This window comes from Brevundimonas sp. (genome assembly GCF_032055285.1).
GTDB lineage: Bacteria > Pseudomonadota > Alphaproteobacteria > Caulobacterales > Caulobacteraceae > Brevundimonas.
Genome location: NZ_DAMBRE010000002.1, coordinates 1 through 55053 on the forward strand (window position 1 = coordinate 1; position 55053 = coordinate 55053).

The window sequence follows — 55053 nt, forward strand, 5'->3', positions numbered from 1 at the left end:
CGATCGTGCCGATGTTGCAGTGCGGCTTAGTGCGTTCGAACTTTTCCTTGGCCATGGCCAAACTCCTGTGGCCCGGGTCCAAGGACGGAGGGGCGCTTTTGTCAGATCAAAAACCTGGAGCGGGTAGACGGGATCGAACCGACATCCTCAGCTTGGAAGGCTGCTGCACTACCATTGTGCTATACCCGCGCGAAGAATGCGTTGCCCCAACCTCGCAAGAGGTTGGCGTTTCCGCACCCGATTCCTTTTCTGGGGTTCCGTCCTCTCGGCCTCGAAACGCGCGTGGTGGGGGAAGAAGGACTCGAACCTTCGAAGCTTTCGCAGCGGATTTACAGTCCGCCCCCTTTGCCACTCGGGACATTCCCCCAGCGCGCGTTTTCAAAACCGGTCTGGATACGCAACGTAGTGATCTTTCGATCATTTTCGCAACGAAAGCCTTCGTGTCCGGCGACGCCTGCAGTAGAGGAAGCGCCTGACCCGAAGCCCTGGGGCCCAAATCGGAGGCCGTCTTATAGTGTCGTCATTTTCAGAACGCAACGACCGGAAACCCGGTAAAAAACAATCTTTCCACAAGCGAGGCGAAAACCGCCCGGAGAAGGGTCGATCGGCTGCGCCGACAGGTCGTTCCGGGGGAGATTCCGCCTCCAAACCCCCGCGCGGCAAGGCTGATGCGGATAATTTTATCTGGGGCCGCCATCCGGTTTTGGCCGCCTTGGCCAATCCAACCCGCCGCGGGACAGGCCGTTTGATGGTCACGGAAGAGCGAGCCGCTGAAATCGAACGGGAAAATCTGGCGAACGGCCACCGAATCGAGGTGATCGATTCGACCGCCCTGGCCCGGATGCTGCCCGCCGGGGCCGTTCATCAGGGCATGGTCTTCAAGGTTCAGCCGCTGGAAGGCGTCTCGCTGGAAGACATCGCCGAGGACGCCAGCGGAGTCATCGTCATGCTGGATCAGTTGACCGACACCCAGAACGTCGGCGCCATCTTCCGCTCGGCCCTGGCCTTCGGCGCCAAGGGGATCGTGGTGCAGGACCGACATTCCCCCGCACTGGCCGGCGCCCTGGCCAAGGCCGCGGTGGGCGCCACCGAGCGCCTGCCCTGCGCCCGTGTCACGAACCTGAGTCGCGCCCTGGAGAAGCTGGCCGACATGGGCTGGCGCGCCGTGGCCCTGGACGGGGCCGCCGAGCAGACGCTGGAAGAAGCTCTCGATTCGCGTCCGACCGTTCTGGTCATGGGCTCCGAAGGCGACGGCGTGCGCCGGCTGGTGGCCGAACACTGCGACGTCCTGGCCAAGATCCCCATGCCGGGCGGCTTCGAAAGCCTGAACGTCTCCAACGCGGCGGCCATCGCCCTCTATGAAGCCGCGCGCGCGCAACGCGCGGGCTGACCGGGTCACTCCCCGTCGCCCCTCCTCACGAGACAGGGGCGACGGCGAGTGACTTTGCCGCTGCGGCGTCTTGGCGCAGCCCGGTCCGGGGCCTAAGAACCCCGGATGGATTTCCTCTCAGACCCCCATCTTCTCAGTCAGGCCTCAGCCCTCGGCAAGGTCCTGATGATCGACCTCGTCCTGGCCGGCGACAACGCCGTGGCCGTCGGCCTGGCCGCCGCCGCCCTGCCCCAGGAACAGCGCCGCAAGGCCATCCTGATCGGTCTGGCCGCCGCCGTCGTCATGCGCATCGGCCTGGCCCTGATCACCGTGCAGCTTCTGGCCATCGTCGGCCTGCTGCTGGCCGGCGGCTTCCTGCTTTTGTGGGTGTGCTGGAAGATGTGGCGCGAACTGCGTGAGCAGGCCACCCACGATCAGGCCGAGGCCGAGGCCGAGATCGAACGGGCCATGGCCATCGAACACGGCGGCGGTCCCTCGCCCGAGGAGCTGGGCCTGAAGCGCAAGACCTTCGGCGCCGCCCTGATCCAGATCATGATCGCCGACCTGACCATGTCGCTGGACAATGTGCTGGCCGTCGCCGGCGCCAGCCATGACCACCCCTGGATCATGGTCTTCGGCCTGATCCTGTCGATCGCCCTGATGGGTCTGGCCGCCAGCTTCATCGCCAAGCTGCTGAACCGCTACCGCTGGATCGCCTATATCGGTCTGGCCATCGTGCTTTACGTCGCCCTGCACATGATCTGGGACGGCGGACGTTCGGTCATCGTCCGCACCGGTCACGCCGACCAGTTCAACGCCTCGGCCCCCGCCTTCCTCGATATCGGCGCCGAGGAGCAGGCCAAGCACATGAAACACGCCAGCGCCGGCAGCAAACACGCCACCCCCGCCGCCCTGCCCGGCGCGCGGGAACAGCGAAACCCGCCGCCCGAACCCGCCGCAACGCCCTCTGCGAACTGAAGAAAAGGCCCGGAGCGATCCGGGCCTTTTTTTCTTTCTCCTCGCCCGGTCCAGCCATTCCAGCGACACTTTACAAAAATGGTGATTTTCACTTAGGCGTAGCCATATCACTGATAACCCAAGGTCGCAGATGTCGATTCGTGCTCTTTCCTGGTCGCTTGCAGCGGCGACCCTGTGCCTGTCCGCCGCCGGTGGAGCCCAGGCCCAGATCGTCATCGGCGGCGGCACCACCAATGTATCGTGCAATGGCGGCTCGAACGGCACGGCCACAGCCAGCCCCTCCGGCGGCGACGGTTTCTACACCTACACTTGGACGCCCTACGGCGGAACGAGCCCCACGGCGACCGGTCTGGCCGCCGGATCATTCACCGTCGAAGTGAGGGACGGTAGTGGCGCGACCGCAACGCGAAACTATACGGTTACGCAGCCGACTCTTCTGGCGGCGAACCCATGGTCGCAGTCGAACGTCTCCACCAATGGCGGTGCGGACGGCGCCGCTTCGGTCAGCGTCTCGGGCGGTATGCCCGGCTATACCTACTCCTGGGCGCCGAGCGGCGGCACAGCATCGGCGGCCGTTGGCCTGACCGCCGGAACCTATACCGTCACAGTGATGGACGCCAACACCTGTACGGCGCAACAAAGCTTCACCATTACCGAGCCTGCGGCAGGACCCGCGGCGACCGTCGCCAGCGTCGGCGTCCCCGCCAACGGCGCCTATACGCCCGGACAGACCCTGAGCTTCACCGTGAACTTCAGCGAAGCGGTCACCGTCAACACGACGGGGGGAACGCCCAGCATCGCCCTGACCGTGGGTGCAGCCACCCGTTACGCCACCTACCAATCCGGGTCCGGCAGTTCGAGCCTGACCTTCCGATACACGGTCCAGCCGGGCGACCTCGACAGTGACGGGATCGCCATCGGCGCCCTCGGTCTGAACGGCGGGACCATCCGTAATGGCTCAACCAACGTCGTCCTGACGCTCAACAGCGTCGGCGCCACGAACGCCGTGCTGGTGACGACGCCGCCGCCGGCGGCGGTTCCGACGCTGACCGAATGGGCCATGATCCTGTTGACCGGCCTGCTGGCCCTGTTCGGCGCGGCCCGCCTGGGCCTGCTGCCCGCCAGGAAGTCCTGACGCGTCATCCTGTTACGACGTAAAAAGAAGGCCCGGAGCAATCCGGGCCTTTTTCCTGCTTACTCTGCGCCGCCGAAGCGCTCGGTCCACTCGGCGACCTGGGCGTCCTCGATCTTGGCGAACAGGACGGCGGCGGCGGCCACCGTCTGGCCCGCCGGGACCAGGTTCAGCAGATCGCCATCGGCGTCCGGCCAAGCCAGATCAGTCGCGCCGACCGTGGCGCCGATGCGCTCGGCGCTGCCCGGCATGAAGGGCACGGTGATGCGGGCGAACAGGGCCACCAGCGACAGGCCGGTGCGCACGACCACGGCGGCGCGGTCGCGGTCGGTCTTCAGCGCCGTCCAGGGGGCGGCTTCCTGCAGGTACTCGTTGCCCAGCACCCACAGGGCGCGGGCAGCCTGGGCCGCCTTGCGGAACTCCATCGCCTCGAACTCGGCGGTCAGGGCTTCCAGACCGGCCTTGATGTCGGCGGCCAGCTTGACCTCCAGCGGGCCGGCCTCGCCGCCCGTCGGCACGACGCCGTCGAACTTGGCTTCCGTGAACTTGACGATGCGGTTGACGAAGTTGCCCAGGACGTCGGCCAGGTCCTTGTTCGTCGTCGCCTGGAACTGCTCCCAGGTGAAGGCCGCGTCGGAATGCTCCGGGCCATAGGCCGTCAGGTGCCAGCGCCAGTAGTCGGCGGGCAGCAGCTCCAGCGCCTGATCCATGAAGACGCCGCGGCCCATGCTGGTCGAGAACTTGCCGCCGTACCAGTTCAGCCAGTTGAAGGCCTTGAGCTGATCGACCGTCTTCCACGGCTCGCCCGAGCCCAGGATGGTGGCCGGGAAGCTGACGGTGTGGAAGGCGACGTTGTCCTTGCCCATGAACTGGACGTAGCGCACGTCGTCCGCGCCCTCGTCCAGACGCCACCACGAGCGCCAGTTTCCGCCGGTGGCTTCCGCCCACTCCTCGGTCGCGCCGATGTATTCGATGGGAGCGTCGAACCAGACGTAGAAGACCTTGCCCTCCATCCCCGGACGCGGGCCGCCGTCGGGACCGACGACCGGCACGCCCCACTTCAGGTCGCGGGTGATGCCGCGGTCGATCAGGCCTTCGTCCAGATGCTTGTAGGCGATGGAGCGGGCCAGCGGCTGCCAGCCTTCCGAGCGGGCGTCGACCCAGGCGCGGACCTCGTCGGCCACCCTGGTCTGCAGCAGATAGAGGTGGCGCGTGTCGCGGACCTCCAGGTTGCGGCTGCCCGAGACCGAGGAATAGGGATTGATCAGATCCATCGGGTCCAGCAGGCGGCCGCAGTTGTCGCACTGGTCGCCGCGCGCCTTTTCATAGGCGCAGTGCGGGCAGGTGCCCTCGACATAGCGGTCGGGCAGGAAGCGGGCGTCGTCGATCGAATAGATCATCCGGTCCACGCGCTCCTCGATCAGGCCGCGCTCCTCCAGCACCTTGGCGAAGTGTTGGGTCAGGCGGGTGTTCGGGGCGTTGGAGCTGCGCCCGAAGACGTCGAACGACAGGCTGAAGGCGTCGGCGGCCTTCTTCTGAACCTGATGCTGCTCGTCGCAATAGGTGCGGACGTCCTGCCCGGCGGCGGCGGCGGCCAGTTCGGCCGGGGTGCCGTGCTCGTCGGTGGCGCAGACATAGAGGACGTCGTGGCCGCGCCCGCGCATGAACCGCGCCCAGACATCGGCGGGCAACATGGACCCGGCCAGATTCCCAAGGTGCTTGATGCCGTTGATGTAGGGCAGCGCCGAGGTGATGAGGATGCGGGCCATGGTCGTCCAGTCTGCGGGAGGAAGCAGACGGATATAGAGGCCCGTTACGCCCGCGTCACCCCGCCGTCACGCCTGAGGCCGGCAGCCGCCTGGCGATCCGCACGAAGCGCCCGGTCAGCAGCGCGCCCGAGATCAGGCTGGCCACGATGACCGACCAGACCAGACCGTCGACGCCGATCCGGTGCGCCAGCCACCAGCCCAGCGGAATCATGATGACGCCATAGGACAGCAGGTGCATCAGCGTCGGCCAGACCACGTCGCCCGCCGCGCGGTTGGCCTGGGCGGCGACCACCTGCTGGGCGTCGGCGACGAAGAAGAGGGTCGCCAGCACCAGGGCCGGGGCCGCGATGGCCAGGATGGCCGGGTCGGTCGTATAGGCGCTGACCACCAGGGGCGCCGTCAGCCACAGGCCGATGGCGATGATGAAGGCCAGAACGGTCACCACGCCGATGCCTGCCAGACCCCCGCGCATGACCCCGGCCTTGTCGCGCGCGCCGAAGCTGCGGCCCACCAGAACCGCCGTCGCCGACGACAGGCCCATGGGCACCATGAAGACGATGGCGGAAACGTTGATGACGACCGCCCAGCTGGCGGTCTCGGCGGCGCCGAGCTGACCGGCGAACAGGGTCATGGCGGCGAAAGCCCCGACCTCGATGAAGTTGGACGAGCCCGCGCCGAAGCCCACCTTCATCTGCTCGCGCTCGACGACCTTGTCGCGCTTCGGCTTGTTGAACACGCCCCAGGCCCGCGCTTCGGGCAGGCGCAGGATGAAGATGACCAGGAAGATCGCCAGCGCCATGCGGGCGCCGAAGGTGGCCCAGGCCGAGGCCTGTGCGCCGTGCAGGCCGAGGCCCAGAATGTCCGGCACCAGCAGCAGGTTCAGGCCCAGGTTGACCGCATTGGCCACCCACATGGCGACCATGCCGGCCTTGGGCCGATGCAGGCCCTCGAGGAAGAACTGGGCCGCGACCGAGATCAGATAGGCGGGCATGGACAGGGCGAAGATCATCAGCACCGGCGAGGCGCCCTCGCCCAGCCCGTCCTCCAGACCCATGTGGTGCAGGCCGAACGGCCCCAGCGCCATCAGGGCGATCATGGAGACGATGCCGATCTGAAGCGCATAGACCATGCCGCGACGCAGGACCGCGCCGACCTCGTCCTTGCGGCCCTCTCCCAGCAGGCGGGCCGTCATGACCTGCACCCCCATCATCAGACCGACCGCCGTGGTCAGCACGACCGACGACGGCGCCCAGGCCAGGGAGTGATAGGCCAGTTCGCGGCTGGCGTAGTGGCCGACGACGATGGCGTCGGTCAGGCCCATGGTCATGATGCCCAGACGCGCCAGCACGACCGGCCAGGCCAGCTTCAGCAGCTCGGACAGGGTTTCGCGGGTTTTGAAGCTGAACAGGGCGTTGGTCATGGGAGCCGGGACAGGCCACGGGCGCGACCAAAGGTCAACACCTCACCCCCAATGCCACGAAAGGGTCACCAGGCGCCGAGTTCGCGAAGTTCCCGCGCCAGGTCGTCGGGCAGGTCCGTCGCCTCGGCCACGGACAGGTCCGGCGGCGCGTCCTTGGGCTCGAAATAGCGCCAGCCCTGAAACGGCCGCCGGGCCAAGGGCGCGGTGCGGATGACCTGGCTGTCCAGCCTGATCTCGCAGCGGCTCTCCTTGCCCTCGCCCACAGTCGTGATGTCGAGGATGCGCTGACGGCAGGTCACCGAGCCCTTCATCACCCAGTAGAGCGAGCCGCCGTCCTCGATCTCGGCGGCGCGCTTGGGCGTCATGCGGGTGTGGACGATGCGCCAGTCGGAACGCGCGGCGTTCGCTTCCAGCGTCTCGACCTCGGACACGCCGACGCAAAGCTTGATCATGTGAAGGGGCATGGGCGGGACTTAGGAAGCCTCGCCCGCCTTGACCACGGCCAGCACCGCGCCGTCCACGACCTGATCGCCGACGGCGACGTTGAACTCGGCCACCACGCCGTCGAAAGGCGCGGTCAGGGCGTGCTCCATCTTCATGGCTTCCAGCACCACGATGGGCTGACCCTTGGTCACGGCGTCGCCCGTCTTGGCGGGCGCGGCGACGATCTTGCCGGGCATGGGGGCGCGCAGGCCGCCGTCGGAGGCGGAGCCGCCAGCGCCCGCGCTGGACTTGCGGCGGCGGAATTCGATGACGTCGCCGTCGTCGAAGACCACGATGCGCTCGGCGTCCGGGGCAAAGGCGGTGACGACATCGCCGTCGACCACGACCAGATCCGTCTCACCGTAAACGCGGGCGGTTTCGCCCTCCACGCCGACGTCGAAGCTCGACTGACGCCCGTGCCAGCCCGGCTCGCCAGCCAGGGTCACGGCGTGCTGCTGGTCGCCGTGGTGCAGGGCCGTGCGCGACTGGGCCGCGCCATTCATGCGGAAGCCGAACAGGCCCGCCCGCCACGGAGCCAGCGCCTTGTCTTCAACGTCAAAGGCGGCGGCGTCGGCCTCAAGCCCGATCAGGCCGGCAGCGCCAGCCAGAGCCTGCGCCGAGACGGGCGCGCCGATCAGCGTCCCCTCCTCCGCCGCGATGAAGCCGGTGTCCACGTCGCCCTCGACGAAGCGCGGGTGGTCCAGGCAGCGGGCCAGGAAGCCGGCGTTGGTGCGGACGGGCCAGACCTCGACCTCGCGGCAGGCGTTGGCCAGGCGAGCGACGGCGGCTTCGCGGCTGTCAGCGTGGACGATCAGCTTGGCGATCATCGGGTCGTAGAACTGGCTGACCTCGCCGCCCTGCTCCACGCCCGTATCGACGCGGATGTCGTCAGGCATGACGAAGTGATCCAGCCGCCCGATGGACGGCAGGAAGCCGTGGGCCGGGTCCTCGGCATAGAGGCGGGCCTCCATGGCCCAGCCCTTCATGGGGATGTCGGCCTGCGCCAGCGGAATGGGTTCACCCGCCGCGACACGCAACTGCCATTCGACCAGATCGACGCCGGTGATGCTCTCGGTCACCGGATGCTCGACCTGCAGCCGGGTGTTCATTTCCATGAACCAGATGCGGTCGGCCTTCAGCCCGTCGGAGGCGTCGGCGATGAACTCGATGGTGCCTGCGCCCTGATAGTTGACGGCCTTGGCGGCGCGGACGGCGGCTGCGGTGACGGCCTCGCGCGTGGCGGCGTCCATGCCCGGCGCGGGCGCTTCCTCGATCACCTTCTGGTGGCGGCGTTGCAGCGAGCAGTCGCGCTCATGCAGGTGGACGACATTGCCGTGGCTGTCGCCGAAGACCTGCACCTCGATGTGGCGCGGGCGGGTGATGTAGCTCTCGATCAGGACGCGCGGATCGCCAAAAGAGGACTGGCCCTCGCGCTGGGCGCTGGCCAGACCGTCGGCGAAGTCCTCAGGCCTGTCGACCTTCTTCATGCCCTTGCCGCCGCCGCCGGCGACCGCCTTGATCAGGACGGGGAAGCCGATGCGGTTCGCCTCCGCCGTCAGGGTCTCGACCGACTGGTCCTCGCCCTGATAGCCGGGAGTGACGGGCACGCCCGCCTCGATCATCAGCTTCTTGGCCGCGTCCTTCAGGCCCATGGCGCGGATCGAGGACGGCTGCGGGCCGATCCAGACGATGCCGGCCGCCATGACGGCCTCGGCGAAGTCGGCGTTCTCGGACAGGAAGCCGTAGCCGGGGTGGATGGCCTCGGCCCCCGTCGCCTTGGCCGCCGCCAGAACCTTGCCCGCATCCAGATAGGATTCGCGCGCCGCCGCTGGGCCGATCAGCACCGCCTCGTCCGCCTCGCGAACGTGCAGGGCCTGGGCGTCGGCCTCGGAATAGACGGCGATGGTGCGCAGGCCGATGCGACGGGCGGTGCGGAAGACGCGGCAGGCGATCTCGCCGCGATTGGCGACCAGGACGGACTTGAACATGGCGGTCTTGAACTCTGCCTCTGCGAGATAACCGGCGGTCTGCCCCATCTTGCTCCTCCCTGTTCGCAAAGCGAATGGGGAGGTGGCGCGGCGCCGAAGGCGACGTGACGGAGGGGGCGACTCCACGGCTGACGTTAGCGTCGCCCCCTCCACCACTTCATGGTCCCCCTCCCCACGCGTGGGGAGGAAAGTAGTCTTATTGCGCCCAGCTGGGGGCGCGCTTGTCGAGGAAGGCGCGCACGCCTTCCTGGCCTTCTTCCGAGACGCGGGCGCGGGCGATGCGCTTGGCGGTCTCTTCCAGCAGGCGATGGTCGATGGCCTCGCCCGCCACGTCGTTCACCAGACGCTTGGCCTCGCCCATGGCGCCGGGGGCGCAGGTCGTCAGGCTGTCGGTCAGCATGGAGATGAACTCGTCCACCGAGCCTTCCGGCAGAACCAGATCGATCAGGCCCGCGTGGGCGGCGTAGTCGGCGTCGAAGATGTTGGCGGTCAGGAACAGCTGGCGCGCGCGGCGCGCGCCGACGGCCTCGATGACATAGGGGGCGATGGTCGCGGGGATCAGGCCCAGCTTGACCTCAGAGAAGGCGAAGCGCGCGCCCTCGACCGCCACGGCCATGTCGCAGGCGGCGACGATGCCCGCCCCGCCGCCCATGGCCGCGCCCTCGACCAAGGCCACCGTCAGGGCCGGCACGTCGTGCAGGGCCTTGAGCATCTTCGCCAGACCCATGGCGTCGTCACGGTTGTCAGACTCGGACCAACCGGCGGCGTCGGCCATCCAGTTCAAATCGGCGCCCGCGCTGAAGGTGCCGCCCGCGCCGCGGATGAAGACCACGCGCACCCGGTCGGCGCCCTGCAGGGTCTCGAAGGCCTCATAGAGGGCGGCGATGGTGGCGGCGTCGAAGGCGTTCTTCTTCTCGGGGCGGTTGATGGTCACGAAGACCACGCCCGACGGCAGGGCGTCGATCTTGACCAGCTCATTGTCCGCGTCCGGCGCCGGATCGGCGACGAAGGGATGGGCGATGGCGTTCATTTCGGCCGCCTCGGCGTCGGTGACGTCCAGGGCGTTCAGGTCTTCTTCGGTCGGCTTCTGGTCGGTCATGGTCGGCTCCTTCGCCGAAGTGAAACGCGGCAGCAGGGCTTTGGTCCTTGCTGCGGATCAATGTTGAGCTTTCGCCCGATCACATACGGAAGACGCCGAAGGTGGTCTCGGGGATGGGGGCGTTCAGGCTGGCGCTGATGGCCAGGCCCAGAACGTCGCGGGTCTGGGCCGGGTCGATGACGCCGTCGTCCCACAGGCGGGCCGTGGCGTAATAGGGGTTGCCCTCGTCCTCGTACTTCTGACGGATCGGCGCCTTGAAGGTCTCGGCCTCTTCCGGCGTCCAAGTGTCGGCGTCGCGGTGGACGGTGGCCAGGACGCTGGCCGCCTGCTCGCCGCCCATCACGCTGATGCGGCTGTTGGGCCAGGTGAAGAGGAAGCGCGGGCTGTAGGCCCGGCCGCACATGCCATAGTTGCCGGCGCCGAAGCTGCCGCCGATCAGAACGGTGAACTTGGGCACTTCGGCGCTGGCGACGGCCGTCACCAGCTTGGCGCCGTGCTTGGCGATGCCCTCGGCCTCGTACTTGCCGCCGACCATGAAGCCCGAGATGTTCTGCAGGAAGAGCAGCGGAATCTTGCGCTTGCAGGCCAGTTCGATGAAGTGCGCGCCCTTTTGCGCGCTCTCGCTGAACAGGACGCCGTTGTTGGCCAGGATGGCCACCGGCTGGCCCCAGATACGGGCGAAGCCGCACACCAGCGACGTGCCGTACAGGGCCTTGAACTCGTCCAGTTCCGAGCCGTCGACGATACGGGCGATGACCTCGCGCACGTCATAGGGGGCGCGGACGTCCTCGGGGATGATCCCGTACAGCTCAGCCGGATCATAGGCCGGGGCGCGCGGCTCGCGCACGTCCAGCGGCTGGGGCTTGATGGTGTTCAGATTGGCGACGATGGAGCGGACGATCTCCAGCGCGTGCTCGTCGTTCTCGGCCACGTGGTCGACCACGCCGGACTTGCGGCCGTGGGTCTCCGCGCCACCCAGTTCCTCGGCCGAGATGACCTCGCCGGTGGCGGCCTTCACCAGCGGCGGACCGGCCAGAAAGATAGTGCCCTGGTTGCGCACGATCACCGTCTCGTCGGACATGGCGGGCACATAGGCCCCGCCCGCCGTGCAGGAGCCCATGACGCAGGCGATCTGCGGGATCGACTTGGCCGACATCCGCGCCTGGTTGAAGAAGATGCGGCCGAAGTGGTCGCGGTCGGGGAAGACCTCGGCCTGGTGCGGCAGGTTGGCCCCGCCCGAATCGACCAGATAGACGCAAGGCAGGTTGTTCTGCTCGGCGATTTCCTGCGCCCGCAGGTGCTTCTTCACCGTCAGCGGGAAGTAGGCGCCGCCCTTCACCGTCGGGTCGTTGGCGACGATCATGACCTCGCGGCCCGACACCCGGCCGACGCCGCAGATCATGCCCGCGCCCGGGGCCTCATCACGGTACATGCCGTTGGCGGCCAGTTGGCCGACCTCGAGGAAGGGCGAGCCCGGATCCAGCAGGCGCTCGACCCGGTCGCGCGGCAACAGCTTGCCCCGCGCCACATGGCGGTCGCGACTGGCGTCAGAGCCGCCCCGCGCGGCCTTGGCCACCTTCTCGTAAAGCTCATCCCGCAGGGCGCGATTGTGCGCATCCAGCGATTTGAAAGCAGGACTGTTGCGATCGACGGCGGAAATCAGCTTGGGCATGCCCCAAGGTGTAGGAGGCTTCCGCGCCGGTGGGAAGCGTCCGCTTTCCTGTCGAACAGATTCCGGCCTAAACCTGCCCCATGGCTGCAGAACGTCCCGACACGCCGCCCGACTCGCTGGAAGCCGCCCTGGCGCGCGTCTTCGAGGGCACCAAGAACACCCGCGCCAGCTGGTTCGCCCTGACGCGGGGCGAACGGCTGTTCTCGGCGGGCGATCCCGCCGACACCCTCTATCTGCTGCGCGCCGGGCGACTGGGCGTGTTCAAGGACGACAACGGACGCGGGCCGCAGTTCATCGGCGTCATCAAGCCCGGCGATCCGGTCGGTGAAATGGCCATGCTGGCCGGCACGACCCACATGGCCAATGTCGTGGCCCTGCGCGACAGCGACGTGGTCGCCCTGCCCCGCGACGCCTTCTTTGAGGCCGCCCGCAACGAGCCGGCCCTGATGGCGGAACTGGGCCAGGTCATGCTGACCCGCGCCCGCGACCGCAACTCGACCGGTTCCGACCCGACCGTCTTCGGTTTCATCTCGGCGCGCAGCCAGCCGATCAGAAGCTTCGTCGAGCGCATCGCCCGCGCCGTCGAGGCCCAGGGCTTCACCTGCCGCATCATCGACCACACCGCCCTTTCGTCCGCCGCCGAATGGTTTTCCGGCGTCGAGGACGCCCACGACTATGTCCTCTACGTCACCGAATCCGACCAGCCCGGCTGGGCCGCCCTGTGCGCCCGCCAGGTGGACCGGGTCTTCATGGTGGGGGATGCGGACCGCAGGCCACAGGCGCCCGTCCTGCCGTCCGAGATCGAGGACGAAGCCCACCCGCTCACCGATCTCATCCTGCTGCGTCCCGCGCACATGGGGCGGCCGACCCGCACCCGCGACTGGCTGGACGCCTTCAAGCCCGGTCGCTGGTTCCATGCGGTCGAGGGCCTGTTCGACGACACGGCGCGCATAGCCCGCATCGTCACCGGCTCGGCGGTCGGGGTGGTCCTGTCCGGCGGCGGCGCACGGGCCTACGCCCACATCGGCGCGCTGAGGGCCCTGCGCGAGGCCGGCATGCCGATCGACTTCGTCGGCGGATCGTCCATGGGCGCCGTCATAGCCGCTGGTCCGGGTCTGGGCTGGTCCGACGAGGAACTGGACGAGCGCATCCGCAAGGCCTTCGTCCTGTCCGACCCCCTGTCGGACATCGCCTTTCCCATCATCGCCATGACCCACGCCCGCAAGGTCGCGCGCCTGATGCAGGACGCCTATGGCGACGTGAACATCGAGGACATGCCCCTGCCCTTCTTCGCGGTCTCGACCAATCTGACGTCGGGCAAGGTCGAGGTGCATCGCGAGGGGATGCTGCGCCACGCCCTGCGGGCCTCCATCTCCCTGCCCGGCGTCATGCCGCCCGTGGTGATGAACGGTCAGGTCCTGGTGGACGGCGCCGTCCTGCGGAACTTCCCCAGCGAGGTCATGCGCCGCCTGAACAGCGGCCCGGTGGTCGGCGTGGACGTGTCCCAGACGCGAGGCGTCGATCCCGCGGCCCTGCAGGACCCGCCGTCGTGGTGGCGCTGGATCCTGTCGGGCGCATGGAAGAAGGGGCCGCCCATCGTCTCGGTGCTGATGCGCTCGGCCACCCTGTCGACCGAGGCCGAGCTGATGCAGGCGCGGGCCGACACCGACCTGCTGATCCTGCCCAAACCCGAGGGCGTCGATATCCGCGACTGGAAGGCCTACGACCCCGCCGTGTCCTCAGGCTACGCCGCCGCCCAGGCCGCTCTGACCACCCTGAAATGCCCGGTCGAGCATCTGCATCGGCGCCGCGTCAGCGCCTTTGCGCCAGCAGAAACAGACGAGGAAATGGTAGAAGAGTCGCCCCGTCCGCCCGCCTAGGGAAGGCTTCGGCCAGCCGCTCGGCCAGCGCGGCGAGGAAGGCCGATTGCATCGACGGGTCGCCGGTCAGGGCTGTCAGATAGGGCCGCAGCGCCGTGCCCTTCATCCATTCCAGCACCGCATCCTCGCCAGCCAGAACGTGCAGATAGGTCGTCGCCCAGATGTCGATGTCGCCGCACAGGGGCGCCAGGGCCTCGTAATAGGCCTCGGCGGGCAACAGGGGCGCGATGGTGTCCACCCCGGCCAGGGCCGCCGCCCATGGGCCAACAGCCGCCGTCTCGCGCATGATCGTGTGGTGACGCGTCTCCCAGGCCATGGGCATCTGCACCGTCAGCAAGCCGCCGGGCGCCAGCGCCCCCGCCAGATGCGCGAAAAGCTCGGCGTGATCCGGCAGCCATTGCAGCGAGGCGTTAGCCAGAATGAGATCGGCGGGCCGGTCCGGCGCCCAGGTCGCGATATCGCCGACGGACCAATCGACCTCAGCCGACAGGGCGCGGGCCTGCTCCAGCATGGCCGCGCTGGAGTCCATGCCGTGGACATGGGCGGACGGATGCCGCCGCTGCAGCAGGGCTGCGTGCTGGCCCGTGCCGCAACCCAGGTCCCAGATCTCGGTCGGTGCGAAATCCTCGGGCAGGCGTACCAGCAAGTCGAGCGCGGCGCGGTCACGCTGGGCTTCAAAGCGATTGTATTGCTTGGGGTCCCACGCAGGTGCGGACATTGATCGATACCTCCCGAACCGTCGCCGAAGCGATTCTATCGGGGAATGGTACAGCCTCTCAGGTTTGAACTGAGGACCTCCGGCTCCACAAACCGGCGCTCTAACCAACTGAGCTAAGGCTGCACATCTCTGCGCGAGGGCGGTTCTCTAGCGGGCCTCGCCCGGCGGGGCAAGCACCCTTTTCACCCTCGGCGCAGGGAAATTGCTTTTATCCCCGTCAGTTCCATCCCCGACTGGCGATGTACTGTTCCAGAGCCGCGATCCGTGTCTGATCCGACGGGTGGGTCGAGGCGAACTGCGGCGTCGAGGACTGGCGCTGCTGGGCCATGGTGCGCCACAGGGCCACGGCCTCTGACGGCTTGTAGCCGGCGGCGGCCAGGTAATCGACGCCGAGGCGATCGGCCTCCAACTCATGGCTGCGCGAGAAGGGCAGCAGGACGCCCAGTTGCGCACCCAGGCCCCCGAAGGCCTGAACCGCCTGGCCATAATCCCCCGCCTGGCTCTGCACCGCGCCCAGGACCAGTCCGGTCGCGGCATTGGTGGAGGACCGCTCGGCGGCGTGACGCGCCACCACGTGGCCGACCTCGTGGCCGATGACAGTCGCCAGTTGATCGTCGTTGCGGGCCATGTTCAGCAGCCCCGTCGTCACCCCGATATGGCCGGACGGCAGGACGAAGGCGTTCGGCGTCGCATCCTCGAACACCGCATAGTCCCAGTGACGGTCACTCAGCCGCGCGGCCTGAACGATGCGATCGCCGACGCGGCGCACGCGGGCGTTCTGGGCGGCGTTGTTCGACACCTTCTGGGTGCGCAGCGTCTCGGCCCAGGCGGCCTGCGACTGCTGGATCAGCGAACTGTCGTCCACGATCAGGAACTGATTGCGGCCCAGGGTTTCGTTGTAGGCGCAGGCGCCGAGGGTCAGAACGCCTGCGCCAAGCAGCAGGGTGGCGAGAAGGGACTTGGGCGACACGGGACCTCCGGCAAAGTTCGAGGGTCATAATGCACAGCTCGCCCTCAGGCTCCATGGCTGCGGCTGTCTCCCGAGGTCGACAAGGGAAGACGCCCCGGCATCTCCGGCAGGCCGTTCAGGCCGATCTCGGATGAGACCCTTAGTCCAAACGGAAGCGCGTCGTGAACACGACCCGCGCACCTGGTCGAGGGGGTTCGACAGTTCGAGGTGACAGGCGTCCGTCGGCTACCGCCTTGAGAACTGCTTCGCCGAAGCGTGCCCCCACGGGACTTTCCCCGATGATCCGGCAATCAAAGAGACGACCTTGCGGGTCAACCCCGCAGTTTGTCTTCACCCACCCCGTGCCCGCCACATCTGAAGGCTTGTCCTGGCCCGCGCACCCGGCGGCGCCAAGGCCGATCAGGGACGCAAGCACGACGGCCGCGCTGAAAACATGCTTCGCCGGAGCCTCCTCTGACGGGTCCCGCCCCACCCCGATCAAGACCGGATCGACGGCAAGGTCCTGGACAAAGAAAAACGCCCCGGAGTTTCCTCCGGGGCGTTCAACCTGATCTCGAAAGAGATCCTTAGTCCAGTCGGAACCGGGTCGTGAACTCGACGCGGGCGCCGACGGCGGCGCCGTCGACAGTCCGGGGCGACAGACGACCCGAACGGGCCGCCCGAAGAACCGCTTGGCCGAAACCGGCGCCGGCGGGATCTTCGTCCACGATGCGGCAGTCCGAAAGGCTGCCGTTCGGGGCGACCGCGCAGTTCACCTTGGCCGAACCCGTCTCGATGCCGCGCGATTGGGCGCGTTCCGGGAACTCGGGCGAGACCTGGCGGGACCAGCTCGGATTGGTGATGACCGAAGGCTTCGGCGGCGCGGGCGGCGCCGGCGGAGGCGGAGGACCGGGGACGATCACGGGCGGGCCCGAGTATTCGACGCGGTCTTCCTTCTTCGTCGGTTCGATCGGCAGAGTCACCGGCGGCGGCGGGGCCTGGGTGTTGATCTGCGGCTCACGAATCTGAAGCTTCGGCGGCGGAGGAGTGTCCGGCGGAGGCGGCGGCGGCGGCGGCGGCGGCGGCGGCGGAGGGGGAACCTCCATCAGCTCGACGTCGACGGCCTCGTCCTCGTAGGTCATTTCCTTCAGCTTGAACTTGTTGTTGTACAAGTACAGGCCCGCCAGGGCGTGAACGACCACCGAAACGGTGATGCCCACGATGGCGCCGGTCGAAAGCTTCTTCTTCTTCTTCGGCGGATCCAGGATTGGATCCCGGTGGACGTGAGGTTCAGCTGTCATGCTATTCGCCCGCCCCCCTTAACTCTCTTCGCCGACGAGGGCGACGCTGTAGAAACCGTTGTCCTGGAGGGCGTTCATGACCTGCATGAAGTCGCCGTACCGGGTCTGTTGGTCTGCGCGAATGAAAATACGTTCTTCGGAGGGGTTCCTGCGTCCGATCTGAACACGCAGATCGTCACCAAGCGAACCAGGCGAGGACCGCAGGTCGCCAATCCACACATCGCCATCGTTCTGGATGGAGATGAAGACGGGCGTCGGCGGGTTCTTGCCGGGAGGCGCAACGGCGCGAGGCAGTTTCACCGGCACCGACACGGTGGCGAGCGGAGCCGCCACCATGAAGATGATGAGGAGGACGAGCATGATGTCAACGAAAGGCGTGACATTGATCTCGGCATTAGCCTCGACGGTGTACTTGCCGCCGCCGGAACCGGAAAGTTTGGCGGCCATCCGTCTTACGCTCCCTTGTCGAGCTGACGCGAGATGGCGTTGATCAGTTCAGCGTTGAAGCCGTCCGAACGCGTGCCGTAGTTCGAGATGCGCGTGTTGAAGTAGTTGTAGAAGATAACGGCCGGGATAGCGGCGAACAGGCCGATACCGGTGGCCAGCAGGGCTTCAGCGATACCCGGAGCAACGACGGCCAGGTTGGTCGTGTTGGACTCGGCGATGCCGATGAAGGAGTTCATGATGCCGTAAACGGTGCCGAACAGACCGACGAACGGACCGGTCGAACCGACCGAAGCCAGGAACTGCTGGCCGCCCGAGAGGCGCTTCGGCAGACCCGATTGAACGGCGGCGACGGCGGTCTGGGCGCGCAGCAGCGCCGAGTCGCGGTGATCGCCGGTGACGCTCAGGCCAGCCTGACGCGACAGTTCGATTTCCTCGGTAGCGGCGGCGGCCATGTCGGCCAGCGGGTTGCCGTCGAAGTCTTCCGAGGTGGCGACGCGACGCATGTCAGCGATCGTGCGAGCGCCGCGGAAGGCTTCCAGGAAGCGGTCGGTGGCTTTGTTCAGGGCGCCGAACTCGAGCAGCTTGATGAGCAGCAGGGTCCACGAGAAGATCGAGGCCAGCAGCAGGCCGATCATGACGATCTTAACGACGGCGGTGGCTTCCATGAACATGGAGACCGGGGTGATGCCGCCGCTGCCGTGGCCGCCCGAAACCGACTCGCTGACCGTGGTCGGATCAGCAGCCGGAGCAGCGGCGTCAGCAGCCGGAGCAGCAGCGTCGGCGGCCGGAGCGGCGGCCGGGGCAGCGGCTGCCGGAGCAGCGGCCGGGGTTGCGGCGTCTTGCGCCAGAACCGGCGAGCTCGCCATCAGGACGGCGGCGCCGGCCATTGCGAGGAGGATATTCGTCTTCTTGCTATCGAGCATTGTTCGCCAGTTCCTGCTTTGGTCTGACACGTGGAACCCAAGACACGGACCGCGTCAGTCGGCCGTCCCTATAATGAAATTGCGCCACCGCCGGATCGAGCCGGACCGGTGGAGCCGCCCCCCTGCAACCCCCGTTCGAAAACGAGCGTCGCCGCCAAGGTCCGGGCACAATATCCCGGTCGCCCCGACCTGCAAGCAGGAATGCGGTTAAGTCCCTTTGGCGAACGCCCCTCGTAGCGTCAAGTGCGCAAAGTTTCTTTTCCCCTTCGCACCTGCAGCAATCAGGAAGATCGACAAAATATTTGCGATATTTGCAATGATCGCGACACGAAACTGTCGCATCACGCCATGTTACGGAAATGCAATTCCCAAGGCGAAATTTAGGCCATTTTACGGCACAGCTTCCCCGTGGCGGGAAAGTTTAACTTGTAAGGGAGGAGTGGTGCCTGGAGGCGGGTTCGAACCACCGACACGCGGATTTTCAATCCGCTGCTCTACCAGCTGAGCTATCCAGGCGCACGACGTCGTCGCGAGAGGCGGGTCTATAGGCGAGGCTGACGGGGCTGTCCAGACGCCAATTCACTCAATTCAGCGATCTTTTTCATCTTCGACCACTTCATCGGTCGGAATGGCATAGCCGCCGTTGAACCAGCGTTGCAGATCCACGTCGGCGCAGCGCTTGGAGCAGAAGGGCTTGTAGGCCGGAACGGCCTCCTGGCGACGGCAGATGGGGCAGAGCGACATTAACGGGCCTCTTCTATTCTAACGACGCCGGCCGCCATCGTTTCATCGGCCAGGACGCCAGCCCTGGGTCCAAGAGCCTGCACAAGCGGCGCAGCCCGCGCCGCCTCGTCCGGCGCACAACGGGCGACGAAGCGCGGCGTGGCCGGATCGGACAACATGGCCAAGCGCAGTTGGCGGACGACGGCGATGGCGCGCGTTTCCTGGCTCGGACGCCCGGCGGCGTCCAACAATCGCTCGTCCAGCGGCATCCGCCGCCAGGGCAAGGACACCTGCATCAGGCCGAACCGGCTCAGCGGCCCGAACGCCGCCTGCGGCTCAGCTGCAAAGGCCGCGCGAACCATCTTCATTATGGTGTCGCCATGCAGGCCGACCCCGATCAGGTCGATCACCACCAGGCCGCCCCACCCCTTCAGAGTCAGCAGCCGGGCCGTGTGCGACAAACCGGCGCGGTTGGCCGCCTCGCGGTTCTTGCGCGAATCTCGACCTGGCGCGGGCGCATGGTCGATATCGACCGCGATCAAGGCCCGGGTGCGCTGAATCATCAGGTCCAGGCCGCTGCGGGAATCGGCCACGGAAACGGACAAGGCGTCTTCCTCGGCTTCCAGCGCGGCGCGGATCGCAGCCACGCCGGTTTGAGGCCGCGCGCCAGGGAACAGCCCGCCCAGAATCGTCGCGACGTCCGGCCCGGCCCCCAGCAGACGCGGCTCGCCGGCGGCCTCGCCCAGGCGGCGCAGCACCGGCCCCTTGCGCTCGCGGGGTTCGGCGACGACCTCGACCTCGATCTTGGCGCCCTCCCCGACCCCATCGTTTGCACCGAGAGGCAGGAAACCGAACGGCTCGCCCGCGCCCAGATCGACGAAGGCGCCGCGCAGGCCCGGCTCGACCCGCGCGATACGGCCGACGCAACGCGCGCCCAGCCGATCGCTCGGTCGGTCGCTGTCGCGCTGGATGATCAGATGGGTGAAAAGCCCGTCGCGGGCGATGACGCCGCGGGTCTCGCCCGGCGTCTCATCGAGGAAGACCTCGACGTCGGCCATGTCAGTGGCTCTTGGGTCGCCAGCCGGCGCCCCGAAGCAGATTCGCCGCCTCATAGAGGGGCAGACCCATGACGGCGGGATGGCTGCCGACGATGCGGCGCACGAAGGCGGCGGCCGCCCCCTGGATGCCGTATCCGCCCGCCTTGCCGCGCCACTCGCCCGAGGCGACGTAGGTCGCGATCTCTTCGGTGGAAAGGGTCTTGAAGGAGACGCGGGTGTCGACGACACGGCAGGTCGCCTCGCCGCCAGCGATCACGACGACGCCGGTGAAGACGCGGTGATTGCGGCCCGAAAGCAGTTCGAGGAAGCGCTTGGCCTCGGCCTCGTCCGCCGGCTTTTCCAGCAGGCGACGGCCCAGGGCCACGACGGTGTCGGCGGCCAGGACGATGGCGTCGGGCGAACGCGCGGCCACCACCTCGGCCTTGCCTCGCGCCAGGCGCTCGGCCAGACGCGACGGCGTCTCGTTCTTCAACGGCGTCTCGTCGATGTCGGCGGGATCTACATGATCGGGAACCACCCCGATCTGCGCCAGCAGTTCAATGCGGCGCGGGCTCGACGAGGCCAGGACCAGCCGCGGAGCCGAAAGGTCAGGACGCGACACGCGCGTCCTTACTTGAAGCGATAGGTGATGCGGCCCTTGGTCAGGTCGTAGGGCGTCATTTCGACCAGCACCTTGTCGCCCGCCAGGACGCGGATGCGGTTCTTGCGCATCTTGCCGGCGGTGTGGGCGATGATCTCGTGATCGTTTTCCAGCGTCACGCGGAAAGTGGCGTTCGGCAGCAGTTCGCTGACGACGCCGGGGAACTCGAGAAGCTCTTCCTTGGCCATGCGGTCTCTCTCGCCCGGAAAAACGGCTTAAGGCTCGCGTCGGGCGTGAACGCGAGCCGTGAAGGAGGCGCCTAATGCACCAAAACGCCGAAATAGTCGAGTTCAGCCGCGTCGATAGACGGCGCAAACCAGCGTAAACAGCCGACGCGCGGTTTCCTTGTCGATCTCGACCTTGCCTTCAAGGCGCGCACGCAATAGTTCCGCGCCCTCGTTGTGCAGGCCGCGACGGCCCATGTCGACCGACTCGATCTGGCTGGGCGAGGAGCCGCGCAGGGCTTCGTAATAGCTTTCGCAGATCAGGGCGTAGTCGCGGATCACCGTCTTCATCGGCGACAGCGACAGGACATGGGTGCGAGCGAAGTCCGGCCCGGCGATATCGAAGGCCAGGCGGTTGTCCTGCGACGACAGGCGAAGCGCATAGGGGCCGCCCTCGGCGCCTTCCGGCGTGAAGCTGTTCTGTTCGACAAGATCGAAGATGGCGACACGGCGCTGATGCTCGATCTCGGCGGTGGCGGCCGGAAGGGTGGCGGCGTCCACCTCTATGGATGACAGCTTGTGCGGACCGCTCATGGCTTGGTCTCGTCCAGATGGGTGGGGGCCATGCGCGCAGGCCAGCGATCCGACAGGTCGGTCAGCACGGCGTCCAGGCACTCCACGTCGATACGCAGATCCCCGCCGCCGGCGAACATCAGGATGACCCGGCCGCCGGGGGCCTCGGTCGGCTCGAAGTCCAGCGCCAGCAACTCCAGCGCCGATTCGGGCAGGCGCGGCAGGCGGCGGCTCTTGACCGCCTCGACGTCTCCGAACTGCATGGCCGACATGACGCGGGTTCCGCCGCATTCCCAACAGAAGCGCGACAGGACGATGGTCAGACGCCGCGCCTCCTTTTCCCAGCGGATGTCGACAGGCCGCATGATGGCGTCCTGAAGCGCGGCCGAGATGATCTGCAGATCGACGGCGTCCTCGGCCAGCAGGCGCAGAGGCTCCATCGGGGCCAGGGCTTCGGCCGCCGCGTCGTCGTCAGAGATCGCCTCGACCTCAGTGCTCATCCGCTCCGCCTTTCACGCGCCGCACGTCGGCGCCGCAGGCTCCCAGCTTTTCTTCCATCCGCTCGAAGCCGCGATCCAGATGATACACGCGACCGACCGTGGTTTCGCCCTCGGCGACCAGACCAGCCATGACCAGGCTGATCGAGGCGCGCAGGTCGGTGGCCATGACCGGCGCCCCGTGCAACTTCTCGACGCCGCGCACATGGGCTTCGCCCGCGTGGACCGAGATGTCGGCGCCCAAACGCGCCAGCTCGGGCGCGTGCATGAAGCGGTTCTCGAAGATGTTCTCGTGGATGACGCTCGTCCCCTCGGCCGTCGTCATCAGGGCCATGAACTGCGCCTGCAGGTCGGTGGCGAAGCCCGGATAGATTTCCGTCGTCACGTTGACGGCCTTGAGCCGCTGCGCCGGGTCGCGACGAACGATGAGGCCGTCGGCGGTCGGTTCGACCTCGACCCCGGCCTCGACCATCTTGTCGGTCAGGGCGGTGATCAGGTCGGCGCGGCCCTTGGTCAGACGCACCTCGCCCCCGGCCATGGCCGCGGCCAGGGCGTAGGAGCCCATCTCGATCCGGTCGGGAATCACCGACCAGGTCGCGCCCGACAGCGACGACACGCCGGTGATGGTCAGGACGTCGGTGTCCAGGCCCTCGATCCTGGCGCCCATGGCGATCAGGCAGCGGGCCAGGTCGCCGATTTCCGGCTCACGCGCGGCGCGCTTCAGCACCGTGGTGCCATTCGCCAGGACGGCGGCCAGCAGGGCGTGCTCGGTCGCGCCGACCGAGACGAAGGGGAACTCGATCTCGGCCCCTTGCAGCCCCTTGGGCGCATGGGCGGACACATAGCCCTCTTCCAGTTCGATCTGCGCGCCCATGGCCGTCAGGGCCATCAGGTGCAGGTCGACCGGGCGCGCGCCGATGGTGCAGCCGCCCGGCAGCGAGACCTTGGCCTCGCCCGAGCGGGCCAGCAGCGGCCCCAGGACGTTGAACGAGGCCCGCATCTGGCGAACCAGATCATAGGGGGCGAAGGTCGAGGTCAGTTCGGGCGCGTGGAACAGGGTCTCCTGGCCATCCGAACCATTGCGCTCGGTCACCTCGACGCCGAACTGCTGCAGCAGTTGGCCGAGGAATCGGGTGTCCGCCAGACGCGGCATATTGGTCAGCAGCAGGGGCTGATCCGTCAGGATCGAAGCCGCCATCAGCTTGATGGCCGAATTCTTGGCGCCGCTGACCTCGATCTGGCCGTTCAGGCGGTTGCCGCCGTGGATGACGATGCTGTCCATGGAATCTTTCGCGGCCGGAAACACTGCGCCCCGGCGAACCGCTTATCTAGCAAGCCCTTACGCCCTCGCGAAAGAGGCCGATGGGCGCAGATACGATGACTTTCAGTTGCGCTCGGTCGCAGGGCGCGACGCGCCCCCTGGCGCCTTGCGACGCTTCAGGTTGGTGCGCAGGGCCGCCGCGAGGCGAATAGCCCGCTCGGCCTTGGCCTTCTGTTCGCGTGTGGGCTCCACGACCGGAGCGGCGGGAACGGCGTCTTTGGGCGGGGTATCCATGTTGTGCAGCAGAGCCCGAGCAAAGTTTTTGATCAAGCATGCATTTTCCGCTTGTGCCGCCCCGAAGTCGTTGGCTATACGGCCGCTCTCCTCGTTGAGGGCCGCCGTAGCTCAGTGGTAGAGCGCATCCTTGGTAAGGCTGAGGTCGTGGGTTCGATTCCCCCCGGCGGCACCATCCAGACCCTTGCAGATCAATGATTTGCAAGGGTCTGGGCCACTTCCCCCACAATCAGATGCGATGTCCTGGCGCGATCGAAATGTATACGTTCGACGTCTGAACGTCTGGTCAAAACCATCCCGCGCCCGCTAGACCTTCCAACCTCAGTTTCGAGGGTTTGGGGGCTTTCCATGAAGCGCAGCTTGTTGACCACCGTCGCGGCCCTGGCCGTGGCCTTCCCGGCGTTCGCGCAAAACGCACCGGCCAGCGATTCGACGGCGACCGCCGCGACCACGCCGGCCAAGCCCAAATGGGACGTCCAGAATCCGCCCGGCGCATCGCACGACGCCGCCATCGACGTCACCGAAGGCACCTGGATGTCGCTGGACATCAGCCCTGACGGCCGCGAGATCGTCTTCGACCTTTTGGGCGACATCTACGTCATGCCCATCGGCGGCGGCGAGGCCCGCGCCATCGCCTCGGGCGTTGCCTGGGACATGCAGCCCAAATACTCGCCGGACGGCCGCTCCATCGCCTTCACCTCGGACCGAGGCGGCGGCGACAACCTGTGGGTCATGGATCGCGATGGGTCCAACGCCAGGCAGGTGTCCAACGAGACCTTCCGCCTGCTGACCCAGCCCGACTGGTCCCCGGACGGCCAGTTCATCGTCGGGCGCAAGCACTTCACCTCGTCGCGCTCGCTGGGTGCGGGCGAGATGTGGATGTACCACCGCGCAGGCGGGGGCGGCGTGCAGCTGACCGAGCGCCGCACCCAGCAGAAGGACACGGGCGAGCCCGCCTTCTCGCCCGATGGTCGCTACCTTTATTTCAGCGATGATTCCACGCCGGGCGGCGTGTTCGACTACTCCAAGGACCCCAACACCCAGATCTATGTGATCCGGCGTCTGGATCGCGAGACGGGCGAGATTACGCCCTTCGTCACCGGCCCCGGCGGCTCGATTCGCCCCACCCCCTCGCCCGACGGCAAGTCCTTGGCCTTCATCCGGCGCGACCGCTACAAGTCCATCCTCTACGTCATGGACCTCGAATCGGGCCGTGAGACCCCGATCTATGACGCCCTGGACCGCGACCTGCAGGAAACCTGGGCCATCCACGGCGTCTATCCGACGATGAGCTGGACCCCGGACAACAGCGGCATCGTCTTCTGGGCGGGCGGCAAGATCCATCGCATCGACGTGGCGTCCAAGGCCGTCAGCGAGATCCCCTTCCACGTCGCCGACACCCGCCGCGTGCAGGAGGCCGTGCGCTTCCCCGTCGAGGTCGCGCCTGACCGGTTCGACGTGAAGATGGTCCGCTGGGCCCAGACCTCGCCCGACGGCTCCAAGGTGGTGTTCGAGGCCCTCGGCAATCTGTGGATCCGCGACCTGCGCAACGGCGTCGCGGGAACGCCCCGTCGTCTGACGCGACAAAGCGACCACTTCGAGCTCTATCCGTCCTGGTCCCGCGACGGCCGCTCCATCGTCTATACGACCTGGAACGATCAGGACCTCGGCACGCTGCGGGTGATTCCCGCCGCTGGCGGCGAAGGCCGCGTCATCAGCGCCCAGCCGGGTCATTACCTGGAGCCGCAGTTCTCGCCGGACGGCCAGACGGTCGTCTATCGCACCTCCAGCGACGGCTTCCTGCGCACCGCCCTGTGGAGCCGCAATCCCGGCGTCTATCGCACCTCGGTGCGCGGCGGCGAGCCGACCCTGATCACCGACGAGGGCTCCAACCCGCAGTTCGGCGCCCGCAACGACCGCATCTTCCTGACCTCGCGCGACGGCGACAAGCGGGTGCTGAAATCGGTCAACCTGTCAGGCGACGACGCCCGCACCCACCTGAGCAGCGAATGGGCGGCCGAGTTCTCGGTCTCGCCTGACGAGCATTGGGTGGCCTGGACCGAGCGTTTCAACGCCTATGTGACGCCCTTCGTCCCCACCGGCCGCGCCATCACGGTCGGCGCCGACACCAAGGCCCTGCCCCAGACCCGCGTCACCCGCGACGCCGGCGAATGGCTGCACTGGTCGGGCGATTCCAGCCGACTGCAATGGTCGATGGGACCGGAGCTGTTCTCGCGCCCGCTGAGCGAAAGCTTCGCCTTCGCCGAGGGCGCCCCGGCTGAACTGCCCGAGCCCGCCGAGCATGGAATCAAGATCGGCTTCAGCGCCGACTACGCCAAGCCGACCGGCCGCGTGGTCCTGAGCGGCGCGCGCCTGATCACCATGAAGGGCGACGAGGTCATCGAGGACGGCGTGGTCGTGATCAACGGCAACCGCATCGAGGCCATCGGCCCGCGCGGCTCGGTCACGGTTCCCGCCGACGCCCGCGTCATGGACATGGCCGGCAAGACCATCATCCCCGGCCTGGTGGACGCCCACTGGCACGGCTCGATGGGCTCGGACGAGATCATCCCGCAGCAGTCCTGGGTCAACTACGCCGCGCTGGCCTTCGGCGTGACCACCATCCACGACCCGTCCAATGATTCGAGCGAGATCTTCGCCCACAGCGAACTGGCCAAGGCCGGGCGCGTGGTCGGCCCGCGCATCTTCTCGACCGGCACCATCCTGTATGGGGCGGCGACGCCGTTCACGGCTCAGGTCAATGATCTGGACGACGCCCTGTCCAACCTGCGCCGGATGCAGGCCGTCGGGGCCTGGAGCGTCAAGAGCTACAATCAGCCCCGCCGCGACCAGCGTCAGCAGATCCTGGAGGCCGCGCGCGAACTGGGCATGATGGTCGTGCCCGAGGGCGGGTCGCTCTATCAGCACAACATGAGCATGGTGGTGGACGGCCACACCACGATCGAGCACTCGATCCCGCTGGCCCATCTGTACGCCGACGTGCATCAGCTGTGGCGTCAGACCAAGGTGGCCTACACCCCCACCCTGGTGGTGGCCTATGGCGGCAACTGGGGCGAGAATTACTGGTATCAGGCCACGGACGTCTGGAACGACCCGATCCTGACGAAATATGTCCCGCGCCGCGTCCTCGACAGCCGCGCCCGTCGCCCGGTCCATGTGCCGGAAAACGAGCTGAACCACATCGCCATCGCGCATGAGGCCAAGCGCCTGGCTGACGAAGGCGTGTCGGTGCAGATCGGCGCGCACGGCCAGCGCGAAGGCCTCGGCGCCCACTGGGAGCTGTGGATGTTCGAGCAGGGCGGCATGACCCCGCACGAGGCCCTGCGCGTCGGCACCCTGAACGGCGCGACGGCGCTGGGCATGGACAAGGACATCGGCTCGCTGGAAACCGGCAAGCTGGCCGACCTGGTCGTGCTGGACGCCAACCCGCTGGAGAACCTGCGCAACACGGTCAAGATCGGCTACACCATGATCAACGGCCGCATCTTCGACAACCAGATGAACGAGGTCGGTCAGGCCCCGCGTCAGCCCTTCTGGCACCAGACCGCAGACGGTCAGGCCTGGAGCGCCGGCGCCGCCTCCGCCGAGGCCGATGCGCACGGCCACAGCCACGGCCACGACTGACGCGCGTCAGTCCTGAATACAGAGAGGGCCCGACCATCCGGTCGGGCCCTTTTTCATGGGCTGAACATCATCCCGGAAAGCGCGCAGCGCTTATCCGGGACCACAGGAAACGCGGCGTCTTGGGCGGTCCCGGCTCTCCGCTGCGCTGCGGCCGGGATGACGGCGGCAGATTACTCGACCGTCGCCGCCAGCAGGGCCGACCGCCTGGCCGCTCTGCCCTTCAGCCAGCGCATGGCGACCACGGCGACCACGACCACGGCGGCGAAGGCGATGAGCATCAGGGTCGGACCGTGGGCCTCGCTCATGAACTCCAGCTGGGCCAGTCCCTTGGCGGCCAGATAGCCCGGAGCCAGCATGGCCAGGACCCAGACGAAGGCCGAGGTCACGTTGGCCAGCTGGAACACCCGCTGGCGCATCCGCAACACGCCGACCATGACCGGCACGAAGGCGCGCAGCGGGCCGAAGAAGCGGCCGATGAAGATGGAGGCCACGCCGTAGCGACGGCAGTAGAGCCGCGTCCAGGCGATCTTGCGACGGTGCGGCAGCAGCATGGGTTGGCGCAGGACGCCCGTGCCCAGACGGCGACCGATCCAGTAGGAGATGGCGTCGCCCATGACCGCGCCGATGACGCAGCCGGCGATGACGGTCAGCGGATCCAGAACGCCTGCGGCCACCAGACCGCCCGCGGCGACCAGCAGGCCTGTCGCCGGCACGAAGGCGCCGATGACCACCAGCGACTCGAAGAATGTGACCAACCCCAGAACGACCCCGGCCCAGACATGGTGTCTGGCGATGAAATCGGCGGCCGAACTAAGCAAGCTATCCATACTGGTCCTCTGTCTCCCGACGCATATGGGAGATCGCCGCCCAAAGGGAATGCGGCGATGGGACGCCCCGGAAGAAACCTGCCGCGCCGTGGCGCAGACGCCTCAGTTCGCAGGGAGGGTCAGAAGCGCCTAGCGCCCGCTTTGAAACATCACGCCGACCGAGTTGGTCGTGCTGTTGCCCGCATCGGGCCGAACGCGCAGCGGCGGATAGGGCCGCCCGCGGAAATAGGTCCCCTCGAAGCCAGGCGCTTCCGTGACGCCGAACGGACGGCCATAGCCGGGATAGCCCCAGGGAGAGCCATATCCGTAGCCATAACCCCAAGGACTGTTCTTGGTCTGGCTGACGCTGAGATTCAGCGTGCCGTTCTCGCCGATCGGCAGAGATACCGCCGCGGCGTAGTCCTCATAGCCGCCCGTGCCGAAGCCGACGCTGAACTCGCCGTGCATCTTGCGCTGTTCGCTCTCGGCCCAGGGGTCGACCGGCGGGGTAGTCGTCGTCTCCGCGGCGCGCTCGCCGATCCAGCGGGCGATCTGTTCGTCGGTGGACAGGCCGTGCGGGGCGGCGCTCTGCACCGTCGTGCTGGGCGAGGCGTCGCTCGTGGATGCCGCCAGGGCGGCGGCCGATGCCGTCAGCACGGCCTGCTCGCCGCGCGGCGCGGTCGCGACAACGCCGTCGGGGTCCATGTTCGCCATCAACATCGCGGCGGCGGTCAGTTCGATCATCATGCGCCCGTACTCCCGTTCACCATCACCCTAACTGCAAATGCGGCTAAGGTCAGGCGGTCCCGTCGCCGCGCCCCAGAGGATCAGGCAGAGCCTCGCCTTCCGGCACGAAGCTGAGGGCCACCGAGTTGATGCAGTAACGCAGGCCGGACGGCGGCGGCCCGTCGGGGAAGACGTGGCCCTGATGGCTGTCGCAGCGGGCGCAGCGGGTCTCGACGCGGACCATGCCATAGCTGTCGTCGCGGACGGCGCGCACATGCGCCTCATCCACCGGGACGCTGAAGCTGGGCCAGCCGGTGCCGCTTTCAAACTTGGTCGCCGAGCGGAACAGCGGCAGGCCGCATTCCCGGCAGCAGAAGACCCCGCTGCGCTTCTCGCCCAGCAGGGCGCCGCAGAAGGGCGCCTCGGTGCCGTGGGCCAGCAGGACGCGCTTTTCCTCCGGCGACAGGTCCGCCTCCAGCGCCACGCGCTGGCTCTCGCTCGGCGGCGTCAGATCAAAGCCCGAAGGCGAACGCAGCGGCGTGGGGGATTCGGTCTGGGTCATGAGCCCAAAATAGGAAGGGCCGGACGATGTTTCCACCGTCCGGCCCCCATTTGCCTCAACACGCCTTCACCACCCGAACGGGCCTCAAATAGCGCGAAGCGCGGTAGGCCCACTCATGAAATGAGCCCGAAGGGCGATAGCCCTAGAACAGAGTTCCGACCCAGGCGCGCACGGCGGCTTCATCGGTCGGGTTGCCGGTGAAGGCCAGACCCTGAGCCGGGACATGGCCCTGGTTGTTGCCGCGCTGACGCGTGGTCCAGGCCTTGTGACCGTAGCTGAGATCCGAATAGTTCGACGGCAGGCGCTGCACGGTCGGCTCGATGAAGATCGAGTCCACGGCAGTCGCCGAACCGGCCAGTTGCACGTTCGGCAGACGGGTCAGCAGGTCCAGGGTGTCCAGGCAGCCGTTGGTGCAGCCGCCGTCGACCAGAACCACGACCTTGCCCTGCACGGGGTTGGCGGCTCCGGTATCGGCTACGGCCGGACGGCCCGGCATGACGAAGGTCGGCTGACCGGCGGCGATCGCCGAGTCGAAGGCGGCGACGATGGCCTGGGTCTGCTCGATGACCGGACCCGATTCCTGCACGAAGCGCGGGTCGGCCTGCATCCGGCCCAGGGTCTCGGCGAACCACTGACGGTTGGCGGCGGTGGCGCGGTAGGTGATCTGACCAGCGTCCGGCTGGCGGCTGACGGTGAATTCCGGCGACCAGATGCGGTTGGCCAAGCCATAGCCGCGGGCCGTGGCGTTGAGGGAGTCGCCTTCAGCGCCACGCAGGTCGATGACCAGGCCCTGGCCGCCACGCAGGCTTGCCGCCTGGGCCTCCACCTGAGCGAAGAAGGCGTCCCAGCCGGCGTTGTCTTCCAGCGAGTTGACGTGAACCCACGGACGACCATCGACCTGTTCGATCGACAGCTTGGTGGCGCCGGGCGTGAAAACCGAAGCGCGATAGGCCGCTTCCAGATTGGCCGGGGTCGCGGGCTGCGGGCTCAGCGTATAGTCACGCGTGCGGCGACCGACCTGGAACTCGCAGGTCGAGGGCACGCCGCCGGCCATGGGGTTGTTGCGGTTCCACAGCAGGTAGGGCGCGGTGCGAACACGCGCGGCCTCGGTCGTCAGATCGCCCTCAAAGCGATCCAGCTTGGCCTTGGCGAAGTCGGCGATCGGCTGAAGGTTGCAAGCCTTGACCACGGCGCCGACCGGCGGCGCGCCGCGCACGCCCGGCTGGACGTAGGACACGACATATTCGCCGTTGCGCCAGGCCGTGGCCACGCCCGGCCAGCTGGTGGCGAAGAAGGCGCTGGCGCGGTCAAACGTCGGAATGGCGGCGATGTTCGAGTCGCGGAAACCGTTGGCGTAGTAGCTCAGCAGATAGGCATGGCTCTCGCCGCTATTGACCTGACCGGCCTTGCCCTGGGCCTCTTGCAGGCCGGCGTCGATCCAGGCGCGGAAGCCCTCGCTGGCGGCGCCGGGCGTCACGGCGGCAGGGTGGTTGGCCTTCAGCGCGTCGTGCATGGCCTGAAGGTCCTGGCGGGCCAGGTCGCTGAAATTCTGGGCCGAAGCGCTGCTGGCCGCAAAAGCCAGGGCGATAACAGCCGCCGAGGCGGTGAGCAGACGTTGCATGGAGGATACTCCCAGAAGGCCGTCGAAACGCGGGTTGGCCGTGTTTAAACCCAAGAAAGGGCTCCGTTAAAGCCCCGCGACGAATTGACCGCTGCGCTTGGCGCTTCGAGAGCGCTTACTTGACGCGGAAGGCCACGCTATCGTGCGGTGCAAGTCGGCTGGTCCAGACCGAAGAAATAGCGTCGGGGGGCGTAATGTCTTTAAAGAACAAACTGTTCGGATTTGAAGGCCGTCTGCGGCGCATCGATTGGTGGGTCCTGACCATCCTAATGGGGCTGGCCAGCATGCTTTTTGGGGAAACCGTCGCTCTTCTGATCCTCGGCCCCGACCAGTCGATGTTTTTCAGGGGCTTCGACGGCTCCATGCACCGGCTGATGCATCCGGTCGGGCTGTGGGTGAACCTGGCCACCACCCTCCCCTTCTTGTGGCCCTCCCTCGCCCTGGCGGCCAAGCGGGCGCATGATCGCGACAAGGACGCCCGCCTGGCCATGGCCCTGACCGTTGCCGGCTATCTCGTCGCCTTGGCGCCCGAAGGCGCCTTCACCTCCGCCGGCCAGATGTTCGACCAGGGCGTGTGGGTCGGCGGTTTCCTTCTTCTTATCGGAGTGGCGGGGACGCTGGGCAGCCTGTATCTGCTGGTGGTTCTCGGCTTCCTGGACGGTACGCCGGGTCCCAATCGTTTCGGACCTTCGCCCAAGGGCGGTGATCCGGCCTTCACCCTGCTCCAGACCGAGCCTTGATGACGTCTCCCGCCGACCTATTCCTGACGTCCAGCGGTCGCATCGGCCGGATCGCCTTTATTGCCGGGGCCGGCGTCCTGCTGGCCCTGTGGGCGGGCTTTGACCTGCGTGCGCCTCTGGCGGTGCGGGACATGACCGGCTGGTTGGTCGCGGCGCTGCTGCTCTATTGCGCCGCCTGCCTCCTGTCGCAGCGTCTGCACGACCGGGGGCGGTCCGGATGGTGGAGCGGACCGATCCTGCTGGCCTTCGCCATGGCCTGGCCCCGCCCCGCGGCCCCGCTCGACTGGATCGCCCTGGCGCTGCTGGCCTTGGTCGCCGTCGATCTGGCCCTGCTGCCGGGGCAGAAAGCCTTCAACCGCTACGGCGCGCCGGCGAAGGCTTAAAGCGGCGCTTCGCCCGTCTGAACCGGGCCGAACACCCGCTGAAACGAGGCCTTCAGCGCCCCGTCCGCCTCGTCCATGGTCGCCAGAACGCCCAGATCGACCAGGCTGGTCACGCCGTGCTCGGTGATGCCGCACGGCACAATGCCGCCGAAATGATCCAGGTCCGGCTCCACGTTCAGGCTGATGCCGTGGAAGCTGACCCACTTGCGCACCTTGACGCCGATGGCGGCGATCTTGTCCTCGCGGGACCAGCCCGCGCCCTTGCGCTCGACCCAGACGCCGACGCGGCCCTCGCGCATTCCAGCCTCGACCCCGAACTGGTCCAGAGCCCCGATGATCCAGTCCTCCAGCCCATGGACGAAGGCGCGCACGTCCTTGCCGCGCTTGTTCAGGTCCAGCATGACATAGGCCACGCGCTGACCCGGCCCGTGATAGGTGAACTGTCCGCCCCGCCCCGTCCGGTGCACCGGGAAACGGTCGGGCGCCAAGAGGTCGTCGTCCTTGGCCGAGACTCCCGCCGTATAGAGCGGCGGATGTTCCAGCAGCCAGACCACCTCCTCTGCCTCGCCCGCCGCGATGGCGGCGACGCGAGCCTCCATGGCCGCCACGGCGGGTTCATAGTCGACATAGCTGGTCGAAACCGCCCATTGGACAGGGCAGCCGTCGTCGCGGCTCAGCAAAGGTTCGTTCAGGCTTAACGGGTCGGCAAGCATGAAGCTTCAATGTGTGTCCGAACGCGGCGGCGCAAGGGCCGCGCGTTGATTGTGAGTATCGTCTTGAGCCAGATCGAAGCCGTCGATGTCGAGATTTCGGTCGTGCTGGGCCGTTCGGTCCTGCCGATGCAACAGCTGCTGCGCATGGGTCGCGGCGCGGTGATCCCGCTCGACGCCTCCGAACGCGACGAGGTCTGGATCCTGGCCAACAACCATCCGGTCGCGCGCGGCGAGATCGAGATTCGCGACGACCGCATCGCCATCACCGTGACCCGCACCGCCGACATCTATGACTTCATGGCCGGCGCGGCTTGATTTCCTCCCCATGCCATGGGGAGGAGGCGCCGCGCGACAGCGCCGTGCCGGTGAGGCGTCATTATGGCGAACCTGCGCGCCGCCCCCTCCACCGCTACGCGGTCCCCCTCCCCATGAAATGGGGAGGAAAATCACGACCTTCGCCTATTTGCGCAAAACCCCCTTTTCTTTCCGTCGCCTCTCCGCTATTGCCCGCCCTCCGATGCGAGCGGTCGTGGCGGAATTGGTAGACGCGCAGCGTTGAGGTCGCTGTGGGGCAACCCGTGGAAGTTCGAGTCTTCTCGACCGCACCATCTGATCTGACAGGGCGACACTCGGCTATACCAGGCTGACATTTCGGGGAGGCAGCACGTGACCAACACGGATACCGCCTTCCCGGCCCCTGCTCCCGAAATCGAAACCAAAGATCACGTCGCCCTGGGCGAGGACTACGCCCTGACGGCGTCTTTCGTCGAAAAGGTCGTGGACGCCGCCGACGACGGCGACGGCATGCGCCTGCGCGGCCTGCTGGAAGACCTGCACCCCGCCGACGTCGCCGACCTGATGGGCTTCCTGACGGCCGAGCACCGCGCCGTGGTGGTCCAGTGGCTGCCGCCGGATCTTCTGGCTGACACCCTGCCCGAGCTGGACGACGGCATCCGCGAAGAAGTGCTGGAGCGGGTGCCCCACCTGACCCTGGCCGAGGCTCTTCAGGAACTGGACTCCGACGACGCCGCCGCCGTGGTCGAGGACCTGGAGGATGACCAGCGCGAGAAGGTGCTGGCCGCCATGCCCGAGGTCGATCGCGCCGCGATCGAAAGCTCGCTGGGCTATGCCGAGGATTCCGCCGGCCGCCTGATGCAGCGCGAAGTCATGGCCGCGCCGCAGTTCTGGAACGTGGGCGACACCATCGACCACGTCCGCCGCCAGGGCGAGGAACTGCCCGAGCTCTTCTTCGACATCTATGTCGTCGATCCGCTGAACCACCCGGTCGGCGGCGTGGCCATCAGCCGCCTGCTGCGCGCCCCGCGCGAGACCCCCCTGTCCGAGCTGATGCAGCCGGTCAATGAGATCGACGTCGATGTCGACCAGGAAGAGGTCGCCTACATCTTCGAGAAGTACAACCTGATCTCGGCCCCGGTCGTGGACAGCGGCGGGCGGCTGGTCGGTCAGCTGACGGTCGACGACATCGTCCACATCATCCAGGAAGAGAACCGCGAGGACATCCTGCGCCTGGCCGGCGTCTCGGACGAAGACCGCTCCTCGGGCGTGTTGGAGATCGTGCGCGGCCGCGTGCCGTGGCTGGGCATCAACCTGTTCACCGCCGTCCTCGGCGCCGGGGTCATCGCCTTCTTCGAGGGCACGATCCAGCAGATCGTCGCCCTGGCGGTGCTGATGCCCATCGTCTCGGCCATCGGCGGCAACGCCGGCACCCAGGCCCTGACCGTCACCGTGCGCGCCCTGGCCACGCGCGAGCTGACCTCGTCCAACGCCGTGCGCACCTTCTGGCGCGAACTGACGGTGGGCCTGGCCAACGGCTTGGTCCTGGCGCCCCTGATCGGCCTGGCGGCGGGCTTCTGGTTCCAGGAGTGGCGTCTCGGCGCGGTCATCGCGGCGGCCATGATCCTGAACCTGCTGGTGGCCGCCACCGTCGGGGTGCTGACGCCCCTGACCCTGTCCAAGCTGAAATTCGACCCCGCCGTCTCCTCGGCGGTCTTCGTGACGGCAACGACGGACTTCTTCGGCTTCCTGATCTTCCTCGGCCTGGCGACCATCGTCCTGCTTTAACAAGGGCGTCCTGCTCTGATCCGACGCCGTTCGGAACGCGGCTTGCTGCTTCGCCTTGCGGGCGAGCGCGCCCGTTCCGAATTGGGTCAGTCCGTGTCCGCAACAACCTCCCAGCGTCTGAAGGTGTCCCGTGAGGGGCTGCTTCTGATCAAGAGCTTCGAGGGCTTTCGCCCCCGGACCGTGCGTCGTCGCGACGGCGTGGCGGTCATCGGCTATGGCCACACCAAGTCGGCCCGCCCCGGTGCGACGATCAGTGAGACCGAGGCAGAGCTGCTGCTGCAATACGATCTGCTGCCCGTCGTCGAGGCCATTAACAGCCGCGTCTCGATCCCGTTGAACCAGCATCAGTTCGACGCCCTGGCCAGCTTCATCTTCTCGGTCGGCGTTCAGCGGTTCGAAGGCTCCGATGTCCTTGAGCAACTGAACGCCGGCGCCGCCGCCCGCGCCTCGGAGGCGCTGAGCGGCTGGCCGGATCGGGTCCAGCCCGCCGTCGACGCCCCCTATCGTCGCCGCTCGGCCGAGCGCGCCCTGTTCGACACCGCTCCGGACCGCCCCGCGCCGCTGGACCTGCTGTTGACCGCCCCGGTCCAGGGGCCAGGTGCGCGCGCCGAATCTCTCGCCGAGGACGCAGCCCCCGCCACGGTTCAGGTCCTACGCCATGAGAAGCGCAGCCCCGCCCCGGCCTTGAACGACACGGGGGCCGTGGTCTTCATCGGCGGCATCGGCCTGCTGGCCTTTGCGGCCGGGATCGCCGCCTTCCGTCGCGTTCTGGCCGGCTATCAGGCCACGGACGGCACCATTCTGATCGGCGGGGTTCTGGCGCTGATCGGCCTGATCTTCATCGGCGTTGCGGGCTGGAACCTGACGCGCAAGCGGAACAATAAGCCCGTCGCCTGAGGCCGCTAGGCGAAGCGCGTGCGCGATGCTACGCCTTGCGGCATGAGCATTCCCTTCGCGCCCCAATCCATGGAATTCGGCCTCGGCGAGAACGCCGACGCCATTCGTGAAACCACCGCCCGCTGGGCCGCCGACCGACTGGCGCCCCTGGCCGCCGAAATCGACGAGAAGAACGAGTTCAAACGCGAGCTTTGGCCCGAGATGGGCGAGCTGGGCCTGCACGGCATCACCGTCGAGGAAGAGTTCGGCGGCCTCGGCCTCGGCTACCTTGAGCACGTGGTGGCGATGGAGGAAGTCTCGCGCGCCTCGGCCTCGATCGGCCTCAGCTACGGCGCCCACTCCAACCTCTGCGTCAACCAGATCCGCCGCTGGGGCACGCCCGAGCAGAAGCACAAGTATCTGCCCAAGCTGATCAGCGGCGAACACGTCGGCTCCCTGGCCATGTCCGAAGCCGGTTCGGGCTCTGACGTCATGTCGATGCGCACCCGCGCCGACAAGAAGGGCGACCGCTACGTCCTGAACGGCACCAAGTTCTGGATCACCAACGCCCCCTCCGCCGACACCCTGGTGGTCTACGCCAAGACCGACCCCGAGGCCGGCTCCAAGGGCTGCACCGCCTTCCTGGTCGAGCGCGGCATGAAGGGCTTCTCGGTCTCCAAGAAGCTGGACAAGATGGGCATGCGCGGCTCCGACACCGCCGAACTGGTGTTCGAGGACTGCGAGATCCCGGAAGAGAACGTCATGGGTCCGGTCGGCGGCGGGGCCGGCGTGCTGATGAGCGGCCTGGACTATGAGCGCGCCGTCCTGTCGGCCGGCCCCCTGGGCATCATGCAGGCCGCGCTGGACGTGGTCCTGCCCTACGTCCGCGAGCGCAAGCAGTTCGGCAAGGCTATCGGCAGCTTCCAGCTGATGCAGGCCAAGGTCGCCGACATGTATGTCGCCCTGAACAGCGCCCGCGCCTATGTCTACGCAGTGGCCCGCGCCTGCGATCAGGGCAAGACCACCCGCTATGACGCGGCGGGCGCCATCCTGCTGGCCTCGGAGAACGCGGTGAAGGTGTCGCTGGAGGCCGTTCAGGCCCTGGGCGGCGCCGGCTACACCAAGGAATGGCCGGTCGAGCGCCTGGTCCGCGACGCCAAGCTCTACGACATCGGCGCCGGCACCAATGAAATCCGCCGCTTCCTGATCGGACGCGAGCTTCTGGGCTGACGGAACTCGACGGCGGGCGGGCGGTTGGTTTTCCCAGGAAAGGAGCCGCAGCCATGCCCGCCAAGTCCGCCGCCCAGCAAAAGGCCGCTGGGGCCGCCCTGTCCGCCAAGCGCGGTGAGACGCCCAAGTCCAAGCTGAAGGGCGCCTCGAAATCCATGCTCGAATCTATGACCGAGACGCAGCTGGAAGAATTCGCCCGCACGCCCCGCAAGGGCAAGCCCGAGCACGTGACGAAACATTAAGCCGCACCCCGCGCGTCAGGGATGGCGCAGGGTTCGCGCCGCCCCTAACTTGGCGAACCTTCGCTCCCCGAGTCTCGCCTGATGACGCTTGTTTCCACGCCGCCGCCGGATGAGAACCGGACGTTTTCGGACGTTCTGGAATCTCTCGGCCATGGAGACGATCCCAAGCTGACGCTCAAGGAAATGGTCGAGGCCTTCGGCGAGCGCGGCTTCGGCGCCGTCATCCTGATGCTGTCGCTGATGGCCCTGCTGCCCTGGCCGCCCGGCGGCAAGGCGGTGTTCTCGGCCCCCATCATCCTGATCGCCGCCGAACTGGCCCTGAAACGCGACAAGGTCTGGCTGCCGCGCTGGCTCATGAAGGCCACCATCGGCCGGGAGACTTACAAGCGGTTGCTGGCGTCCCACTTCGCCGCGCCGCGTTGGCTTCGCCGCTGGGTGCTGCTGAGCGAGGTTCAGGTCGGTTTCGGTCGCGGGTCCGCCCGCTACGGCTTTTCGGACTGGGTTCGCCAAGCGGTCAGGAAGCGTCCGGGCAGTCCCACGACCCTCGAACTGCTGCGCCGCGCCGAACGCCTGACCCGGCCGCGCTGGCCCGCCATGACCGGCGAGGCCGCAGATCTGGTCATCGGAATCATCTGCATCCTTCTGGCCATGATGATGGCCCTTCCGGTCCCGTTCGGCGACGCCCTGCCCGGCCTGACCCTCGCCATCTTCGGCCTGGCCATCATCCAGCGCGATGGCGTCTTCATCATCGCCGGACTGGTCGGCACGGCCATCTGCGGCGTCTATCTGGCCCTGGTCTGGACGACGGTCGTCGCCATCGTCCACGGCATCGCTCATTGGGTCAGCACCCTCTTCTAGCGCCCACAAAAAAGCGCCGCCGGGTTGCCCCAGCGGCGCTTCATTGTCTGACCGCGAACGGCCTGACCGCTGCCTTCCCTAAGGATCAGGCCCGGGCCTCACGCGAGGTCCAGATCGCGGCCTTCGCTCGCGATTGATGACAATGAGACACTGGCCACCTCCTTTCGACTGCTGAACAGGAAGGTCAGGCTAGGACTGGTTGCGGCCCGTCGTAAAGGCCGCTCCCGCCTTCGTGATCAAACAGCCGTCAAGCCGCCTGGGCCGGCGGCGCCAGGCCCTGCATGACCATGCGATTGATGTCGATCAGGGTCTCGAAATCACCGTCCCCCCGCATCACCGCCGAGCTGTGCCGCCCGATGAACAGATCCAAAGAGATGATCTGCGCCCGCAGCGCCTGCGGCATGGCGTTGGACGGCTCGCTGCACGAGGTGGACAGGGTCGACCACAGCCGACGGTTCCAGTCGATCGCGTCGATCCGGGTGGTGATGTCCGACTTGTCGACCGTGGACGCGTGCATCAGGGCGCGGGTCACCTGGCCGAACAGCCGGTATTCCATTTCGCGCGGTGATTCAGCCCGCGTCGCCGCCGTCTTGTACGCTTGAAGCGACATTGCCGAGCCTTTGGTCTTCGTAATCGACGATCTTACGGGCGCCCATCAGGGCCTTGTAGTACTGCCGCGCCAGCACGTGCTTGGAGCAGGAAACGCACTCGGCCAGAATGTCCGGGTTGCGGATCGCCCCCATGAACTCGGTCAGGCGCAGCGCGAACTCATCATAGAATTTCGGCGCTTCCGTCTCATCCAGGTACATCATCATGACCGGGAAGTAGATGCGGCGCGCGGGCGTGGTGACGTCCTCGGGCTGCATGATGTCCTTTTCACGCAGGACGCTGGCCTTGTTCTGCAGGACCAGGACCCCGCGCCGGTCGCCGTTCTGGACGACGGCGCCGTTCAGAACGAATTTCTCGCCGGGCTTGAGCGATAGTTTCAGCGGCAAAGGGAATCTCCGTAGCGCACCGCAGCCTGAACGGTCGGCGCCTGAAGAACTGTAAAGCGACGTGGTTAACCATCCCTTCACCGGCCGTTGCGGAAAACACCTTGCGCCGCCACCCTTTTCGACAGGGCGGAACGTCGCGCCAGCCTGCGCCGTTACCTCTCAACAAGGAGGCGCAGATGAGCAGGCCGGAGATCGATTTCGACGCTCAAGACCAAGCCGAGGTCTATGACGAGACCCATATCGACGACGAGGGCGAAGGCGAGCTGTCGCTGGACGAGATCGACGATGTTCTGGACGTCACCCAGGCCGACGGCGACGCCGACGACGAGGCTTTCGACGAGGACGACCTCGACCTGGACCGCAACCTGGCCCTGGACGGCGTGGAGGCCGAGGCCGACGCCCTGCTGGGCCTTGATTCGATCCGCCTCAGCGAGGCCGACGCCAACGGCGAAGTCGGCTCTGCTCCTGACGAAGTGGAACTGGTCTATGCCGGCCTTATGCGCAACCAGCGCGGGGCCCAGGCCAGCGCCGCCCATTGGGAGGCCAAGCGCCTGTCCGACGACGACATCGAGGACCTGGGCTACGGCCCCGATAGCGAGGAGCGAGCATGAGCGACCATCACCCGACCAAGGTCCAGGAAGACGCCGACCCCAACACTCCGCCCGCCAAGAAGGCCCCGCGCGAGGAAGGCAAGCCGGATCAGCTGAAGGATCAGGAAAAGGACGCCGAAAATCGCCAGGAAGCCCTGATTGACGAAGGCGTCGAGGAAACCTTCCCGGCCAGCGACCCCGTCTCGGCCAAGCGGATCACCTGAACCGCCGCCCGGCGGTCTGTTCAGGCGCGTCTTGATAAGCTACCTGCTCTACTCCCCCCGATTGGAGCAGGTTGTTCATGAGCCGGTTCGAAGGCACGTCCAACTATATCGCCACCGACGATCTGAAGATCGCGGTGAACGCGGCGGTGGCGCTGGAGCGCCCCCTGTTGATCAAGGGCGAGCCGGGCACCGGCAAGACGGTTCTGGCCTATGAACTGGCCCGCGCGCTGAATGCGCCGCTTATCACCTGGCACATCAAGTCGACGACCAAGGCGCACAACGGCCTCTATGAATACGATGCCGTCTCCAGACTTCGGGACAGCCAACTGGGCGACGAGCGCGTCCACGACGTGCGCAACTATCTGAAGAAGGGCAAGCTGTGGGAGGCCTTCACCGCCCCGGCCCGCCCCGTCCTGCTGATCGACGAGATCGACAAGGCCGACATCGAGTTTCCCAACGACCTGCTGCAGGAACTCGACCGCATGGAGTTCTACGTCCAGGAAACGGACGAGACGATCCGCGCCGAAATCCGTCCCGTGGTCGTCATCACGTCGAATAATGAGAAGGAACTGCCGGACGCCTTCCTGCGCCGCTGCTTCTTCCACTACATCCGCTTCCCCGACGCGCAGACCATGCAGGACATCGTCGAGGTCCACTTCCCCGGCATCAAGCCGCGTCTGGTGGCCGAGGCGTTGAAGACCTTCTACGAGATCCGCGACACGCCGGGTCTGAAGAAGAAGCCCTCGACCTCCGAACTGCTGGATTGGCTGAAACTGCTGCTGGTCGATGATGTCAGCCCGGAGACCCTGCGCGAAAAGACGCCCGGCAAGCTGATCCCGCCCCTGCACGGCGCCCTGCTGAAGAACGAGCAGGACATCCACCTGTTCGAGCGGCTGGCCTTCCTGAACCGCCGCGAAGGCGCCCGTCCCGGCTCCTGAGACGACCGCCTTCCCGCCGCCGTCGATTACCGCGATTTCACTGGAATAGCTGCGCCTTGCGCGCACAATCGGACCCGAACAGGAGCCGACCATGCATCATCTCCTCTGGCCCGTCTGCGCCCTGGCGCTCATGACCGCCGCCTGCGACAATGCCGGCACGGTCCGCATCACCTCGACCACGTCCGGCAAGGATGAGGCAGGGGTGCTCAAGGTGGTCGACGCCCTGCAATGCCCGCAGACGCAAGGCGTGCTGACACGCAAGGGCTCGGCTCGCGCCGACGGAAACACCTGCGTTTACAGCGGACCGCGCGGGTCGGAAGTGACGCTCCATCTGGTGTCGCTGAACGGCGGTTCCGTCCACGACGCTCTCAAGGGGTTCGAGGACCGCCTGTCCGCCGATCTGCCCGAAGCCCTGGCCGAAGCGCGCGCCCGCGAAGAGCGCGCCCGCGCTGACGCCGCCCGCGCCGAAGCCGACGCCGCCAGGGCCGAAGCCGACGCCGATCGGGCCGGCGCCGAGGCGGAACGCGCCGCAGCCAAGGCGGAAGTCGCCGCCGAGGCCGCCGCTGATTCCGCACACATCAGCGCCCCCGGCATGCGCATCGACGCCCAAGGCGACAAGGCGACGGTCCGTCTGCCAGGCATGCACATCGACGCCGACGGCGACCGCGCCAACATCAAGATCGGCGGCATCACCATCCGTGCCGACGACAAGAACAGCCAGGTCAACGTCCGCTCCAGCGCCAACGCCACCTCCGACGCCGAGTCTGTGACGATCGACGCCAGCGACGGCGGAGCCCGCATCCGCACCAGTTCGCCCGGCGACGCCATCCGCGCCACCTTCATGATGACCGCCGACCAGTCCTCGACCACGGGCTGGCGCATCGTCGGCTATGAGGCCCGCGGCCCCTCGGGCGGCCCCATCGTCGTCGCCACCGTGCGCGGCAAGGATCGCAATGAAAACCGCGTGTTCGAGGCCGCCAAGGCGCTGGTGACGCTCAACGTCGGGGATTAACCCCCACGAATCGCAACGCTTGCCCTTGATCGGGCGTTCGGGATGGGTCACCTCACCTGCCCCATGCGCAGGACCCCGACCTTGGCTGAAGAACACGAAGACCTGGCGCCCAAGCCGAAACCCAGAACCCCCAAGCCCCCGCGCGCCTGGCAGAGGATGCTGTCCGGCCGCCGCCTGGACCTGCTCGACCCCTCGCCGTTCGATATCGAGATCGAGGACATCGCCCACGGCCTGGCCCGCGTCGCCCGCTGGAACGGCCAGACCATCGGCGAGCATGCATTCTCGGTCGCCCAGCACTCCCTGGTGGTCGAAGAGATCGCCGCCCACATCCGTCCGGGGCTGGAGCCCAAGTGGCGCCTGGCCGCCCTGCTGCACGACGCCTCGGAATACGTGATCGGCGACATGATCTCTCCGTTCAAGTCGGCCCTGGGCGCCGGCTACAAGGACTTCGAGGCCCGGCTGGAGGCCGCCATCCACGTCCGCTTCCAGCTGCCGCCCAAGACGCCGCAGACGATCAAGACCCTGATCAAGAAGGCCGACCGCGCCTGCGCCTTCTATGAGGCGACGCAACTGGCCGGGTTCAACCGTCGCGAGTCGCTGCAGATTTTCGGTGCCCCGCCCCCCGGCTACGACCTGATCATCGACCCCCTGCCCGCCTCGGTGGCGCAGCAGCGCTATCTGGACCGCTACCGTGTTCTGGCCGAAGCTGTCGGCATCCTGCCCGGCGCCGACGCCTGGCACACGGAATAGACACTGCATGACGCAAGCGGGGGCGCTTCAGGGCAAGGAACAGGGCGTGCGAATCGGTCTGTCGGCCGTGGTCATCGCCCTGCGCGCCGGTCAGGCCGTGGTCCTGACCACCCATGCCGCAGACGGCGCCCCAGCCCTGCCCTTCGGCCCCTTCGACCCGGCGCGCGACCGCACCTTCGAGCTGGCCCTGCGCGCCTTCGTCACTGAGCAGACGGGTTTTCCTCTCGGCTTTGTCGAGCAGCTCTACACCTTCGGCGATGCGGGCCGCGCCTCGCCGCGCGCCACGCCCGGCCCCGAGCGCGCCCGAGAGGTCTCGGTCGGCTATCTGGCCCTGACCGCCGACGCGCCTGAAGCCCCCGGCCTGGACGCCGCCTGGACCCCCGCCTTCGACATCTTCCCTTGGGAGGACTGGCGCGAAGGTCCCCCTGCGGTAATGCAGACCCTGACCCTCGCCCTGCGCGCCTGGGCTGCTGATGACGCTCGTCGCCTGGGCCGCATCGAGACCCTGTTCGCCCTGACGCCCGACCGCCGCTGGAACGAAGAGCGGGTGCTGGAACGCTATGAACTACTCTACGAAGCCGGTCTGGTCGCCGAATCCGCCCGCGACCACGACCGCGCCGCACCGCCGCCCCTCGGCGACTTAGCCGACCTGCCGATGGCCTCGGACCACCGCCGCATCGTCGCCACCGCCCTGGGCCGTCTCCGCTCGAAACTGAAGTACCGCCCGGTCCTGTTCGACCTGACGCCCGACACCTTCACCCTGTCCACCCTGCAAGCCGCCGCCGAGGCCGTGGCGGGGCTTTCCCTGCACAAGCAGAACTTCCGCCGCGGCGTGGAACGGGCCGGCCTGGTTCAGGCCACAGGGGTGTTTTCCAGCGATACCGGCGGTCGTCCGGCCGAGCTTTTCCGCTTCATCGGCGCCGATCCCCTGGGCGGTCCCGCCCCCGGCCTGACCCTGCCCGGACAGCGCTGAAAATTTTATCGAATTTCCTTGCTCAATGGCTTGCAGCCCGCGCCGCCTTTGACTAGAGAAGCCCCTCGCTCGACCAAGCGAATATCGGCCCCGCGGAGAGGTGGCAGAGTGGTCGAATGTACCGCACTCGAAATGCGGCGTACGTGGAAGCGTACCGTGGGTTCGAATCCCACCCTCTCCGCCACCGACCTTGATTTCATTGAACTTTTCCCCACTCGGGGGCCTCACCCATCAAACCACCCATCAAAAACTCTATGCCTGAATCCCACCTTTTCACGGCTGTTCAGGTGGCGCCATGGTGTTTCAAAGACCTTGAGGCCGCGCCGCTCTCCGCTTGATCATGCCAGATGGCTTCGCCCCCACGCCTTCGCCTCGACGAAGCCAGGTCATATAGAGATTGAACAGAATCCCCCCCTTGGCGACGCCCACGCGACGCGCGCGCCGGCCCTTGCCGCGATAGACTTCGAAACCTGCTAGTCGCCCGGTCCGCTTCGCCATCATCCGTCTCCGACTCATTCTCGCACGAGCTTCACCCATTCTCGGGCTTCCCTGAACCCACGACCGCGCGGGCCCCATCCCGTCACTCGGACGATCTTTGTCCGTCGCCCGCCACCTAGGTCGGCAAAGCGCCGATACCGTTGAAAAAGTCCGGCGACCGCTGAAACGGCGCAAACCACGGGCGGGTCCCGAAATTCCGCCCCAATGAAATCAATCGCTTAGTTTTCCGCGACGGCTCCAGATCGAGCCGAAAAGGCCGATCACGGCCGGCTCGCGGACTTTTTCAACAGTATCCGCCAGTAGCGGACATTGGCTGAACGCCTGGAGGCGGACCGTCGCTTCGAGCGAGATAGACCCTCACCGTAGGATCCTCTCCTCTGCCCGTGTCAGTCTGGCGAACCTCTTCCCGCCCCAACCTCTTAGACACGCCGCGCACTTGGGCTTGGGCGTCGCCGTTTCGGCAGTCCGCTCGGGTTGGACCAGAAGGTGAAGACCGCCAGCGATCCCAGCAGGGTCAGCGCCAACCCGGAGGCGGCGACCACAAGTCGATAGGCCAGCCCCCCGACCTTGGCGGCGTGGATCGGGTACTGGGCGTTAATGACCCACAGCCCAAGAGGCAGCCCCATGGCGTCGCGTGTTCCGACAATCCGTCCATCGGCGGGATCGAACCAGACCTGGGTCCGGCCGTTGGGCAGCCATTCCGCCGTCCGCCGCATCCGCAGGCCAATCAGACCGCCCTGTTTGGTTGGCAGGGAGACGATGCGCGCCTCGGCGTCAGGGAAGCGGGCCTGGGCCGCCGTCATCATAGCCGGCCAGTCCAGATCGGCGGACAACACCCCCCCTTCATGTTCCGGCTGGGCCATGACCGCCTTCAGGTCGGCGCCCGGCGACAAGGCCTGGGCCAATCCGTCATACAGGGGCGATAGGGCCACGATCGCCCCGGTCGTCAGGACGACGGCCAGGACCGGCGCGCTCCACACGCCCATGTCGCGATGATGCTTGACGATCCCTGGGCGCTTCCACGCCCTCGGCATGACCGCAAAGACGAAGGTGCGCCGCGTGGGCCACCACAGGATCACCCCGGTGACGACAAAGCCCAGACCCGCCAGGCCCGCGATCCCGGCGATGGTTTTTCCCGTGTCGCCGATCAGCAGATAGTGGTGCAGGTCGAACAGCCACAGCTCCGGCCGCGCCCACAGGCTTTCCCAGCGCGCTACGACCGCGCCCGACTGGGCGGCGTAGGCGCCGCGCGTCTTGTCCTCATAGTTCAGTCGGAGGACGCCCAGACTATCAGAGGCCAGGATGACCGAACGCGGACGGTCCGGCGCCGCGAACGCCTGATCCAGCGCCGCGCCAATAGCACTTGGGTCCGAAACCCGCGCCTCTGCGGCGTGGGGTACGACCAGGCGCAGCCAGTCGTCCTTAAACACCAGGACCGTCCCGGTCAGCCCCAGGACGAACAGCAGCAGGCCGATCAGCCCCCCGGTCCAGCGATGCGCCAGTCGAACCAGACGCATCAGAAGCGACGGTCCCACCCGAGGGTGAAGGAACGGCCCCGACCGGCGAAGTAGCGCAGGTTGTCGGCCGGATTGCTGGTGTCGGAGCTATAGGTCACATAGTCCTCGTTGAAGAGGTTCTGCACCGCCAGCGACACCCCGCCGAAGGCGAAGTCATAGCGCAGGTAGGCGTCCGCCACGGTGTAGCCTTCGAAATTGTTGCGCACGTCGCCGCCCTCGAAATCACGCGCCAGATAGGCCTGGACCTGCAGGCGCGCCGACAGCGGGCCGTTGGCGTAGACGGCGGCGGCGTTGATGCGGTCCGGCGAGATGTTGGCGCCGTCCAGGTCCCGGTCCACCCGGCCGTCGTCGTTGGTGTCGGTCTGGCCGCGCAGGCGGGCGTAGCCGGTCGAAACCGTCAGCCCCTCGATCGGAGTGCGGGCGCGCAGGTTGAGCTCCAGCCCCTCGATCTCGACGGCCTGGCGCTGGACGTCATAGACGCCGTCGGCGTTGCGAACGAGGAACTGACCCAGGTCCGACGAGGACCAGAAGTAGGTCGCCCCGGCTTCGAACGGACCGCGCTTCACCTCCAGCCCGATCTCCTGATTGTCCGAGACGACCGGACTGATGTCGAGGAAGCCCTCGACCGTGACCCCGTCGACGTTGATCGAACGCAGGATGCGGCCCACGTCGGGCACGGTGTAGCCCTCGGCGTAGCTGACATAGGCGCGCACGCCGTCCAGCGGTTCATAGACCACGCCGCCGTTGACCAGGGTGGCCTCGAACTTGGGCTTGCCCCCCGTGACCCGGCGCGAGCCGTAGGAGGCCAGGGTGGTGAAGTCGTCGATCGACAGTTCGACGTTCTCCTGGCGCACGCCGCCGGCCAGGCGCACCCGGCCGTCGAACAGGCGCATATTGGCCTGGACGAAGGGCGCCACGCTCTGGAACTCGGTCGGCGGCACCCAGGCGCGGTTGGTGGCGATCATCAACTGCTCGGTGCGGTCCTTCATGGCGTCCAGACCCAGGGTCGCGGTCAGGCCCGGCACGCCCGGCACAGCCCGCTCGTAACTGGCGCGCGCGCCCAGCTTGCGCGAGCGGTTCGACGACTGGTCGAACAGGGTGCCGATGGGGGCAATGCTGGCGTCCTGGAAGGTGGCCGAGCGGTCGCCTCCAAAGGTGTCGCGCGTGCGGTTGAAGAAGACCTGGGCGGAAAAGTCGCCGCCCGCCAGATCACTGTCGGTCAGAGAGGCTGACACCGTCTCAACCCGGTTCGCGGCAGGCTGTCCTTCTACCTGCCCGCGCTTGCTGCTGGCCGGACGCCCGATGAGACGATCGCCGGCCACGACCACATAGTCGCCGTCGCCCTTCAGCTCGAACCGATTGGCGAGCAGGTCCAGGCGCACCGTATCGTTCAGGTCCCAACCGAAGCGGCCGAAGAAGGACAGGGCCTTGGAATCCTGCACCTCGCCCTGGGTGTTATCGACACCGACGCGGCGACCGTTCGCGTCATAGAAGGCGCCGCGCTGGTCGTAAGCCACGCCGAACACGCCGTCGAAGTCTCCGTGACGATAGGCGGCCAGACCGCCTAGCTTGGCGCCGATCCCATCGCCTTCCGGCCCGCCCGAACTGGAGACCTGGGCCAGCATCCGGCCGCTGAGGCCGTCCGCGGTCGGGGCACCGACCGTCACCTGATTGACCACGCCGCCGGTCGCGCCGATGCCCTGCAGGGCGTTGGAGCCGTAGATCAGCTCGACCCGGTCCACGAAGAAGGGATCGATCGTATAGCCGTCACGCGAACCGTCGCGGATCGGCGTCGACTGCGGAATGCCGTTGATGGCGAAAAGCGGCGAGCGGCCGCGCAGGCTCTCGCCCGAACCGGTCAGCTTCTGTCGCGTCGGCGAAAAGGACGGCGACAGGGTCGCAACCGCATCAATCACCGAGCCGCTGATGGCGACCTGTTCCGCCAGGGATTTTCGGTCGATCACCTCCACCGTCATCGGCAGGGCGCTGGCCGGCAGGATGGTTCGGGCCGCCGTGACCACCACGTCCTCAACCGAGCTCGCCGTCTCGCCCTGCGCCTGTCGCGCCGTCTGGGCGGCGGCGGTTGATCCCAACGCCGTTCCGGCGAGCAAAACGGACATGGCGACAAGGCCGTTGCGGCGGACCGACGGAAGACGCGGCGAAAAGAACATGGGGGCTCCTGGAGGAATCCCCGTCGCATAAATGCAAATGCGAGTGATACGCAACAATAAACGTTATCGCGCATTTGGCCTTGGGCCGCCGACAGCACCACGCCGACAAGGACCGCCGCAGCCCAAAAACGAAGAGGACCCGCCACCTCGAAGGGGGACGGGCCTCCCTGCGGAGCCTATGGGCTCGACGCTGGATCAGATCGGACCTGGAAATGGAGCGAAACTGATCACCAAACCTGTAAACCGGCGGGCGGCGAAGAAGGTTGCGGCCTAGCCTACGCGGAGAAGCAAACGACAAGCCCGCCCGGCGGCGTCGGTCCGGGGACCTCATCATCGATCTCCGCAACGGGTCATCAAACTGCAGGATAAGGCGCGCGCCTAGCGAGCGCCGTCACCAGAACTATTAGTGATAGAATGGTATCATTATTTGGCACTTTGCCCTATTATCGCTCTGATGATATCACTTATCACCCCTGCTCGCGCCCTTGAGAAACTCGGCGGAAATATCCGTGAGCGCCGCGTTGCGATGGGCTTCACCCAGGCTGGTCTTTCTGCACGATCCGGCGTGCCTCTGGGGACGCTGCGTAAATTCGAGCGTACTGGCTTGGGCTCCACCGAAGCTCTTGTGAAGCTGCTGTCCATTGTCGGCGGCCTTGAGGCGACCATCGAGGCGGCCAAACCAGAAGCGTTGACGTTTGCCTCGATTGACGAGGTCCTGAAGGGTGATCCTCGCTCCAGCCGGAAGAACGGATGGCGCACATGAACCTTTCACCCGTACCCGCAGTGGCCGTTGGTCTGGACTTCGGCGAAGGCCCAATCCGCGTGGGCCGATTGGCCGCGCGCGATCGCAGAATCTATTTCGAGTACGACGCCGACTTCATCGCGAACGCCGTCGAAATTTCACCGCTCAGCCTGCCGTTGCGACCAGGCCTTCAGACGGCTGATCCCGCCCTGTTCGAAGGCCTGCCGGGCGTTTTCAATGACAGTCTGCCCGATGGCTGGGGCCGCCTCCTGTTCGATCGCGCCTTGCGCGTCCAGGGCCTTCTTCCGGAACAGTTCAGCCCGCTCGACAGGCTGGCGCACGTGGGCGCCCATGGCATGGGCGCCCTGACTTACGAGCCTGACCTCACGCCTGAAGAGGCGGCGCCCCCCCAGACGCTAGAACTCGACCGGATCGCCGATCAGGCCCAGGAGGTGCTCGAGGGTCAGGCGGATGACGTTCTGACCGAACTCATCGCCCTCAACGGCTCATCGGCGGGCGCGCGTCCGAAAGCGATGATCGGTTTCAATACGGTCTCCGGGGAGGCGTTGCACGGCGCACGATCGCTCCCAGACGGCTATGATCACTGGCTGGTCAAGTTTCCCAACAGCCATGACGGCAAGGACGCCGGAGCGATCGAATTCGCCTACGCTCGCATGGCGTTCGCCGCAGGCATCGAGATGATGGAAACGCGTCTCCTCACGACCGGCAGGGGCGCCGCCTACTTCGCCACCCGTCGCTTTGATCGCGATGGCGACAAGCGCCTGCACGCCCACACGGCCTCGGGCCTGCTTCACGCCGACCACCGGATTCCTTCGCTGGATTACGAAGGCCTCGTGGCGTTGACCGCGCGACTGACCCGCGACGTGCGCGAAGTCGAGAAGATGTTTCGCCTCGCCGCCTTCAACGTCATCGCCCACAATCGTGACGATCACGCCAAGAACTTCACCTTCCTCATGAACGCGCAAGGCGAATGGCGACTATCGCCTGCCTATGACCTGACCTTCTCCTCCGGTCCCGGAGCCGAGCAGACGACGATGGTGATGGGCGAAGGCCGGAATCCCACCGTCGATCACTTGCGGCGGCTCGGCGAAACGGCCGCGCTCAAGAAGACGCGGGTGAACGAAATCATCGACCAGACGCGCGCAGCAGTGCGCGACTGGCCCGACCTGGCCGAGGCCCACGGCGTGACCAGGACCAACATCAAGCTGATCGGCGAACGTCTGGACCGGTTCAAGTGAACAATGGGCGATGCAGGCGCGTCCTGACGCCCCCTGAAGTCACGGCTCGAAGCTCAGGCGCTGCGAAACGCTTCTCTACGGCGCAATATCATCCGGCGGCCTGGGATCCATGCAGGGACGTCGAAGCAGCGCGAACGAATAGAACCCGCTCGGACCTGATTTCTGGCTGGGCGGTGAAACCCGCCTCGGCAAAGGCGCGCTTCTGCGGCGGCGCTGACGCAGCAGCCTCCGCCCGCCACCAATCCAGGTCAGAGGACGCTTTTGGCAGAAAGCCTCCGACAATCCTCTCGATATCACGAAAGGTCAGCGTCACTTCCGGTGTCCGCTGCCGTCGCAGATACCGCACCAGGGGTGCATACTTCGCCATCGCCATCACCTCCGCCGCCCGGAAACCCCGAGACCCCACGCTACCGCAAGGCCAATATCGCCCACGGATTTAACGACATGTGCAGTGAATAGAAACGGTCCGACCAGCGCGCCAACAGGGGGTGCCAAAAGCGTGATGGTCGGACCGTGGCCCTCCCGACCTGGGGGAGGAATCCACGGAACGCGGACCATTCGTCGAAGTTCCGCAGGGCGGAGCAGACTCGCTGCAACCAAACCCCGCACTTCTGCTGAGGGAGCCGGCTACTGTCGGACCGAAGTCTGGAAGCCGAAATCAGAACCGTCTTGCTCGAGGGCGCACCGTCCTCCTATGGTTCAGCGCGTCTCCTGGGAGCCCCTATGTCGGCCGCACCTGACCTCACTCGCATCATTGTCGTGCAACGCGGCGGGATATGGCAGGTCCTATGCCCCGGACTTGAAGCCGGCCGTTTCGATTTCAGCGTCGACGCCCTTGATGCCGCCATCAGAACGGCCTGAACGCGCCTGGCCAAGGGTGAAACGGTCGAACTTCTGGTTCAGGAGAGGTCAGGACGCTTGCGAAATGTGAATCCTGAGGACGGCAGCGAACTCCACTAGCGTGGCGACCGATGGTTAAACCGCGCTGAACTTATCGGCGGCCTAGGTTCAGGAAGACACACTCGTCCAACTCTGCTGTCAGTTTCCCATTGAAGGCCAGCCAGACTGTCTTGGCCGATGTCGCCCGCTCCCTGTGATAGGGGCCGCCGGAGCCGTTCTTCACGGCGTCGTTCGATGATGATGTTGCGAGGGATCGCCCGAAGCCTGACAGTGTCGCGCATCACGGAATGACAGTTCGGCCCGCTCGGCGAGAGACGGTCCGAACTGTCCGTGAAGGCGAGGTCGGTCGCCCCCACGTCATCTTCTTAAGGCAAAGCCTGATCGCCTAAAAGCCGAAGTCGATCTGATCGACGTGGATCGGGCGGGCGCGCCGTTTTCGTTCAGGCGGTCTCGTAGCCTCCTTCGAGACCTCCGACTTCTCTTGTCGATCACAGACTCCATTCGACGCCGCCGGCGCTGAACGACCGGGCGCCCGGCGCGGCATGCCGGGCAGCCGAGGTCTCGAAGGCGGGACCAGCGCCCTCGTCGTCCCCCGCGCGCCCTTCCAGGCCGTCAGCTCGCTCTCCCACCACCCCACCCTACCCGGCGAAACCGTCACGGGCGTCGGAAATTCTCCGTTCCGCTGCATCCGCCAGGCCGTGGACCGACTGATGCCCGCGATGTCCTGGACACGCCTCCAGGGCAGCAACCGGTCCTCCGGTCCGCCTGAATCGATGAATTCTCCATCCACCCGGAAGTTCACGGCGCCAGGCCCAGGCGATGGTCGACGTCCCTGGCGAGGGCGGCATGGAGAAGACGGGCGTCATGCTCCGCATCCAGACCATCCCTTTCAGCCCATGCCTCGATCACAGCCTTGAGGGCGAAGCTCGTCGCCGGATCCGCGAGCAGTCCGTCCAACGTCGTGTGATCAATGGCGCCGATCTCACGCACGGCCCCGGCTCCTGGCCGCCGGGGGCGCGCCGGTCCGCACCTCGGTGATCTGCGCCTTCGCCCAGTCCCGCAACAGTCCGCGCGGGTAGTAGGGCCTGGAGCGGATATGGCGGCAGGGCGGACCGTTGGACGCCGTCGACCAGAGGCGCGCGAGGGTGGCGGGCTTGAGCCGGACGCCCAGGAGCGCGAGGAAGGCCGAGGCCTCCGCACGGGTCAACAGATCATCGTCGCCCTGCGGAACCATGGCGTCATCGCCGGAAACGTCAGGGATCATGGCGCGCCCTCCCGCCGGCACTGGCGTGAGTTCGTGACGACCCGGCCGGCGCTCAAGGCGAGATAGCATTCAATAACAGATTCAACGTACTGTTCGGTCTCCCTTATGCGAGGGACGCGCCCGAGGGAGGCTACTCTGGCCGGCCCGGCGTTAAACGCAGCCAGAGCCAGCCTGACGTCCTGAAAACGCCTGAGCTGGCGCGCCAGGTAGTCCGCGCCGCCGCGCAGGTTCTCAACCGGGTCGAAGCGATCCTCGACGCCGAGGTCCCGCGCTGTCCCCGGCATGAGTTGCGTCAGGCCCGCCGCTCCGGCCGGGGAGACAGCGTTCGGCCGATAGGCGCTTTCTGTCAAAACGAGAGCGTGGAGCAGCTTGGCGTCCAGTCCATGGCGGGCCGCCGCCGCCGCGATCGCCTCGCGATAGGGCGGATCCAGATCGGGAATGCGGACGATCTCCTCATCGACCGTCTCAAGGATCACGACGGTCGGCGCGCCGAACATGTCGCCCCCCGCCGCACGCCAGTCCACGCTTTGCGCCTGTACGACGCCAGCGGTCCCGGCCAGCGCGAATGAAAGGGTCAGTGCGCCCAGCCTCACCATGTCGCCACCGCCGTGAAGACGCCCCTGAGTTCGCGGCGATTCACCGGGCCGAAATAGCGGCTGTCGAAACTCTCTGCAGCCTCCCCCAGCAGGAAGACCTCATCCGCCTCAAGCCGACGGCACCCTGCCCATGCCGACAGGACAGCCCCGCGCCTGTCCTGCCCAAGCACCCTCGCCTCGCCTGCCGGGGTGAACACCCGCTCGCCCTCCCGGCAGACCACGTCGCCGTCCACGGCCGCCACCCGTTTGAGCAGGAGCATGTCGGGCGGAGCGCCCAAGCTCGCCAGGTAGGCCCGTGCGCTGTCAGGCTGAACGGAGGCCGCCGTCGCGCCTCGCTGGACGTTTTCGCCGGGACGCCGGACGTAGAGCCCTCGCGGAAGGCTCCGGGTCTCATTGATAAGGACGAGTGTCGGCAGCGCTCTGGCGGCCGCCGGGAGGCCCGGGACGGCCGTCACCGCAACCAGGACAGCCGCCCAGCCGCGGGGCGTGAAGGTCCGGATCATCTGTAAGGCTCCAGGATCAGGTCGCGGGTGATCATCACCTGGACGCGCTCGCCCGCCTGCACGCGCACCACGGGCCGCACCTCCAGTTCCCGGTCGATCAGGCGGCCGCCGACCCGCGCCCCTTCGATCGCCGCGGCGTCGCCGGCATCCCCGAGGAAGGAGCCCCCGCCACGAACGCCCTCGTCGCGCGCCATCTGTCCCAGGGTGGTGACGGCCCCGGCGAACAGGGTCCCGATCACCAGGGCGCCGAGACGCCGGTCGACCCGCCCCTGCACCCCGACGGCGCCGCGCGCGTCCACGCCCGGCTCGGCCTCCAGCACCAGGCTCTTGCCATTGGGCAGGATCAGCCGCTCCCACACGATGAAGGCGCGCCGGTCGCCATAGGCGCTATCGCCTTCATGCCGCCCGATGAGCCGGGAGCCCTGGGGCGCCAGCAGGTGCCGGCCGGCCACTGTGTCGTAAAGGTTCTGGGTCATGGCGGCGATCACCGGCCCCGGCCGCGAGGTATCCACCCCCGTCAGCAAGACCGCCGGCATGAGGGTCCCGGCCTTCAGTTCGAAGGGCGAGATAGGGGCCGTCAGGCCGTGCCGGTTGTAGACGTCGCTCCCGGGCGCCCGCCCTAAATCTCCGGTGCGCGTCGAGACCGGCTGCAATGCCGCGGCGACGGGCGCAGGACGATCCGCACCGGCCGTTTCGAACATCAGGCCCGAGCGGACGGCCAGGTCCCGCGCATCGGGCCCAGCGCCCCGGCCCTGCGTCGGCGCGTTGTAGCCGCCCGCTACGGGTTCCCTCCGATCGCGCCCACGGACATGGGTCGCCACCGGCTCGGCGGCTGCTTCACCTCTCGGAGGCGGCAGACGGTCATATGTGGCCGGCTGGTCCGTCACCTGCTCGGCCGGTCGCACAGCGCGCCGGACATCGTCGTCGCGGCCTCCCGCCACGCGGGCGCGGGACGCCTCGCGCAGCTCCGGCTGCACCACGAAGGCCCAGATCAGGGCCCCGGCGAGCACCAGGCCGGCGCTCCCGATGACCAGCTTCACCATCGACGACCGCAGCCGGACCACGGCCGGACGCGGCGCGCGGCCGTCGAGTTCCAGCGCCGGGCTCTTGGGAGCGGCTGCGGACTGGCCGACTCCGGGAGGCTGGACATCGTTCATGGCCGCGCCTCCCCGAGACGCCGAATTCGCACGATCTGCGGTCGGCGCTCCCCGATCCGCAGTTCGGCGCGATCGAACAGCCGGTCCGCGATGAAGAGGCCGCCAGACTGCCTGTAATTCACGTACTGGGCCTGTCCGTCCGGGGCGATGACGAACAGGGCCGGCGCCTCCCCGGCCTCCAGGCCCGGCCCGAAGGCGATGAAGGTGCGGCGTCCGTCGTCGAACACGGCCAGAGCCCCGCTGTTCCTCGAAGGCGCCGTCGCTCAGAAAGGCGACGAGGCCCTCCCCGCGTAGCGGCATGTGGACATATTCGAGTTCGGCGAAGCCGAGGTAGCCGCCCTCGGAGACCGCACCCGCCGTTTCCGGGCCGGAATGACTGCCGAGGGGAACCCCCGGGCGGCCATCGGGGCCGATGGCGTAGCTGTAGAAGTCGGACGCCAGTTGGGACAGGTTGGCCTCGGACCGATCGTATCGACCCTTCTGTCCCGGCGAAACGTCCCCGGTCAGAGCGTTGACCGCCTCCACGGCCGCGACGCAGTGGCCCTGGCCCATGATCCAGGAACGCGTTCCCCCAGACAGCGAATTGGCGAGCAGATAGCCGACGAAGGCGGGCGCCATGTTCAGCGAGCCGCCGGTGTGCCCCTCCGGAGACGACTTGAAGGCCTCGGCCGGCAAGGCGGCGCCCGACAGGTCAACCCGGCGTGCATAGGTCATGTGGGCCACCACCCACATGGCGGCGCTGGCCAGCCGGTCGGCCGCGGCCAGCATGCGATACACCGACTCCTCGTCGGGCCACGCGCCGCGCCGCACGAGGCGCTCGGTCGCCGCGGCCAGTCGCTCGACGGTCTCCGGGCTTCGCACAAACGCTCCGTAGCCGCCCCGCCATGTTTCCGCCCAGCGCATCGAATCCTCGCCTTCCGCAAGCGTTCCGGTCCTGATCCGGTCGCGCGTATGACGCCACTCGCCCGGAAAGCTTACGGCCCGGCCGATGATCGCGTCGGCTTGCCTGCGATCTGCCGGAGCGACATAGTGATTACCCCGCCCAACAAAAACGGATGATGAGATGTGCCTGTCGGCGCGAGCGTCACCTTACCTGATCCGGGCGATCTACCGGAAGTCGGCCGCGATGCGGGCGTCCTGCT

Annotated in this window: 57 protein-coding genes and 7 tRNA genes; 24 read left to right on the forward strand and 40 right to left on the reverse strand. The window is 67.1% G+C overall.

Going from position 1 to position 55053, the window contains the following annotated elements:
- Positions 1-115: 115 nt before the first annotated feature.
- Together RTY13_RS05495 and RTY13_RS05500 are read right to left on the reverse strand one after the other, a co-directional pair.
- Positions 116-189 (reverse strand) — tRNA-Gly (locus RTY13_RS05495).
- Positions 190-283: 94 nt separating this feature from the next.
- Positions 284-367, reverse strand: a tRNA-Tyr gene (locus RTY13_RS05500).
- A 147-nt stretch (positions 368-514) separates the two neighbouring features.
- Between RTY13_RS05500 and rlmB the strand changes: the two genes are divergently transcribed.
- The 3 genes from rlmB to RTY13_RS05515 all read left to right on the forward strand — a co-directional run bounded on the left by rlmB (position 515) and on the right by RTY13_RS05515 (position 3482).
- On the forward strand, positions 515-1390 hold the full coding sequence (rlmB, locus tag RTY13_RS05505; RefSeq protein WP_409450283.1) for a 23S rRNA (guanosine(2251)-2'-O)-methyltransferase RlmB: 876 nt from the start codon (positions 515-517) through the stop codon (positions 1388-1390).
- Positions 1391-1495: 105 nt separating this feature from the next.
- Positions 1496-2347, forward strand: coding sequence for a TerC family protein (locus RTY13_RS05510; RefSeq protein WP_312781806.1), 852 nt, complete (start codon positions 1496-1498; stop codon positions 2345-2347).
- Between the two features lie 130 nt (positions 2348-2477).
- Positions 2478-3482: an IPTL-CTERM sorting domain-containing protein gene (locus tag RTY13_RS05515; RefSeq protein ID WP_312781807.1), complete on the forward strand. Its 1005-nt coding sequence runs from the start codon at positions 2478-2480 to the stop codon at positions 3480-3482.
- A 59-nt stretch (positions 3483-3541) separates the two neighbouring features.
- Here the strand turns inward: RTY13_RS05515 and metG are convergent, their stop codons facing one another.
- The 6 genes from metG to RTY13_RS05545 all read right to left on the reverse strand — a co-directional run bounded on the left by metG (position 3542) and on the right by RTY13_RS05545 (position 11910).
- Positions 3542-5248: a methionine--tRNA ligase gene (gene metG, locus RTY13_RS05520; protein ID WP_312781808.1), complete on the reverse strand. Its 1707-nt coding sequence runs from the start codon at positions 5246-5248 to the stop codon at positions 3542-3544.
- A gap of 55 nt (positions 5249-5303) precedes the next feature.
- On the reverse strand, positions 5304-6668 hold the full coding sequence (locus tag RTY13_RS05525) for an MATE family efflux transporter (RefSeq protein WP_312781809.1): 1365 nt from the start codon (positions 6666-6668) through the stop codon (positions 5304-5306).
- A 65-nt stretch (positions 6669-6733) separates the two neighbouring features.
- A complete protein-coding gene (locus tag RTY13_RS05530; protein ID WP_312781810.1) occupies positions 6734-7132 on the reverse strand; it encodes a DUF1489 domain-containing protein in 399 nt (132 codons plus the stop codon).
- Between the two features lie 9 nt (positions 7133-7141).
- Positions 7142-9139, reverse strand: coding sequence for a biotin carboxylase N-terminal domain-containing protein (locus tag RTY13_RS05535; protein ID WP_312782518.1), 1998 nt, complete (start codon positions 9137-9139; stop codon positions 7142-7144).
- A 196-nt stretch (positions 9140-9335) separates the two neighbouring features.
- Entirely contained in the window at positions 9336-10238 is a 903-nt protein-coding gene (locus RTY13_RS05540; RefSeq protein WP_312781812.1) for an enoyl-CoA hydratase-related protein, read from the reverse strand.
- A gap of 79 nt (positions 10239-10317) precedes the next feature.
- Entirely contained in the window at positions 10318-11910 is a 1593-nt protein-coding gene (locus RTY13_RS05545) for a carboxyl transferase domain-containing protein (protein WP_312781814.1), read from the reverse strand.
- 80 nt (positions 11911-11990) lie between these two features.
- Between RTY13_RS05545 and RTY13_RS05550 the strand changes: the two genes are divergently transcribed.
- Positions 11991-13790, forward strand: a complete 1800-nt coding sequence (locus RTY13_RS05550) for a patatin-like phospholipase family protein (RefSeq protein ID WP_312781815.1) — start codon at positions 11991-11993, stop codon at positions 13788-13790.
- On the opposite strand, the gene RTY13_RS05555 is transcribed toward RTY13_RS05550, so the two are convergent.
- From RTY13_RS05555 to RTY13_RS05625, 15 genes are all read right to left on the reverse strand, one after another.
- The gene (locus RTY13_RS05555) at positions 13723-14508 is read right to left on the reverse strand and encodes a methyltransferase domain-containing protein (protein ID WP_312781816.1); all 786 of its coding nucleotides are present in this window, start codon (positions 14506-14508) and stop codon (positions 13723-13725) included. The two genes, RTY13_RS05550 and RTY13_RS05555, sit on opposite strands and share 68 nt — an antisense overlap.
- Positions 14509-14554: 46 nt before the next feature.
- A tRNA-His gene (locus RTY13_RS05560) sits at positions 14555-14631 on the reverse strand.
- Positions 14632-14725: 94 nt separating this feature from the next.
- Positions 14726-15478, reverse strand: coding sequence for a M48 family metallopeptidase (locus RTY13_RS05565; protein ID WP_312781817.1), 753 nt, complete (start codon positions 15476-15478; stop codon positions 14726-14728).
- A 566-nt stretch (positions 15479-16044) separates the two neighbouring features.
- Complete coding sequence (locus tag RTY13_RS05570; protein WP_312781818.1) at positions 16045-16758, reverse strand: energy transducer TonB; 714 nt, start codon at positions 16756-16758, stop codon at positions 16045-16047.
- A gap of 18 nt (positions 16759-16776) precedes the next feature.
- Complete coding sequence (locus tag RTY13_RS05575) at positions 16777-17205, reverse strand: biopolymer transporter ExbD (RefSeq protein WP_312781819.1); 429 nt, start codon at positions 17203-17205, stop codon at positions 16777-16779.
- A 5-nt stretch (positions 17206-17210) separates the two neighbouring features.
- Positions 17211-18128: a MotA/TolQ/ExbB proton channel family protein gene (locus RTY13_RS05580; protein WP_312781820.1), complete on the reverse strand. Its 918-nt coding sequence runs from the start codon at positions 18126-18128 to the stop codon at positions 17211-17213.
- 440 nt (positions 18129-18568) lie between these two features.
- Positions 18569-18644, reverse strand: a tRNA-Phe gene (locus RTY13_RS05585).
- A gap of 72 nt (positions 18645-18716) precedes the next feature.
- Positions 18717-18872 (reverse strand): DNA gyrase inhibitor YacG, encoded by a 156-nt coding sequence (locus tag RTY13_RS05590; protein ID WP_312781821.1) that lies wholly within the window; start codon positions 18870-18872, stop codon positions 18717-18719.
- Entirely contained in the window at positions 18872-19909 is a 1038-nt protein-coding gene (locus RTY13_RS05595; protein WP_312781824.1) for a ribonuclease E/G, read from the reverse strand. The genes RTY13_RS05590 and RTY13_RS05595 overlap by 1 nt, the downstream gene beginning before the upstream one ends.
- Position 19910: 1 nt before the next feature.
- Entirely contained in the window at positions 19911-20510 is a 600-nt protein-coding gene (locus tag RTY13_RS05600) for a nucleoside triphosphate pyrophosphatase (protein WP_312781826.1), read from the reverse strand.
- A gap of 8 nt (positions 20511-20518) precedes the next feature.
- Positions 20519-20737 (reverse strand): translation initiation factor IF-1, encoded by a 219-nt coding sequence (gene infA, locus RTY13_RS05605; RefSeq protein ID WP_003164348.1) that lies wholly within the window; start codon positions 20735-20737, stop codon positions 20519-20521.
- A gap of 102 nt (positions 20738-20839) precedes the next feature.
- Complete coding sequence (locus tag RTY13_RS05610; protein WP_312781828.1) at positions 20840-21307, reverse strand: UPF0262 family protein; 468 nt, start codon at positions 21305-21307, stop codon at positions 20840-20842.
- Positions 21304-21786: a DUF2948 family protein gene (locus tag RTY13_RS05615; protein WP_312781829.1), complete on the reverse strand. Its 483-nt coding sequence runs from the start codon at positions 21784-21786 to the stop codon at positions 21304-21306. Before RTY13_RS05615 ends, RTY13_RS05610 begins: the two co-directional genes overlap by 4 nt.
- The gene (murA, locus tag RTY13_RS05620; protein WP_312781830.1) at positions 21776-23065 is read right to left on the reverse strand and encodes a UDP-N-acetylglucosamine 1-carboxyvinyltransferase; all 1290 of its coding nucleotides are present in this window, start codon (positions 23063-23065) and stop codon (positions 21776-21778) included. Before murA ends, RTY13_RS05615 begins: the two co-directional genes overlap by 11 nt.
- A 102-nt stretch (positions 23066-23167) precedes the next feature.
- Complete coding sequence (locus RTY13_RS05625; RefSeq protein WP_312781831.1) at positions 23168-23374, reverse strand: hypothetical protein; 207 nt, start codon at positions 23372-23374, stop codon at positions 23168-23170.
- A 64-nt stretch (positions 23375-23438) separates the two neighbouring features.
- Between RTY13_RS05625 and RTY13_RS05630 the strand changes: the two genes are divergently transcribed.
- Both RTY13_RS05630 and RTY13_RS05635 read left to right on the forward strand, forming a co-directional pair.
- A tRNA-Thr gene (locus RTY13_RS05630) sits at positions 23439-23513 on the forward strand.
- A gap of 185 nt (positions 23514-23698) precedes the next feature.
- Complete coding sequence (locus tag RTY13_RS05635) at positions 23699-26983, forward strand: amidohydrolase family protein (RefSeq protein WP_312781832.1); 3285 nt, start codon at positions 23699-23701, stop codon at positions 26981-26983.
- Between the two features lie 170 nt (positions 26984-27153).
- On the opposite strand, the gene RTY13_RS05640 is transcribed toward RTY13_RS05635, so the two are convergent.
- The 4 genes from RTY13_RS05640 to RTY13_RS05655 all read right to left on the reverse strand — a co-directional run bounded on the left by RTY13_RS05640 (position 27154) and on the right by RTY13_RS05655 (position 30698).
- Positions 27154-27810, reverse strand: coding sequence for a DedA family protein (locus RTY13_RS05640; RefSeq protein ID WP_312781833.1), 657 nt, complete (start codon positions 27808-27810; stop codon positions 27154-27156).
- Positions 27811-27939: 129 nt separating this feature from the next.
- The gene (locus RTY13_RS05645; protein ID WP_312781834.1) at positions 27940-28536 is read right to left on the reverse strand and encodes a hypothetical protein; all 597 of its coding nucleotides are present in this window, start codon (positions 28534-28536) and stop codon (positions 27940-27942) included.
- A gap of 49 nt (positions 28537-28585) precedes the next feature.
- Complete coding sequence (gene msrB / locus RTY13_RS05650) at positions 28586-29077, reverse strand: peptide-methionine (R)-S-oxide reductase MsrB (protein ID WP_312781837.1); 492 nt, start codon at positions 29075-29077, stop codon at positions 28586-28588.
- A 142-nt stretch (positions 29078-29219) separates the two neighbouring features.
- Positions 29220-30698: a hypothetical protein gene (locus RTY13_RS05655; RefSeq protein ID WP_312781838.1), complete on the reverse strand. Its 1479-nt coding sequence runs from the start codon at positions 30696-30698 to the stop codon at positions 29220-29222.
- A gap of 194 nt (positions 30699-30892) precedes the next feature.
- Between RTY13_RS05655 and RTY13_RS05660 the strand changes: the two genes are divergently transcribed.
- Complete coding sequence (locus RTY13_RS05660; protein ID WP_312781839.1) at positions 30893-31438, forward strand: DUF805 domain-containing protein; 546 nt, start codon at positions 30893-30895, stop codon at positions 31436-31438.
- Positions 31438-31821, forward strand: coding sequence for a DUF805 domain-containing protein (locus RTY13_RS05665; RefSeq protein ID WP_312781840.1), 384 nt, complete (start codon positions 31438-31440; stop codon positions 31819-31821). The genes RTY13_RS05660 and RTY13_RS05665 overlap by 1 nt, the downstream gene beginning before the upstream one ends.
- Here RTY13_RS05665 and lipB read toward each other — a convergent pair.
- Positions 31818-32534, reverse strand: a complete 717-nt coding sequence (gene lipB / locus RTY13_RS05670) for a lipoyl(octanoyl) transferase LipB (protein ID WP_312781841.1) — start codon at positions 32532-32534, stop codon at positions 31818-31820. The genes RTY13_RS05665 and lipB overlap by 4 nt on opposite strands.
- Positions 32535-32543: 9 nt before the next feature.
- Here lipB and RTY13_RS05675 point away from each other — a divergent pair, with 9 nt between their 5' ends.
- From RTY13_RS05675 to RTY13_RS05705, 7 genes are all read left to right on the forward strand, one after another.
- Complete coding sequence (locus RTY13_RS05675) at positions 32544-32849, forward strand: FliM/FliN family flagellar motor switch protein (protein ID WP_312781842.1); 306 nt, start codon at positions 32544-32546, stop codon at positions 32847-32849.
- A 208-nt stretch (positions 32850-33057) separates the two neighbouring features.
- Positions 33058-33142 (forward strand) — tRNA-Leu (locus RTY13_RS05680).
- 58 nt (positions 33143-33200) lie between these two features.
- A complete protein-coding gene (gene mgtE, locus RTY13_RS05685; RefSeq protein WP_312781844.1) occupies positions 33201-34616 on the forward strand; it encodes a magnesium transporter in 1416 nt (471 codons plus the stop codon).
- 42 nt (positions 34617-34658) lie between these two features.
- The gene (locus RTY13_RS05690; protein ID WP_312781846.1) at positions 34659-35513 is read left to right on the forward strand and encodes a lysozyme; all 855 of its coding nucleotides are present in this window, start codon (positions 34659-34661) and stop codon (positions 35511-35513) included.
- Between the two features lie 42 nt (positions 35514-35555).
- Positions 35556-36722: an isovaleryl-CoA dehydrogenase gene (locus RTY13_RS05695; protein WP_312782520.1), complete on the forward strand. Its 1167-nt coding sequence runs from the start codon at positions 35556-35558 to the stop codon at positions 36720-36722.
- A gap of 53 nt (positions 36723-36775) precedes the next feature.
- Positions 36776-36964 (forward strand): DUF3008 family protein, encoded by a 189-nt coding sequence (locus RTY13_RS05700; RefSeq protein WP_312781848.1) that lies wholly within the window; start codon positions 36776-36778, stop codon positions 36962-36964.
- 81 nt (positions 36965-37045) lie between these two features.
- Positions 37046-37822: an exopolysaccharide biosynthesis protein gene (locus RTY13_RS05705; protein WP_312781850.1), complete on the forward strand. Its 777-nt coding sequence runs from the start codon at positions 37046-37048 to the stop codon at positions 37820-37822.
- Positions 37823-38069: 247 nt separating this feature from the next.
- Here the strand turns inward: RTY13_RS05705 and flaF are convergent, their stop codons facing one another.
- Positions 38070-38432, reverse strand: a complete 363-nt coding sequence (gene flaF, locus RTY13_RS05710) for a flagellar biosynthesis regulator FlaF (protein ID WP_312781852.1) — start codon at positions 38430-38432, stop codon at positions 38070-38072.
- The gene (gene flbT / locus RTY13_RS05715; RefSeq protein WP_312781854.1) at positions 38392-38817 is read right to left on the reverse strand and encodes a flagellar biosynthesis repressor FlbT; all 426 of its coding nucleotides are present in this window, start codon (positions 38815-38817) and stop codon (positions 38392-38394) included. Before flbT ends, flaF begins: the two co-directional genes overlap by 41 nt.
- 176 nt (positions 38818-38993) lie before the next feature.
- On the opposite strand from flbT, the gene RTY13_RS05720 reads away from it, so the two are divergent.
- From RTY13_RS05720 to RTY13_RS05750, 7 genes are all read left to right on the forward strand, one after another.
- Entirely contained in the window at positions 38994-39428 is a 435-nt protein-coding gene (locus RTY13_RS05720; protein WP_312781856.1) for a hypothetical protein, read from the forward strand.
- Positions 39425-39631 carry a hypothetical protein gene (locus RTY13_RS05725; protein ID WP_312781857.1) on the forward strand — a complete coding sequence of 69 codons (207 nt, stop codon included), beginning with the start codon at positions 39425-39427 and terminating at the stop codon, positions 39629-39631. Before RTY13_RS05720 ends, RTY13_RS05725 begins: the two co-directional genes overlap by 4 nt.
- A 77-nt stretch (positions 39632-39708) precedes the next feature.
- Positions 39709-40569, forward strand: a complete 861-nt coding sequence (locus RTY13_RS05730; protein ID WP_312781858.1) for a MoxR family ATPase — start codon at positions 39709-39711, stop codon at positions 40567-40569.
- A 91-nt stretch (positions 40570-40660) separates the two neighbouring features.
- Positions 40661-41581, forward strand: a complete 921-nt coding sequence (locus tag RTY13_RS05735; RefSeq protein ID WP_312781860.1) for a methyltransferase type 11 — start codon at positions 40661-40663, stop codon at positions 41579-41581.
- A gap of 156 nt (positions 41582-41737) precedes the next feature.
- On the forward strand, positions 41738-42331 hold the full coding sequence (locus tag RTY13_RS05740) for a YfbR-like 5'-deoxynucleotidase (protein ID WP_105564487.1): 594 nt from the start codon (positions 41738-41740) through the stop codon (positions 42329-42331).
- A gap of 7 nt (positions 42332-42338) precedes the next feature.
- Entirely contained in the window at positions 42339-43304 is a 966-nt protein-coding gene (locus RTY13_RS05745) for an NrtR DNA-binding winged helix domain-containing protein (RefSeq protein ID WP_312781863.1), read from the forward strand.
- 94 nt (positions 43305-43398) lie between these two features.
- Positions 43399-43488, forward strand: a tRNA-Ser gene (locus RTY13_RS05750).
- Positions 43489-44221: 733 nt separating this feature from the next.
- Here RTY13_RS05750 and RTY13_RS05755 read toward each other — a convergent pair.
- Both RTY13_RS05755 and RTY13_RS05760 read right to left on the reverse strand, forming a co-directional pair.
- Complete coding sequence (locus RTY13_RS05755; RefSeq protein ID WP_312781864.1) at positions 44222-45319, reverse strand: PepSY-associated TM helix domain-containing protein; 1098 nt, start codon at positions 45317-45319, stop codon at positions 44222-44224.
- Positions 45319-47490 (reverse strand): TonB-dependent receptor, encoded by a 2172-nt coding sequence (locus tag RTY13_RS05760; RefSeq protein ID WP_312781865.1) that lies wholly within the window; start codon positions 47488-47490, stop codon positions 45319-45321. Before RTY13_RS05760 ends, RTY13_RS05755 begins: the two co-directional genes overlap by 1 nt.
- A 406-nt stretch (positions 47491-47896) precedes the next feature.
- Here RTY13_RS05760 and RTY13_RS05765 point away from each other — a divergent pair, with 406 nt between their 5' ends.
- Together RTY13_RS05765 and RTY13_RS05770 are read left to right on the forward strand one after the other, a co-directional pair.
- On the forward strand, positions 47897-48253 hold the full coding sequence (locus RTY13_RS05765) for a helix-turn-helix domain-containing protein (RefSeq protein ID WP_248601207.1): 357 nt from the start codon (positions 47897-47899) through the stop codon (positions 48251-48253).
- Positions 48250-49491 (forward strand): type II toxin-antitoxin system HipA family toxin, encoded by a 1242-nt coding sequence (locus RTY13_RS05770; RefSeq protein ID WP_040346661.1) that lies wholly within the window; start codon positions 48250-48252, stop codon positions 49489-49491. Before RTY13_RS05765 ends, RTY13_RS05770 begins: the two co-directional genes overlap by 4 nt.
- A gap of 88 nt (positions 49492-49579) precedes the next feature.
- Here the strand turns inward: RTY13_RS05770 and RTY13_RS05775 are convergent, their stop codons facing one another.
- The 8 genes from RTY13_RS05775 to RTY13_RS05810 all read right to left on the reverse strand — a co-directional run bounded on the left by RTY13_RS05775 (position 49580) and on the right by RTY13_RS05810 (position 54138).
- Positions 49580-49858 carry a toxin-antitoxin system, antitoxin component gene (locus RTY13_RS05775; RefSeq protein WP_081461937.1) on the reverse strand — a complete coding sequence of 93 codons (279 nt, stop codon included), beginning with the start codon at positions 49856-49858 and terminating at the stop codon, positions 49580-49582.
- A 918-nt stretch (positions 49859-50776) separates the two neighbouring features.
- Positions 50777-51193: an AlpA family transcriptional regulator gene (locus tag RTY13_RS05780; RefSeq protein ID WP_081461855.1), complete on the reverse strand. Its 417-nt coding sequence runs from the start codon at positions 51191-51193 to the stop codon at positions 50777-50779.
- On the reverse strand, positions 51190-51381 hold the full coding sequence (locus RTY13_RS05785) for a hypothetical protein (RefSeq protein ID WP_003164900.1): 192 nt from the start codon (positions 51379-51381) through the stop codon (positions 51190-51192). Before RTY13_RS05785 ends, RTY13_RS05780 begins: the two co-directional genes overlap by 4 nt.
- The gene (locus RTY13_RS05790) at positions 51374-51655 is read right to left on the reverse strand and encodes a hypothetical protein (protein ID WP_115616103.1); all 282 of its coding nucleotides are present in this window, start codon (positions 51653-51655) and stop codon (positions 51374-51376) included. The genes RTY13_RS05785 and RTY13_RS05790 overlap by 8 nt, the downstream gene beginning before the upstream one ends.
- A complete protein-coding gene (locus RTY13_RS05795) occupies positions 51652-52251 on the reverse strand; it encodes a lytic transglycosylase domain-containing protein (RefSeq protein ID WP_040345370.1) in 600 nt (199 codons plus the stop codon). Before RTY13_RS05795 ends, RTY13_RS05790 begins: the two co-directional genes overlap by 4 nt.
- The gene (locus RTY13_RS05800) at positions 52245-52754 is read right to left on the reverse strand and encodes a S26 family signal peptidase (RefSeq protein WP_081461856.1); all 510 of its coding nucleotides are present in this window, start codon (positions 52752-52754) and stop codon (positions 52245-52247) included. The genes RTY13_RS05795 and RTY13_RS05800 overlap by 7 nt, the downstream gene beginning before the upstream one ends.
- Positions 52751-53911, reverse strand: a complete 1161-nt coding sequence (locus tag RTY13_RS05805; protein WP_312781867.1) for a TrbI/VirB10 family protein — start codon at positions 53909-53911, stop codon at positions 52751-52753. Before RTY13_RS05805 ends, RTY13_RS05800 begins: the two co-directional genes overlap by 4 nt.
- Positions 53908-54138 (reverse strand): TrbG/VirB9 family P-type conjugative transfer protein, encoded by a 231-nt coding sequence (locus RTY13_RS05810; RefSeq protein WP_312781869.1) that lies wholly within the window; start codon positions 54136-54138, stop codon positions 53908-53910. Before RTY13_RS05810 ends, RTY13_RS05805 begins: the two co-directional genes overlap by 4 nt.
- Positions 54139-55053 lie beyond the last annotated feature (915 nt).

Bases quoted from the DNA above. Each gene is read 5' to 3' on its own strand.
- RTY13_RS05545 (WP_312781814.1), bottom strand. From the start codon at position 11,910: ATGCCCAAGCTGATTTCCGCCGTCGATCGCAACAGTCCTGCTTTCAAA.
- RTY13_RS05800 (WP_081461856.1), bottom strand. From the start codon at position 52,754: ATGATCCGGACCTTCACGCCCCGCGGCTGGGCGGCTGTCCTGGTTGCG.
- RTY13_RS05740 (WP_105564487.1), top strand. From the start codon at position 41,738: ATGCTGTCCGGCCGCCGCCTGGACCTGCTCGACCCCTCGCCGTTCGAT.
- RTY13_RS05540 (WP_312781812.1), bottom strand. From the start codon at position 10,238: ATGACCGACCAGAAGCCGACCGAAGAAGACCTGAACGCCCTGGACGTC.
- RTY13_RS05730 (WP_312781858.1), top strand. From the start codon at position 39,709: ATGAGCCGGTTCGAAGGCACGTCCAACTATATCGCCACCGACGATCTG.
- RTY13_RS05615 (WP_312781829.1), bottom strand. From the start codon at position 21,786: ATGAGCACTGAGGTCGAGGCGATCTCTGACGACGACGCGGCGGCCGAA.
- metG (WP_312781808.1), bottom strand. From the start codon at position 5,248: ATGGCCCGCATCCTCATCACCTCGGCGCTGCCCTACATCAACGGCATC.
- RTY13_RS05575 (WP_312781819.1), bottom strand. From the start codon at position 17,205: ATGGCCGCCAAACTTTCCGGTTCCGGCGGCGGCAAGTACACCGTCGAG.
- murA (WP_312781830.1), bottom strand. From the start codon at position 23,065: ATGGACAGCATCGTCATCCACGGCGGCAACCGCCTGAACGGCCAGATC.
- RTY13_RS05760 (WP_312781865.1), bottom strand. From the start codon at position 47,490: ATGTTCTTTTCGCCGCGTCTTCCGTCGGTCCGCCGCAACGGCCTTGTC.
- RTY13_RS05510 (WP_312781806.1), top strand. From the start codon at position 1,496: ATGGATTTCCTCTCAGACCCCCATCTTCTCAGTCAGGCCTCAGCCCTC.
- RTY13_RS05720 (WP_312781856.1), top strand. From the start codon at position 38,994: ATGAGCAGGCCGGAGATCGATTTCGACGCTCAAGACCAAGCCGAGGTC.
- RTY13_RS05745 (WP_312781863.1), top strand. From the start codon at position 42,339: ATGACGCAAGCGGGGGCGCTTCAGGGCAAGGAACAGGGCGTGCGAATC.
- RTY13_RS05655 (WP_312781838.1), bottom strand. From the start codon at position 30,698: ATGCAACGTCTGCTCACCGCCTCGGCGGCTGTTATCGCCCTGGCTTTT.
- RTY13_RS05550 (WP_312781815.1), top strand. From the start codon at position 11,991: ATGGCTGCAGAACGTCCCGACACGCCGCCCGACTCGCTGGAAGCCGCC.
- RTY13_RS05700 (WP_312781848.1), top strand. From the start codon at position 36,776: ATGCCCGCCAAGTCCGCCGCCCAGCAAAAGGCCGCTGGGGCCGCCCTG.
- RTY13_RS05610 (WP_312781828.1), bottom strand. From the start codon at position 21,307: ATGAGCGGTCCGCACAAGCTGTCATCCATAGAGGTGGACGCCGCCACC.
- RTY13_RS05775 (WP_081461937.1), bottom strand. From the start codon at position 49,858: ATGGCGAAGTATGCACCCCTGGTGCGGTATCTGCGACGGCAGCGGACA.
- RTY13_RS05525 (WP_312781809.1), bottom strand. From the start codon at position 6,668: ATGACCAACGCCCTGTTCAGCTTCAAAACCCGCGAAACCCTGTCCGAG.
- RTY13_RS05665 (WP_312781840.1), top strand. From the start codon at position 31,438: ATGACGTCTCCCGCCGACCTATTCCTGACGTCCAGCGGTCGCATCGGC.
- RTY13_RS05790 (WP_115616103.1), bottom strand. From the start codon at position 51,655: ATGATCCCTGACGTTTCCGGCGATGACGCCATGGTTCCGCAGGGCGAC.
- RTY13_RS05515 (WP_312781807.1), top strand. From the start codon at position 2,478: ATGTCGATTCGTGCTCTTTCCTGGTCGCTTGCAGCGGCGACCCTGTGC.
- RTY13_RS05735 (WP_312781860.1), top strand. From the start codon at position 40,661: ATGCATCATCTCCTCTGGCCCGTCTGCGCCCTGGCGCTCATGACCGCC.
- RTY13_RS05640 (WP_312781833.1), bottom strand. From the start codon at position 27,810: ATGGATAGCTTGCTTAGTTCGGCCGCCGATTTCATCGCCAGACACCAT.
- RTY13_RS05805 (WP_312781867.1), bottom strand. From the start codon at position 53,911: ATGAACGATGTCCAGCCTCCCGGAGTCGGCCAGTCCGCAGCCGCTCCC.
- RTY13_RS05595 (WP_312781824.1), bottom strand. From the start codon at position 19,909: ATGGCCGACGTCGAGGTCTTCCTCGATGAGACGCCGGGCGAGACCCGC.
- RTY13_RS05705 (WP_312781850.1), top strand. From the start codon at position 37,046: ATGACGCTTGTTTCCACGCCGCCGCCGGATGAGAACCGGACGTTTTCG.
- RTY13_RS05645 (WP_312781834.1), bottom strand. From the start codon at position 28,536: ATGATGATCGAACTGACCGCCGCCGCGATGTTGATGGCGAACATGGAC.
- RTY13_RS05555 (WP_312781816.1), bottom strand. From the start codon at position 14,508: ATGTCCGCACCTGCGTGGGACCCCAAGCAATACAATCGCTTTGAAGCC.
- RTY13_RS05795 (WP_040345370.1), bottom strand. From the start codon at position 52,251: ATGGTGAGGCTGGGCGCACTGACCCTTTCATTCGCGCTGGCCGGGACC.
- RTY13_RS05590 (WP_312781821.1), bottom strand. From the start codon at position 18,872: ATGTCGCTCTGCCCCATCTGCCGTCGCCAGGAGGCCGTTCCGGCCTAC.
- msrB (WP_312781837.1), bottom strand. From the start codon at position 29,077: ATGACCCAGACCGAATCCCCCACGCCGCTGCGTTCGCCTTCGGGCTTT.
- flaF (WP_312781852.1), bottom strand. From the start codon at position 38,432: ATGTCGCTTCAAGCGTACAAGACGGCGGCGACGCGGGCTGAATCACCG.
- infA (WP_003164348.1), bottom strand. From the start codon at position 20,737: ATGGCCAAGGAAGAGCTTCTCGAGTTCCCCGGCGTCGTCAGCGAACTG.
- RTY13_RS05580 (WP_312781820.1), bottom strand. From the start codon at position 18,128: ATGCTCGATAGCAAGAAGACGAATATCCTCCTCGCAATGGCCGGCGCC.
- RTY13_RS05725 (WP_312781857.1), top strand. From the start codon at position 39,425: ATGAGCGACCATCACCCGACCAAGGTCCAGGAAGACGCCGACCCCAAC.
- RTY13_RS05535 (WP_312782518.1), bottom strand. From the start codon at position 9,139: ATGTTCAAGTCCGTCCTGGTCGCCAATCGCGGCGAGATCGCCTGCCGC.
- lipB (WP_312781841.1), bottom strand. From the start codon at position 32,534: ATGCTTGCCGACCCGTTAAGCCTGAACGAACCTTTGCTGAGCCGCGAC.
- RTY13_RS05660 (WP_312781839.1), top strand. From the start codon at position 30,893: ATGTCTTTAAAGAACAAACTGTTCGGATTTGAAGGCCGTCTGCGGCGC.
- RTY13_RS05755 (WP_312781864.1), bottom strand. From the start codon at position 45,319: ATGCGTCTGGTTCGACTGGCGCATCGCTGGACCGGGGGGCTGATCGGC.
- RTY13_RS05530 (WP_312781810.1), bottom strand. From the start codon at position 7,132: ATGCCCCTTCACATGATCAAGCTTTGCGTCGGCGTGTCCGAGGTCGAG.
- RTY13_RS05770 (WP_040346661.1), top strand. From the start codon at position 48,250: ATGAACCTTTCACCCGTACCCGCAGTGGCCGTTGGTCTGGACTTCGGC.
- RTY13_RS05675 (WP_312781842.1), top strand. From the start codon at position 32,544: ATGTGTGTCCGAACGCGGCGGCGCAAGGGCCGCGCGTTGATTGTGAGT.
- RTY13_RS05570 (WP_312781818.1), bottom strand. From the start codon at position 16,758: ATGACAGCTGAACCTCACGTCCACCGGGATCCAATCCTGGATCCGCCG.
- RTY13_RS05695 (WP_312782520.1), top strand. From the start codon at position 35,556: ATGAGCATTCCCTTCGCGCCCCAATCCATGGAATTCGGCCTCGGCGAG.